Consider the following 56,643-nt stretch of genomic DNA (forward strand, 5'->3'; position numbering starts at 1 on the left):
GGGTCGCCGGACTGCCGGAGCAGGCCCACGGTGGCGCGCAGTTCGTCGAGCGCGGAGCGGCTGGCCTCCCGGACGTGGCCGAGGGCCTCCTTGGCCTGGTCGGGCCGCTTGTCCATGACGTGGGCGGCCACCCCGGCCTGCACGTTGACCAGGGCGATGTGGTGGGCGACGACGTCGTGCAGGTCGCGGGCGATGCGCAGGCGTTCCTCGGCGACCCGGCGGCGGGCCTCCTCCTCACGGGTGCGCTCGGCGCGCTCGGCCCGCTCCCTGATGGCGTGCACGAAGGCGCGTCGGCTGCGAACGGCGTCCCCGCCGGCGGCGGCCATGCCGGTCCAGGCGAAGATCGCCAGGTTCTCCTGCGCGTACCAGGGCATCGGCCCGGCGAGCATGGCGGCGCCGGTCAGCACGGTCATGGCGGTCAGGCCCAGACGCAGGGTGGTGAGGCGGTCGGTGACGGCCGCGACGGTGAAGAGGGCGACCACGGCGGACATGGCGACGGGGGCGCGGGGGTCCCCGGTGACGAACTCGACGACCGACATGGTGCCGGTGAGGGCGAGGACGGTGCGGGGGGCGCGGCGGCGGAGGACGAGGGCGGCGGCGCCGAGGACCATGAGGACCAGGCTGAGCAGCTCGGGCCGGCGCACCCCCCAGCTGACGGCGTGGTCGCCGCGCGGGCCCACGAAGGAGCCGACCACCATGCACACGAGGACGCAGGCCGCGAGGGCCGCGTCCAGCGCGAAGGGGTGCGCCTTCAGCCGGCATCGGGCGCGGTCGAGGGTGGTCACGCCTGTCTACGGTACGGGGTGGCCCGCCGTACGGGGACGGCGGCGTCCCACGCCGGTACGGGCCCTGGCGCGGCTCCTGTCCGGGAGCTGCCGTACTCCCCCGGACAGGCGGTCCGTCCTCACGGGCATCACGAGCACAGGGCTCGCGGACCGCACCCGGGCCTCACGGGCCACACCCGGGAATCACCCGGGGATGAGGCCGTCGTCGCTCAGCAGGTCCCGGACCTGCTCCAGGGTGGCGTCCGCGGCGGGGAGGATCAGGTCGGACGGCTCCAGGGAGTCGTCCGGCACGGGCTCGCCCAGTTCGCGGACCCTGGACAGCAGGGCCGCGAGGGTGCGACGGAAGCCGGGACCGTCGCCCTTCTCCATCTCGACCAGGAGTTCGTCGTCCAGTTTGTTGAGGTCGGCGAGGTGGCCGTCGGCCAGCCTCACCTGTCCCTCTCCCATGATCCGTACGATCATGTCGCCCTCCTTGGCGTGGCCCCGGCTGTCGGTGACGCGGCGTGCCTCGACGCGGCTCACTGCTTGTCGAAGCGGGGGGTGTCCTGCGGCTGCTGCTGGGGCCGGCCCTCGCCCGCGCCGCCTTCGATCGCCTGCCGGTCCGCGGACGAGCCTCCGGCCAGCTCCGCCTTCATGCGCTGGAGCTCCAGCTCTACATCCGTACCACCGGAGAGCCGGTCCAGCTCGGTCTGGATGTCGTCCTTGGCCAGACCGGAGGGGTCGTCCAGGGCACCGGAGGCGAGCAGCTCGTCGATCGCGCCGGCCCGGGCCTGGAGCTGCGCGGTCTTGTCCTCGGCCCGCTGGATGGCCAGGCCGACGTCGCCCATCTCCTCGGAGATGCCGGAGAACGCCTCGCCGATCCGGGTCTGCGCCTGGGCCGCCGTGTAGGTCGCCTTGATCGTCTCCTTCTTCGTACGGAAGGCGTCGACCTTGGCCTGGAGGCGCTGGGCCGCCAGGGTGAGCTTCTCCTCCTCGCCCTGGAGCGTGGCGTGCTGCGTCTGCAGGTCCGTGACCTGCTGCTGGAGCGCGGCACGACGGGAGAGCGCCTCGCGGGCCAGGTCCTCGCGGCCCAGCGCGAGCGCCTTGCGGCCCTGGTCCTCCAGCTTCCCGGACTGCTGCTGCAACTGGTTCAGCTGGAGCTCCAGGCGCTTGCGGCTGGTCGCCACGTCCGCGACACCGCGCCGCACCTTCTGCAGCAGCTCCAACTGCTTCTGGTACGAGTAATCGAGGGTCTCGCGCGGGTCCTCGGCCCGGTCAAGGGCCTTGTTCGCCTTCGCGCGGAAGATCATCCCCATACGCTTCATGACACCGCTCATGGGCTTCGCGCGCCCCCTTCTGACGGACTCCAGCTCACAGCTCTGCGACAGAACCCACAGTACGGGCCCTGTGACCATTACCGCACTGTTCGGGAGCGGATACGGTCATCCCCGAGGACGACTGCGTCCGCTTCCGCTCCGGCGCAGGGAGGATGCGCCCCCCTGATCACCGGGCGACGACGGTCGCAAGACGTCCCCTCTGTCCCCGTACAGACGATCGGTGTTGCCGGATCGTTCCCCGCGGGGCTGGGGTCCATGCGGGTCAAGCCCTTACCCTTGGGTTTTGTGTTCCGTAGCCGTGCCAAGGATGAGAAGGCCCCGGTCGCCGACAAGGCACCGGTGAGCGTCTCCAAGCAGACCCGCGACCCGCAGGCCCCCAAGGGGCGCCCCACCCCCAAGCGGAGTGAGGCGCGTTCCCAGCGCCGCAGCGTCGCCAACACGTCGATGACGCGCAAGGACGCCGCGAAGCGGCAGCGCGAGGAGCGCCGAGTCCAGTTGGAGCGGCAGCGCCAGGCCCTGGCGAGCGGCGACGAGCGCTATCTGCCGGCCCGCGACAAGGGCCCGGTGCGCCGGTTCGCGCGCGACTTCATCGACTCGCGGTTCAACATCGCGGAGTTCTTCCTGCCGATGGCCGTGGTCATCCTGGTCCTGAGCATGATCCGGGTGCCCGCGCTGCAGAACATCGCGCTGCTGCTGTGGCTCGTGGTGATCGTCCTGATCGTGCTGGACTCGGCGCTCAGCGGTTTCCGGCTGAAGAAGCGCCTGAACGAGCGCTTCCCGGACCAGAGCAAGCGGGGCGCGGTCGCCTACGCCCTGATGCGCTCCCTCCAGATGCGCCGGCTCCGGCTGCCCAAGCCGCAGGTCAAGCGCGGGGAGCGGCCCTGAGCGCGACCGCTTTCTCCGAGGGTGCGGCGGACGCCTGGCTGCACAAACTGGGTGGGCTGCGTGACGTCGTACGACAGCAACTGGTGGCCCGGCAGCTCGACGAGCAGATAGCCGGGCGGTTCCCGGTCGGGCAGCGGCTGCGGGTGCTCGACGTGGGAATGGGCCAGGGCACCCAGGCACTGCGGCTGGCCCGGGCCGGGCACCAGGTCACCGGCATCGAACGGGAGCAGACGATGATCTCGGTGGCCCGCGCCGCGCTGGCCGCCGAGCCGGAGGGCATCCGGGCGCGGGTGCGGATCGTCGAGGGCGACGGCCAGGACACCGGCGTGCACTTCCTGCCGGGCAGTTTCGACGTGGTGCTGTGCCACGGGGTGCTGATGTACGTCGAGGAGCCGGACCCGCTGCTCGCGGGGCTGGCGCGGATGCTCGCGCCGGGCGGCCTGCTGTCGCTGCTGGTGCGCAACGGCGACGCGCTGGCGCTGCGCCCGGGGCTGTCCGGCGAGTGGCCGACGACGCTGGCCGCGTTCGACACGACGGCGTACCGCAACCGGCTGGGGCTGGACGTACGGGCGGACCGCCTCGGGAACCTGACGGCGACCCTCGCCGGGATCGGGGCGCCGCTGCGGACCTGGTACGGGGTACGGGTCTTCACGGACACGGCGGCGGACGACGCGGAGCCCCCGTCCGACACCGAGACACTGGAAACACTGCTGGCGGCCGAGGAACGCGCCGGCCGGACGGACCCCTACCGCGCGGTGGCGGCACTGCTGCACCTGTGCGGCGTACGCGGCTGACGCCGCGTCACGATACGGACCGCACCCGTGCGGGGTGCGCGACGGACCACCGTCGCACCCGTGCGGGGCGGGCACGGGGACCGGCCGCACCCGTGCAGGGTGCGTGGCCGACCACCGGCCGCGCCCGCCGCGCGCGGTGCCCTTCTGAAGACCGGCCGCAGCCATGCGGCGGACGCGGCACGCACCCTGTGCGGGTGCGCCGCTGAAGAGCAGCCGTCATCCGACCGGGGCCCCGCTGACCACCGGCCGCCCTCCGCGGGGCACGCAGTCCGACAAGCGGGGCCGCACCTGTCCGGGGTGCGCTGCCGGCCACCGGGCCGAGCCCGTGCGGAGCATGGTTCGCAACCAGCCGCCCCCACGCCACGCCCGCCGCAGGCGGTCGGCTGGTGCCGCTCGTTCGGGTGAGTACCGGGAGCCGGGCGTGGGGCGTGCGGCGAGACTCGGGGCATGGATGTCTTCCCCGCGCGTGCCCTCGCCCGCGGTCCGCGGCCGATCGCCCTGCTCGCCGCCCTCCTCTGCTGCGCCGCGCTGCTGTCCGGGTGCGACGGCGCGGCCGACCCGCAGGCGACGGCCCCCGGGTCGCCGGACCCGGCCGGGGCCCGGCAGCCGGCCGCCGCGACCTCGGCGAACGATCTTCAGACCGCCTTCATGCGGGTGATCAAGGAGGCTCTGCCGTCGGTCGTGCAGATCCAGTCCGGCGACCAGCTGGGGTCCGGGGTCGTGTACGACGACAAGGGGCACGTCGTCACCAACGCGCACGTCGTCGGGACCGGGAAGAGGTTCCAGGTGACCACGGCGAACAGCGAGGCGTCGCTCACCGCCACGCTGGTCTCCTCCTACCCGGACCAGGACCTCGCCGTGGTCAAGCTGGACAAGGTGCCGCACGGGCTGAAGGCGGCCACCTTCGGCGAATCGGGGAAGGTGGAGGTCGGGCAGATCGTCCTGGCCATGGGCTCGCCGCTGGGGCTGTCGTCCAGCGTGACCCAGGGGATCGTGTCGGCGACCGGACGCACCGTCAGCGAGGGGCAGGAGGGCGGCGGCACGGGGGCCACGATCGCCGGGATGGTGCAGACGTCGGCCGCGATCAACCCGGGCAACAGCGGGGGCGCGCTGGTGAACCTGAACGGCCAGGTCATCGGCATCCCGACACTCGCCGCGGCCGACCCCCAGCTCGGCGGCAGCGCCGCGCCGGGCATCGGCTTCGCGATCCCGGCGTCGACGGTGAAGACGATCGCCGGCCAGATCGTGCGGTACGGCAGGGTCGTGAACTCCGGCCGGGCCGCGCTCGGCATCACCGGGCGCACCGTCGTCGGCCCGGACTACGAGCCCGCCGGGGTCGCGGTGGTGGTCGTGAAGGACGGCGGGGCCGCGGCGCGGGCGGGGATCCGGCCCGGGGACATCATCACCAAGGTGGGCGGCAAGGACATCACCACGATCACCTCGCTGTCGGAGGTCCTCGCCGCCGACCGGCCGGGACAGCGGACGACGGTGACGTACTCGCGTGACGGCAGCGAGAAGACGGTGGACGTGACGCTGGGCGAGCAGTGAGCCGGGGGCGGGCGGCCACCGAATGCCGCCCGGTCCGCCCAGGACCTGCCGCGCAACAGGCCCTACGCCGGGGCCCTCGCAACAGGCCCTACGCCGGGGCCTCGTCCCCGTGCAGGCTCATCGGGCCGTAGATCTCCTTGGCGTCCTCGAACAGCCGCACCTGGTCCGCGCCGCCGTCGAGCAGGTCCTTCCAGTTCTCGCCGATCCAGGACTCGGCGTCGCCCTGCGTGGTGAACTCCTCGGGCTGCACCGCGGGCTGGACCTCCGTCCCGTCGGTCGTCTCGAACCGCCACGTCCATGCCGCCATGTACGCCTCCCTGGTATGAGCACACTGCACAGCGCGGGCCGGATCCTGTCCGGCCTCCCGCCCGCAGCCTAGGGCCTCTCGTGACCTTCCCGCCCGTGTGGTGGATCATGCCCCGGGCGCGGGTGGCGGTGTTCCGCTCCCCGATCCGCCGGACAGACCCCGGCCGGATGCGCGGGTCCCGCGGCGGCAGGCGAAAATCGGGTCCGTGGACGTGACTCTGCTCGGCACCGGTGCCCCCGCGGGACTGCCCCGCCCCGACTGTCCCTGCGCGGCCTGCGCGACCGCGTTCGGCGCGGACGCGCGGGCGGCGACCGCGCTGCTCGTGGACGGGGCGCTGCTGCTGGACCTGACCCCCGGCGCGGCGTTCGCGGCGGCGCGGGCGGGGCAGTCGCTGGGCGGCGTGGGGCACGTGCTGCTGTCGCACCCGCACGACGGTCCCGCGGTCGAGGTGCCGGCCGGGCTGCCGCAGCCGGGGCGGGTGCCGGACGGGCGGGAGATGACGCTGTCGACGGGGCACCGGGTGCGGGCGGTGGCGCTGGACGCCCCCGGCACCGGGTACGCGGTGACCGGCCCGGACGGGCAGCGGCTGCTGTACCTGCCGCCGGGCGGCGCGCCGGCCGGTCTGGAGGAGGGTTCCGCGCGGACGTACGACGTGGTCCTGTCGGACGTGGTGGGGCGACCCGACGCGCTGGCCAGGCTGCGGGCGGTCGGGGCGGTGGGGCCGGCCACGGACGTCGTCGCGGTCCACCTCGACCACGACGTGCCCCCGGGTCCGGAGCTGCGCCGGCGGCTCGCGGCCGCGGGGGCGCGGGCCGTGCCGGACGGTACGACACTGACGGTCGGGGCATACGTGAATGAACCAGCTGAACCGGATGTACCGACCGTGCCCCGGCGCACGCTCGTGCTCGGCGGGGCACGGTCGGGCAAGTCGGTGGAGGCCGAGCGGCGCCTGGAGGCGTTCCCCGGCGTGCTGTACGTGGCCACCGGCGGCACCCGCGGCGGGGACACCGAGTGGGCGGCCCGGGTGGCCGCGCACCGGGAGCGGCGGCCGGGCTCGTGGCGCACGACCGAGACGTGCGACCTGGTGCCGTTGCTGGCGCAGGACGGCCCGCCGCTGCTCGTCGACTGCCTGTCGCTGTGGCTGACGGACGCGATGGACTCCGTGCGCGCCTGGGACGACGCCGAGTGGGCGGGCGGCGGCGAACGCGCCCTGCGCGAACGGGTGACGGCCCTGACCGAGGCCCTGCGCGCCACCCGGCGCACCGTGGTGGCGGTCTCCAACGAGGTCGGCTCGGGCATCGTCCCCGCCACCGCCTCAGGCCGCCGCTACCGGGACGAACTCGGCCGTCTGAACGCCGCGTTCGCCGCGGAGTGCGAACAGGTCCTGCTGGTGGTGGCCGGTCAGGCGCTGGTGCTGCGCGGCTGACCGGGTGGAGGCGTGCGGGTCCGGCACCGTCCGGGTGCGCCGCCGTACGCCGCCGTGCGCCGCGGCCGAGGCCGGTCGCGGGTGCCGTGCCGTGCGGCTCAGGGCAGGGGACCTCGGGCGACGACCCGGTAGGTGTTGGAGAGGCCGGGGATGTGGCGGAGGAGGGGCGAGAGGAGGAGGTCCAGGAGTGCCGCCGCGTCCACCAGGGGGGCGGCGAGGGCGGTCAGGGCCGTGCGCAGGGTGTGCTGGAGGCCGGTCGGCGGATCGTCGTGCCAGGGGGCGTCGGCGGCGGGCAGCACATGGGCGAGGACCAGGGCGGTGGCCGCCGCCAGGTCGTTCGGCGTGTGCGGGGCGCGGCGGTCGGTGACGAGGACGGTGCAGCCCTGGGACTCCAGTTCCGCGCGGAGGTTGGCCGGCGGCAGCAGGTGCAGATGGCGCGGCTGGCCGTGCGGCAGCCACCATCTGCCCAGCAGCCGGGCGGGCACGCACTGCGGGTCGGGCAGTTCGATCAGCAGGTGCCCGCCGGGGCGCAGCGCGGTGAGGGCGCCCCGCAACTCCGCGCGGGGGTCCGGCACATGGGCCAGGTGGTGGAAGATGCTGACCACGTCGTAGCGCGCTCGCAGCCGCTCGGCGATGTGCGGGTCGGCCAGGTGCCCGACGTGGGCCTCCTCGACCCGCCCCTGCTCACGGGCCCGCTCCACGCGCTGGGTGGGGTCCAGGCCGTCGAAGGCGGTGTAGGGGAACACCTCCTGCGCCGCCCCGGGGAAGTGGCCGTGGCCCGTGCCGACGTCCAGCCAGCTCTCCGGCTCCCCCACGGTGCTCATCCGGCGCGCGTCGGACCGGTGCCGGCGGCGGGCGCGGCGGGCCGCGAACGCGGGGTCCGCGAGGCCTCCCGGGGCGTCCTCGTCGAAGTCCCGGTGGTAGAAGGCGAGTCCGGCCGCCGTGAGCCGGGGGTTCTGGAAGGCGTGGCCGCAGTCCAGGCACTCGTCGACCGCGAACGTGCCCGGCTTGTGCTGGAGCAGGTCCGGCGCGCGCAGCCGGGTGCGCAGCCGGCCGGAGCCGCACCACGGGCAGTCGGCGCGGGGCGGCTCCTGGAAACGACCGGTGCCCTGGGCGAGTTCGGCGGCGTACGCGAGGCGGCGGGGGTCGTAGAACCCCGGAGCGTACGGCAGGGGCGGCATGGGCGGCTCCCGATGGTCACTGCGAGAACAAGTCACTGCAAAGGGAACGTATGGGATCCGGATCTTGGCCGGAAAGACGCCGTACGGGTGTGGTGGCGATGTGGCGCGGCCCGCTGGGATCGGGGCCGGTACTGTTCGGCGAATGAGCGCGCTGAATCTCGACGACTTCACCGATCTGATCGAGCGCCCGGACGGCGGACTGCGCCGTGACGCCGAGGTGCGCCGGGAGCGTCAGGTCGTGCCGCCCGGTGTGCTGGGCCGCCTGGACGACCTGGGTGAGTGGCTGGCCGCGGCCCAGTCCGCCGTACCGGTGCGGCCGGTCGAACGGCCGAAGGCGGTGCTGTTCGCCGGCGACCACGGGGTCGCGGAACTGGGTGTGTCGGTGCGCCCCGCGGGCAGCGCCGAGCAGCTGGTACGGGCGGTGCTGGAGGGCGGCCGGCCGGTGTCCGTGCTGGCCCGGCGGCTCGGCGTGCCGGTACGGGTGGTCGACATGGCGCTGGACTGCGCGCCCGAGTCGCTGCCCGGGGACGTCGTGCGGCACCGGGTGCGGCGCGGCAGCGGGCGCGTCGACATCGAGGACGCGCTGACCCTCGAGGAGGCGGAGGCCGCCTTCAGGGCCGGCGTGGCGGTGGCCGACGAGGAGGCCGACTCCGGTACGGACCTGGTGGTGCTGGGCGACATCAGCGTCGGCGGGACCACGCCGGCCGCCGTGCTGATCGCCGCGCTGTGCGGGACGGACGCGTCGGTGGTGACGGGGCGCGGCGGCGAGCCGATCGACGACCTGGCGTGGATGCGCAAGTGCGCGGCGATCCGGGACGCGCTGCGCCGGGCCCGGCCCGTCCTCGGGGACCAGTTGCAGCTGCTGGCCACGGTGGGCGGGGCCGACCTCGCCGCGATGACGGGTTTCCTGTTGCAGTGCGCGGTGCGGAAGCTGCCGGTGATCCTGGACGGCGTGGTGTCGGCTGCGTGCGCGCTGGTGGGACAGCGGGTGGCGTTCCGGGCGCCGGACTGGTGGCTGGCCGGTCACCACAGCGGCGAGCCGGGCCAGGCCAAGGCCCTGGACCGGATGGCGCTGGAGCCGCTCGTGGACCACGGTGTCCGGGTCGGCGAGGGGGCGGGGGCCCTGCTGGCGCTGCCCCTGGTCCAGAGCGCCGCCGCACTGGCCGCGGAGCTGCCCGAGCGCCCGGAGACCCCGGACGCCCCGGAGCCCGAAGCGACCGAGGACGACGCGACCAAGGGCCGGACGACCGGGGACCAAACGGCCACGGAGAGGCCGGCCGGGGAAGAGGCGCCCGAAGACGGGACGGCCGAGGAGAAGGCAGCCGAGAAGTAGCCACCCGGGCCCGGCCGGGCACCGGCGGCCCCACACGAGCCGCACGGACCCGGCCGGGCACCGGCCGCCCCACACGAGCCGCGCGGCCCGGCCCAGCACCGGCCGTCCCCCACACGAGCCGCCCGAGGCCGGGCCCGGCCCGGCAGCCGCACCCTCGCCCCCGCCCGGCCACCCTGGCCCAGCTGGCCGCCGTGCGGCGTGTCGACACGTGCGGCGCGCGGGACCGCGTGTACTACTGCGCGGGCGCCGAGGCCATGTATGCGTCCCGCCGCCCGCACGCCCGCACGCCACGGCGAACGCGGCGGTACCCACTGGCACCGCCCGGCCTACCGGCACCGCCCGGCCCGGCGAGGGGACGCCCACCGGCCTCACCCGGCCGCGCCCGCGTTCACCCGCCGGCCCCAGGGCAACATCGCCCCGGCACAGCCCGTCCACACGCCCCAGCCACCCGCCGACCCCGGCGCAGCCGCACTCCGGCCCCGCCCGGGAACACGGCGGTCACTCGCAAAAGGCCGGGCGGACCCCGCAGGCCGTCCGACCCCGGCGCCGGCAGCGTCGCGCACGGACGGCGGGTGAAAAGGGACACCCGTCGAGGTAGCGCCCATATGATCACTGTTCATGGGAGATGCCCGAATTGCCGTGCGTGGGGAGCGGGCCCCGGTTCGCGTGGCCGAGGCGGGGCGGCCGGGCGGCGGGGTCTCGCGGCGGGCCGCCGCGTCCGCCGTCTGGTACCTGCGGGCAGTCGCGTTCGTCAACTTCCTCAGCGCGGTCTGGGTCTCCCTGGAGCAGGACGTGCGGCGGCACAACCGTGAGGACCTCTTCACGCCGTACCTGCTGACCGCCGGCTTCGCCTCCGGCGTGTTCGCCGCCTTCCTGGCCATCACCATGCGGCGGCGCAAACGGGCCGCCTGGATCCTGAACATGGCGCTGTCCGGGCCGTTCCTCGCGCTGTTCGCGTTCACCATGACCTTCCCGGAGATCCGCCACTTCGCGCAGAACTGGATCTCCCTGGTCCTCACCGCCGCCTTCGTCGCCGCGCTGCTGCTCGGCCGCCGCGAGTTCTACGCCAAGGGCGACCGCGCCAACCCGCGGCTCGCCGCCGCCGTCGGCCTCGGCGGGCTGCTGGTCTCCTCGCTGCTCGCCACGCTGCTGGTGACGGTCACCAACCAGGCCCCGGACGCGGCCCGTTCGACGTACCCGGAGCGCTGGCGCTACGGCACGCTGCGGCTCGTCTCGGTCGACGCCTCCGCATCCCGTTTCCCCGGCATCGACACCCCGAGCTGGGTGAACGTGTCGATCAACGTCCTGTCCACGGCCCTGGTCCTCGCCGTCCTGTACGCCGCCTTCCGCTCCCGCCGCGCCGTCGACCCGCTCACCGCCGACGACGAGGGACGGCTGCGGGAGCTGCTGACCCGACACGGCGAGCGCGACTCGCTCGGCTACTTCGCGCTGCGCCGGGACAAGAGCGTGATCTGGTCGCCGACCGGAAAGGCCGCCGTCGCCTACCGCGTCCTGGGCGGGGTGTCCCTGGCCTCCGGGGACCCGCTCGGCGACCCGGAGGCCTGGCCCGGCGCCATCGAGGGATGGCTGGCCGAGGCGCGGGCGCACGGCTGGATCCCCGCCGTGATGGGCGCGAGCGAGGAGGCCGGCACGGTGTACGCGCGGCACGGCCTGGACGCCCTGGAACTGGGCGACGAGGCCGTGGTCGAGGTGGACGGCTTCACCCTGGAGGGGCGGGCCATGCGGACCGTGCGGCAGGCCTACAACCGGGTCGCGCGCGCCGGGTACACCGTGCGCGTCCGGCGGCACGAGGACATCCCCGCACACGAGATGGCGTACCTGGTCGACCGGGCGGACGACTGGCGGGACGGCCCCACCGAGCGCGGCTTCAGCATGGCCCTTGGCCGGCTCGGCGACCCGCGGGACGGGCGGTGCGTGATGCTGGAGTGCCATGACGACCGCGGCGAGCTCAGGGCCCTGCTGTCGTTCGTGCCCTGGGGGCCGCACGGGCTGTCCCTGGACGTGATGCGCCGCGACCGGCACGCCGGCAACGGGCTCATGGAGTTCATGGTGCTCGACCTGCTGCGCCGGGCCCGGCAGATCGAGGTCACCCAGGTCTCGCTCAACTTCGCGGTGTTCCGCTCCGTCTTCGAAAGGGGGGCGCGTCTTGGCGCGGGACCGGTGCTGAGGCTGTGGCGGTCACTGCTCGGGCTGTTCTCCCGCTGGTGGCAGATCGAGTCGCTGTACCGCGCGAACGCCAAGTACCGGCCCATCTGGGAACCGCGGTTCCTGCTCTTCGAGAAGAGCGCGGACCTGCTGCGCATCGGCCTCGCGGCGGCGCGCGCGGAGGGGTTCCTGGAGGCGCCGGGGCCGCCGAAGTGGCTGCACCGAAGACACCGGGAGACGCACGGATGAGCGCACTCGCCCGCTGGGCCCGCGCCGAATGGGGGCTGCTGTACGCCACCGTGCGCGAGCCGCTGCTGAAGCGGCGCCTGCGGGCCGTCCCGATGACCGTCGGAGCGGTGGCCCTGACGGCGGTGCTCCAGCTGGTGCAGAACCAGTCCTGGGGCTACGGCCCGGTGCAGCAGCTCGGGGCCGTACGGGCCGAGGAGCCGTTGTGGCGCGCGCTGCTGCACACTCCCCTGTCGCTGTTCGTGCCGGCGCTGGACCTGCCGGTGTGGGGCGCGCTGGCGCAGGTCCTGTGCGTGTTCGGCGTCGCCGAGATCTGCCTGGGCCGGCCGCGGACCCTCGCCGTCGCCTGTGTCGCCACCCTCTCCGGGACCCTGTACGCGCGCCTGGGCGTGGCCCTGGGCCCGCACCTCCCGCTCGGCCTGCCCGCGACGGACGCGCACGTGGTGGACACCGGCCCGTCGGCGGCCGTGGTGGGCCTCGCGGTCTACGCCGGCTGGCGCTACGGGGCGTACGTCACGGCGGGCGCGGTGACCGCGGCCATGGCGCTGGAGGTCGCGCTGAAACAGAACCTGGCCGGCAAGGAGCACCTGGCGGCGATCGCCGGGGTACTGCTGCTGTGCGCGCTGTCGGCGGCCCGGCGCCGGGTGCCGCGCGCCGCGGCGTCATCTGCGCCCGGGCAGGCGGGCCGGCCGCTGCTGGTCCGGTTTGCCGCCGATCCAGTCCTGGAAGGCCCGGCGGGGGCGGGACCAGCGGCGGTCGTGCCGGCGGGCGCGCCGGCCGGCCCGGGCCCGGGCGCGCGGGCGGCGGTGGTAGAAACGCCGGTCCCAGTAGGAGTCGGGGCGGGCCAGGCGGATCGCGCCGACCAGCGCGATGAACGGAATGATCACGCCGAACAGGGCGATGCGGCCCTTGCCCTTGCTCAGGGCGACCAGGGAGAAGAGGAAGTTCACCACCACGCTCGTGATGACCGCCCCGCGGTCCTCCAGCTCGGCCCGGGACAGGTTGTTGACGCCGAACGGGGAGAAACCGGCGAGAACGAGGCCGACCAGCGCTGCTGTGATCACCACGACCTCGACGCTCTTGCGGCCCGACTCGGTCCAGTAGACGTCGTCCAGGTGAAGGATCAGCGCGAACTCGTCCAGCACGAGGCCCGCGCCGACGCCGAAGACGACCGCGAAGGCCGCCGTGGCGGCGGAGTGCCGGCCGCTGCTGGCCACCACGCCGAAACCGCCGAGGATGGTGAGGACGACGCCGGGGACGGCGTGGTGGATGTGCAGCCCGCCCGCCTTGACGTTGCCGAAGGGGCCCTTCCCGGCGCGGATCAGGCGAGTGATCACCCGGGTGACCACGAAGGTGAGGACGAAGGCGGTCAGGGCGAGGAGCAGGGGCAGCTTGCCGGGTTCGACGATGTTCCGCTCCAGCCAGTGGCCCATGTACGCAGTGTGCCGCCTGCGCCGGTCGCCCGCCCGCCCGCCGGGGGGTCCGCGCAGGTCCCGTAGTCTGCCCGGGTGTTCAGGTTCCCCTCGCCGCACGGGCCGCGGTTCGCCTTCGGCACCCTCACCGTCCTTCCGGTCAGGGTGAGCCGCTGGGACCGCGAGGCGGCACGCGGGGGGATGCTCTGCGCGCCGCTCGCCGGACTCGTGGTCGGGGTGGCGGCCGCGGCCGTGGGACTGCTGCTGCTCCTCGCCGGCGCCGGCGCGCCGCTCGCCGCCGTCGGCAGCGTCGCCGTGCCCGCCGCGCTGACCCGCGGTCTGCACCTGGACGGGCTCGCCGACACCGCGGACGGACTCGGCAGCGGCAAGCCCGCCGAGGACGCCCTGCGGATCATGAAGCAGTCGGACATCGGCCCCTTCGGGGTGATCACGCTCGTGTTGGTGCTGCTCGCCCAGGCGGCCGCGCTGACCCGGGCCTACGACGGCTCCTGGGCCCGCGGCGCGCTCGCCGCCGTCGTCTCGGCGACGGTCGCCCGGCTGGCCCTGACGCTGGCCGCCCGGACCGGGGTGCCGGCCGCCCGGCCGGAGGGCCTGGGGGCCGCGGTCGCGGGGGTGGTCCCGCTGCCGGGCGCGATCGGCGCGGTGCTCGCGGTCGCGGCGGCCGCCGTGGCGGCGGGCGCCCTCTTCGGCGCCTGGGCCTGTGTGCTCACGGCGCTGGCGGTGGCCGCCGCCCTGACCGCCGCCGAGCTCCTCCTGCGCCACTGCACCCGCCGCTTCGGCGGCGTGACGGGCGACGTCTTCGGCGCGCTCGCCGAGACGGCCGCCACCGCCGCGCTGGTCGTCCTGGCCCTGCGCTGAACCCGGCGGCTCGGCGGGTCCGGCGCCACACCCCCGGTTCGTACCCGGCGTGGAACACCGCCCGCCCGCCGCGAGCAGGGCTTGGGCCGGGCGCATTCGCCGTACGGGGCGCCCTGTTCGTCGACCGCGGAGTCGAAGTCCGCGGACAGGTGCGGGATCTGGTCCCGATCGTTCTTCGGGCCGACCGCCGTGCCCCTGCCGTGGGCCGGCACCGCCGGTACCGTCCCGTGTGGAGGCGCCACCGGTGATCATCGCCGATTCGGTTGCCGGGCACGGCAGTTGCCCGCCCGGCGGGCGGGCAGGGCCTGCGCCGGAGGCCACCGGCGCCGGTGCCTGCGGCCGGTGGCGGAGCCGGGATGTGACGGCGACGCATCCGCCGGGTGAACACCCACGGGAGTGACCGGCGCCGTGACGCGCGTAGGCTCGTGGCGGGTGTTTGCCTGCCCGGGTGAAGACCGCACCGTATGAAGGACTTATGGTCGGGCCCGGTCGACCCACCCGAATTCGGCCAACCACCTTTCACAGGGAAGCGAGATTTCACCACCGTGACTGCTCTCACTCTCAGCACCACCGCGGCGCCCGGCCTGCGGGCCGACGCGATCGTGGTCGGTGTCGCCAAGGACTCCGGATCGAAGTCCGGGGACCTGGTCGTAGCTCCGGGCGCCGAGTCCGTCGACGAGGCGTACGACGGCAAGCTCGCCGACGTCCTGGGGACCCTCGGCGCCTCCGGTGCCGAGGGCGAGGTGACCAAGCTGCCCGCGCCGTCCGGTTTCAAGGCCCCGCTCGTGCTCGCGGTGGGCCTCGGCCCGCGCCCCGAGAAGGACGCCGGCTACGAGGCCGAGGTGCTGCGCCGGGCCGCCGGTGCCGCCGCCCGCGCTCTCGCCGGGACGAAGACGGCCGGCTTCGCGCTGCCGGTCGCGGACGCCGCCGGTACCGCCGCGGTCGGCGAGGGCGCGCTGCTCGGCGCGTACTCCTTCGACGCCTACAAGGAGAACGGCAAGGACGCCGACTCCCGCGACGGCAAGGCGCCGCTCGGCGAGGCCGTGCTGCTCGGCGACAACGCGGGCGACGAGGCGCACAAGGCCGCCGTCGCGCGCGCCACCGCCCTGGCCGAGGAGCTCAACCGCGCCCGCGACCTGATCAACACCCCGCCGAACGACCTGAACCCGGCCGCCTTCGCCGCCGTCGCCGAGGACGCGGCCGAGAAGCACGGCCTGAAGGTGCAGGTGCTCGACGAGAAGGCGCTCGCCGAGGGCGGCTACGGCGGCATCCTGGGCGTCGGCTCCGGCTCGGCGGCGGCTCCGCGTCTGGTCAAGCTGTCGTACACCAGCCCCAAGGCGAAGAAGCACCTGGCCCTGGTCGGCAAGGGCATCACCTACGACTCGGGCGGCATCTCGCTCAAGCCGGCCGGCCACAACGAGACGATGAAGTGCGACATGGCCGGCGCCGCCGCCGTGTTCGCCGCCGTCGTCGCCGCCGCCCGGCTCGGCCTCGAGGTCAACGTGACCGGCTGGCTGGCGCTGGCCGAGAACATGCCCTCCGGCTCCGCCACCCGCCCCGGCGACGTGCTGCGCATGTTCAGCGGCAAGACGGTGGAGGTGCTCAACACCGACGCCGAGGGCCGGCTGGTCCTCGCGGACGCGCTGTGGGCCGCCTCGCAGGAGAAGCCGGACGCGATCGTGGACGTGGCCACGCTGACCGGCGCGATGGTGCTGGCGCTGGGCAGCCGCACCTTCGGGATCATGGCGAACGACGACGCGTTCCGCTCCGCGATCCACGAGGCCGCGGAGGAGGTCGGCGAGGAGGCGTGGCCCATGCCCATGCCGGAGCACCTGCGCAAGGGGATGGACTCCCCGACCGCCGACCTCGCCAACATGGGCGAGCGCATGGGCGGCGGCCTGGTCGCCGGCCTGTTCCTGCGCGAGTTCGTCGGCGAGGGCATCACGTGGGCGCACCTCGACATCGCGGGCCCGGCCTTCAACGAGAGCGGCCCGTTCGGCTACACGCCGAAGGGCGGCACCGGCTCGGCGGTCCGCACGCTCGTGCGTCTCGCCGAACTGGCCGCCTCCGGCGACCTCGGCTGAGTCCGCCCCGCGGCCCGCGGTCCTTCCGCGGGCCGCGGGCGTGGGGTGTATCACACTCCAGCCCCGCGTCTCGTTCACTCCCGACAAGTGCGAAGATGGGCGTCGGCAGGACAGGGCCCCCACCGAAGGGCCGAAACTCAAGCGGCCGGACACCAGCCGCCTGCCGGTCACCGACGACCGGCGTACGGCGCAATGCATGGAGGACGTGACGTGGCGAACGACGCCAGCACCGTTTTCGACCTAGTGATCCTCGGCGGTGGCAGCGGTGGCTACGCCGCGGCCCTGCGCGGGGCGCAGCTGGGCCTGGACGTCGCCCTGATCGAGAAGGACAAGGTCGGCGGTACCTGCCTGCACCGGGGTTGCATCCCCACCAAGGCCCTGCTGCACGCGGGCGAGATCGCCGACCAGGCCCGCGAGAGCGAGCAGTTCGGTGTGAAGGCCAGCTTCGAGGGCATCGACGTGCCCGCCGTCCACAAGTACAAGGACGACGTCATCTCGGGCCTGTACAAGGGCCTCCAGGGACTCATCGCGTCCCGCAAGGTGACCTACATCGAGGGTGAGGGCCGGCTGTCCTCCCCGACCTCCGTCGACGTCAACGGGCAGCGGATCCAGGGCCGTCACGTCCTCCTGGCGACCGGCTCCGTGCCGAAGTCCCTGCCGGGCCTGCAGATCGACGGCAACCGCATCATCTCCTCCGACCACGCCCTCGTCCTCGACCGCGTGCCGAAGTCCGCGATCATCCTGGGCGGCGGTGTCATCGGCGTCGAGTTCGCCTCCGCCTGGAAGTCCTTCGGCACCGACGTCACGATCGTCGAGGGCCTGAAGCACCTCGTCCCGGTCGAGGACGAGAACTCCTCGAAGCTGCTGGAGCGCGCCTTCCGCAAGCGTGGGATCAAGTTCAACCTGGGCACCTTCTTCCAGAAGGCCGAGTACACCCAGGACGGCGTCAAGGTCACCCTCGCCGACGGCAAGGAGTTCGAGGCCGAGGTCCTGCTCGTCGCCATCGGCCGCGGCCCGGTCTCCCAGGGCCTGGGCTACGAGGAGGCCGGGGTCGCCATGGACCGCGGCTACGTCCTCGTCGACGAGTACATGCGCACCAACGTCCCGACCCTCTCCGCCGTGGGCGACCTGGTCCCCACCCTCCAGCTCGCGCACGTCGGGTTCGCCGAGGGCATCCTGGTGGCGGAGCGTCTGGCCGGTCTGAAGCCCGTGCCGATCGACTACGACGGTGTTCCGCGGGTGACGTACTGCCACCCGGAGGTCGCCTCCGTCGGCATCTCCGAGGCCAAGGCCAAGGAGATCTACGGCGCGGACAAGGTCGTCGCCCTGAAGTACAACCTGGCGGGCAACGGCAAGAGCAAGATCCTGAAGACCGCGGGCGAGATCAAGCTCGTCCAGGTCAAGGACGGCGCCGTGGTCGGTGTCCACATGGTCGGCGACCGCATGGGCGAGCAGGTCGGCGAGGCCCAGCTGATCTACAACTGGGAGGCGCTGCCCGCCGAGGTGGCCCAGCTCATCCACGCCCACCCGACCCAGAACGAGGCGCTCGGCGAGGCTCACCTGGCCCTGGCCGGCAAGCCGCTGCACTCCCACGACTGACGCCCACGTCATCGGCGCGACGACACAGACTTCCGTAATTCGTTAGGAGCAACCGAAACCATGGCGGTTTCCGTAACCCTTCCGGCGCTCGGCGAGAGCGTCACCGAGGGCACTGTCACCCGCTGGCTGAAGGCCGAGGGCGAGCGTGTCGAGGCCGACGAGCCGCTGCTCGAGGTCTCGACCGACAAGGTCGACACCGAGATCCCCTCCCCCGTCGCCGGCGTGCTGGCCTCCATCAAGGTCGCCGAGGACGAGACCGTCGAGGTCGGCGCCGAGCTGGCCGTCATCGACGACGGCTCCGGCGCCCCCGTCGCGGCCCCGGCCCCGGCCGCCGCCGAGGCTCCGGCCCCCGCCGCCGAGCCCGCCCCGGCCCCGGTCGCCGAGGCCCCGGCCGCCCCGGCCCCCGCCGCCGCCCCCGCCGCCCCTGCCGGTGGCGCCGCGGGCACGGACGTGGTCCTGCCCGCACTCGGTGAGTCCGTCACCGAGGGCACCGTCACCCGCTGGCTGAAGTCGGTCGGCGACTCCGTCGAGGCGGACGAGCCGCTGCTCGAGGTCTCCACGGACAAGGTCGACACCGAGATCCCGGCGCCCGCCTCCGGCGTGCTGCTCGAGATCGTCGTCGGTGAGGACGAGACCGCCGAGGTCGGCGCCAAGCTCGCCGTCATCGGCGCTCCCGGTGCCGCCCCGGCTCAGGTCGCGGCCCCGGCGGCTCCGGCTCCGGCCGCCGCTCCGGCTCCGGCCCCCGCGGCTCCGGCAGCCCCCGCGGCTCCGGCTCCCGCTCCGGCTCCGGCTCCGGCTCCGGCTCCGGCTCCGGTCCAGCCGGCTGCCCCGGCTCCCGCGCCGGTCGCGCCCGCCCCGGTCACCCCGGCCCCGGCTGCCGTTCCGGCCGCCGCCCAGCCGACCGACGAGGGCGCGTACGTGACCCCGCTGGTGCGCAAGCTCGCCGCCGAGAACGGCGTCGACCTGTCCACCGTCAAGGGCACCGGCGTCGGCGGCCGTATCCGCAAGCAGGACGTGCTCGCCGCGGCCGAGGCCGCGAAGGCCGCCGCGGCTGCCGCTCCGGCCGCCGCCGCTCCGGCCGCCCCGGCGAAGAAGGCCCCCGTCCTGGAGGTCTCCCCGCTGCGCGGCCAGACCGTGAAGATGCCGCGGATCCGCAAGGTCATCGGCGACAACATGGTCAAGGCGCTGCACGAGCAGGCCCAGCTGTCCTCGGTGGTCGAGGTCGACGTGACCCGCCTGATGCGCCTGCGCGCCCAGGCCAAGGACTCGTTCGCGGCGCGCGAGGGCGTCAAGCTCTCCCCGATGCCGTTCTTCGTCAAGGCCGCCGCCCAGGCGCTGAAGGCCCACCCGGTCATCAACGCCAAGATCAACGAGGCCGAGGGGACCATCTCCTACTTCGACACCGAGAACGTCGGTATCGCGGTGGACTCCGAGAAGGGCCTGATGACCCCGGTCATCAAGCACGCCGGTGATCTCAACATCGCCGGTATCGCCAAGGCCACCGCCGACCTGGCGGGCAAGGTCCGGGCCAGCAAGATCACCCCGGACGAGCTGTCCGGCGCGACCTTCACCATCAGCAACACCGGTTCGCGCGGCGCGCTGTTCGACACGATCATCGTGCCGCCGGGCCAGGTCGCGATCCTCGGCATCGGCGCCACCGTCAAGCGCCCGGCCGTCATCGAGACCGAGGAGGGCACGGTCATCGGCGTCCGCGACATGACCTACCTGACCCTCTCCTACGACCACCGCCTGGTGGACGGCGCCGACGCGGCCCGCTACCTGACGGCGGTCAAGGCGATCCTGGAGGCGGGCGAGTTCGAGGTCGAGCTCGGCCTCTGATCCCCCCCCCCCCCCCCCCCCCCAGCCCCACAAGACGGCGCCCCCCCCCCGAACCTCCCCAGGGGGGGGGAGTTGTGCTTTGAACCCCCCCCCCCCCCCCCCCCCCGCAACCGGGACCCAGCAGTACGGCGCCCCCGTCCGGAACCTTCCGGGCGGGGGCGCCGCGTTTGCCGTTTCTTGGCCATGACGGCGTGTAAGTCTCGTCTCACCTGCACGAAAGCGCCCGTATGCGCCCTTCCGCCGAGCGCCGACAGCCGTATTGTCTAAACGTCGAACGCCCCCCGGGGGCCCGAGGGTCCCCCCGTGAAGGAGCCCTCCATGACCGCGCCCGTCGTCCACTCGCTGCGCGAACAGATCCGCGAGCACATCGTGGAGGGGATCGTCAGCGGGCGCTGGAAGCCGGGCGAACGGATCGTGGAGCGGCGGATCGCCACCGAGCTGGAGGTCAGCCAGACGCCGGTGCGGGAGGCGCTGCGCGAGCTGGAGTCGCTGCGCCTGATCGAGTCGGCGCCGAACAAGGGCGTGCGGGTGCGCAACCTGACCGCCGCCGACCTGGAGGAGAGCTACCCGGTCCGGGCCGGCCTCGAGGCCATCGCGGCGGAGCTGGCGGCCGAGCGGCTGGCGGACGACTGCTCGGCCCTGGAGCCGCATGTGGCGGCGCTGTACGAGGCCGACCGCGACTCCGACGGCACCGGCCAGGTCCGGCACACGGTGGCCTTCCACCGCGAGCTGGTCCGCGCGGCCGGAAACTCGGTGCTACTGCACACCTGGGAGGGCCTGGGCATCGAGGTGTTCACCGCGCTGTCGATCCGCTGGCTGGGGACGGTCCAGCAGTCGTACGCGGAGGAGCACGAGGAGTTGGTGCAGGCGTTCAAGCGGCGGGATCCGCGGATTGCCGAACTGGTCAAGGCGCACGTGCTCGGCTGCGCGCCGCGAGCCTGAGCCGGCCGATCAACGGTACGCTCACCTGCGGAAACCCCGCAAAAAAGCGGCACGGCGTGCCTGTTTCCAAGGCACCGGGTGCCGACTTTCTCGAAATCGAAGGGTTTTACGCTTGAACCCTTTGATCGATCATCGATCAGGGAGTTAGAGTCACCGCTGGGCTTCCACCAGAGCCTCACGCCCTGTCCTGCCAAAGACCAAGGGCACCCCTGAACCCTTACCGATGAGGGAACCCCCTTCGACTGAGGAAGGCGGCGACATGACCGACCCCAACGCCATCCAGCCGAGCGAGCTCGACCAGCTCCCGGACCGCGACCCTGAGGAGACCGCCGAATGGCAGGCCTCCCTGGACGCCGTCGCCCAGGCGGCCGGGCCGCACCGTACCGCGTATCTGATGCGCCGTACGCTGGAGCGCGCCGAGGGCGCCGGCGTCCACCTCCCCAAGCTCCTCGAGACGGACTACATCAACTCCATCCCGACCTCGGCGGAGCCGGCCGCCCCCGGTGACGAGGCCATGGAGGCCCGCATCACCGCGTGGAACCGGTGGAACGCGGCGGCGATGGTGACCCGCGGCAGCAAGTACGGCGTCGGCGGCCACATCGCCACCTTCGCCTCCGCGGCCTGGCTGTACGAGACCGGCTTCAACCACTTCTTCAAGGGCAAGGAGGGCGACGGCTCCGGCGACCAGCTGTACATCCAGGGCCACGCCTCCCCGGGCATCTACGCCCGCGCCTTCCTCGACGGCCGGCTGACCGAGCAGCACCTGGACAACTTCCGCCAGGAGGCCGGCGGCAACGGCCTGCCGTCCTACCCGCACCCGCGCCGGCTGCCCTGGCTGTGGGAGTTCCCGACGGTGTCGATGGGCCTCGGCCCGATCTCCGCCATCTACCAGGCCCGGTTCAACCGCTACCTGACCAGCCGCGGCATCAAGGACGTCTCCGACTCGCACGTCTGGGCGTTCCTCGGCGACGGCGAGATGGACGAGCCGGAGTCCACCACCGCGCTGACGCTCGCCTCCCGCGAGGGCCTGGACAACCTCACGTTCGTCATCAACTGCAACCTCCAGCGCCTGGACGGCCCGGTCCGCGCCAACTTCAAGATCGTGCAGGAGCTGGAGGCCCTGTTCCGGGGCGCCGGCTGGAACGTGGTCAAGACGCTGTGGGGCTCGGCCTGGGACGAGCTGTTCCAGCTCGACACCACGGGCGCGCTGGTACGCCGGCTGCGCCAGGTACCGGACGCGCAGGTCCAGACGTACCAGACCCGCGACGCCGCCTACATCCGCCAGGACTTCTTCGGGGCCGACCCGGCGCTGGCCGAGATGGCGAAGCTGCTGAGCGACGACAAGATCATCGAGTGCTTCCACTTCTCGCGCGGCGGGCACGAGGCGCGCAAGGTCTTCGCCGCCTACAAGGCCGCCCTCGCGCACAAGGGCGCCCCGACGGTGATCCTGGCCCAGACGGTCAAGGGCCACACCCTCGGTTCGGGCTTCGCGTCGAAGAACGCCAACCACCAGATGAAGAAGCTGTCGGCGGACGAGTTCAAGCAGATGCGTGACCTGCTGGACCTGCCCATCCCGGACAGCGCCTTCGCCGACGGCCAGGTCCCCTACGGCCACCCCGGCGCCGACTCCCCCGAGGTGCGCTACCTCCAGGAGCGCCGCGCGGCCCTCGGCGGCCCGGCTCCGGCCCGCCGCGTCCACCCGGTCGCCCCGCTGCCCGCCCCGGCCGACAAGGCGTTCGCCGCCTTCGACAAGGGCTCCGGCTCGCAGAGCGTGGCCACCACCATGGCGTTCGTCCGCCTGGTCAAGGACCTGGTCCGCGACAAGGAGACCGGCAAGCGCTGGGTGCCGATCGTCCCCGACGAGGCGCGCACCTTCGGCATGGAGTCGCTGTTCCCGTCGCTCGGCATCTACTCGCCCAAGGGCCAGACGTACGAGCCGGTCGACCGCGACCAGCTGATGTACTACAAGGAGGCCAAGAACGGCCAGATCCTCAACGAGGGGATCACCGAGGCCGGTTCGATGGCCGACTTCATCGCCGCCTCGTCGTCGTACTCGACGCACGGCGAGCCGATGATCCCGTTCTACATCTTCTACTCGATGTTCGGCTGGCAGCGCACGGCCGACCAGATGTGGCAGCTCGGCGACCAGCTCGGCCGCGGCTTCCTGGTCGGCGCCACCGCGGGCCGCACCACGCTGACGGGTGAGGGCCTCCAGCACGCCGACGGCCACTCGCCGGTCATCGCGGCGACCAACCCGGCCGCGCTGACCTACGACCCGGCGTTCGCCTACGAGGTCGCGGCCATCGTCAAGGACGGTCTGCGCCGTATGTACGGCCAGGCCGCGCCCGGCGAGGACCAGGACGTCTTCTACTACCTGACGGTCTACAACGAGCCGCTGCCGCAGCCGGCCAAGCCGGCCGTCCCCGGCATCGACGAGGGCATCGTCAAGGGCCTGTACCGCTTCAACACGGCGGAGTCGGCGGGCCTGACGGTCCCGGCGAACGCGCCGCGGATCCAGCTGCTCGGCTCCGGCACGGCGATCCACTGGGCGCTTGGCGCCCAGCGGATGCTGGCCGAGGAGTGGGGCGTGGCCGCCGACGTGTGGTCCGCGACCTCCTGGGGCGAGCTGCGCCGGGACGCCATGGAGGCCGACGCGGCGCTGCTGCGCGGCGAGGAGCGGGTGCCGTACGTCCGCCGGGCGCTCCAGGGCGCCGAGGGCCCGGTCCTCGCGGTCTCCGACTACATGCGCCAGACCCCGGACCAGATCGCGCAGTGGATCGAGCAGGACTACACCTCGCTCGGCACCGACGGCTTCGGTCTGTCGGACACCCGTGACGCCGCCCGCCGCCACTTCGGCGTCGACGCCCAGTCGATCGTCGCCGCCGCCCTGGCCCAGCTCGCCCGGCGCGGCGAGGTGAAGGCCTCGGCGGTCAAGGAGGCCCGGGAGAAGTACGGCCTGTGAGGCACACCGCATGACGACGAAGGGGTACGGCCGCGGCCGTACCCCTTCGTCGTCCCGGTGTTCGTCGTCCCGATGACGTCGCGGTGTTCGTCGTCGCCGGTCCCGGCATGATGGCCGTATGCGTGCCGCCCGCCTGATCAGAATGGTGCTGCTGCTCCAGTCGCGGCCCGCCATGACCGCCGCCGAGCTCGCCCGGGAACTGGAGGTGTCGGAGCGCACCGTCACGCGGGACGCGCAGGCCCTGTCGGAGGCGGGCGTGCCGGTGTACGCCGACCGGGGGCGGGCCGGGGGCTACCGGCTGGTCGGCGGCTACCGCACCAGGCTGACCGGCCTCGACCGCGGTGAGGCGGAGGCGCTGTTCCTCAGCGGTGTGCCGGGGGCGCTGCGGGACATGGGGCTTCAGGACGCCGCGTCGGCCGCCCGGCTGAAGGTGTCCGCGGCCCTGCTCCCCTCCCTGCGCGACGCCTCCCGTACGGCGGCGCAGCGCTTCCATCTGGACGCCCCCGACTGGTTCCGCGAGCCGAAGACGCCCGAGCTGCTGCCCACGGTCGCTCAGGCGGTGTGGGACGACCGCCGGATCACCGCGCGCTACCGGCGCGGCGAGGAGGAGGTCGTGCGGGAGCTGGAGCCGTACGGGCTCGTGCTCAAGGCGGGCGTGTGGTACGTGTGCGCCCGGGTCGTGGGGGCCGACTCCTCCCCGGTCCACCCGGTCAAGCCGGTCCACCGGGTCTACCGGGTGGACCGTTTCGCGGCCGTCGACGCCGGTGCCGGGGGACGCTTCGAACGGGACGGCGGGTTCGACCTGCCCGCCTTCTGGGAGGAGCGGGCCGCGCAGTTCGCGCGGTCCGTTCTGCGGGCCGAGGTGGTCGTGCGGCTGTCCGAGGAGGGCGTACGGCGGCTGCCGCACGCCGTGGGGCCGGTGCCGGCCCGGGCGGCACTGGAGGCCGTCGGGGCCGCGGCGGACGGCGACGGACGCGGGTGGGTGACGGTGACCCTGCCGGTGGAGTCCGAGGAGGTCGCCCACACCCAGCTCACGGCGCTCGGGCCGGAGGTCGAGGTGCTGGCCCCCGAGGCGCTGCGGGAGCGTTTCGCCCGCGACGCCGAACGACTGGCCGCGCTGTACCGGCCCTGACGGTCCGGTGTTCTTCGGTGTACTCCGCGTGCGCCCCCCGGCGCGAGGGCCGATGCTTGAGCCGTGATGGACGAGACGGAGTTCTGGGAGCTGATCGACGGCAGCCGCGAGGCCGCCGAAGGGGATCCGGAGGAGCAGGCCGACCTGCTCGTCGAGCGGCTGCTGGCCCGCGAGCCCGAGGTGGTCCTGGACTTCGCCCGTCACTTCGAGTCCCGGTACAACCGGGCCTACCGCTGGGACCTGTGGGGCGCCGCCTGGGTGCTCCTGGACGGGGCCAGCGACGACGCCTTCGACTTCTTCCGGTGCTGGCTGATCGGCCAGGGCCGTGTGGTCTTCGAGGGCGCCCTGCACGAGCCGGACTCGCTCGCCGAGCTGCTGGACGACTTCGACGAGGAGGTCGACGGCGACGGCGAGGACCTCGGCTACGCGGCCGACGAGGCCTACGAGCAGCTCACCGGCACGGTCGCCCCCGACCTGGGCGTCCCGGCCGCCCCGTCGGAACCGGAGGGCACCCCCGTCGACTTCGAGGACGACGGGGAACTAGCCCGGCGCTATCCGAAGCTGTGGGACCGGTTCCGTGAATAGCACCGCCGCGCACACCCACCGCCCCACCGGCCCCACCGCGGTGCCGCCCAGTGTGGTGCACGAAGGCGGCGACGACCTGGTCGTCGTAGCGCGGGGGCGGCTGGACGTGCCACACGGTGGTGTCCAGCCAGGCCGAGCGGGGCACGATCCGCGGCCGGGGTACGCCGTGCGCCGGGGCGGCCGGACGGGACACGGGGGCGGACGGGGACGCGGACGCCGTCCGTCCGGAGTCGGACGCGCACAGCAGCAGCGCGCCGACGGCGGCGGCGCCCGGCGGACCGCACAGGAGCGCCACGACGGCACGGCGCGCTCGCTGACGGCGCCGGCAGCGCGCCCGCCCGGCTCTTCGCACCACACGCATGAGCCCACTCTCGGGCGGTACCGCTCCGTCCGCGATGCGCACTCTGCCACCCGGTGGAACCATCGTCCCGGTCCAGGGCGTTTCTGTGGGTACACGTACACGTGGCCGGTCCCCGGATCCACGTGCGCGTGGCTGATCACTGGGTCCGTCCCGCGCGTACTGGGGGATCCGAGGAGAAAGGCGGCGTGAGTGGACCTACTCGACCTGCTGTTGGTGCTGGTGATCCTTGTCTACGCCGCTTCCGGCTACCGACGGGGACTGGTGGCCGGCTGTGTCTCGCTGGCCGGTTTCGTCGGCGGCGCCGTCGTCGGCGTGTGGATCCTGCCGTGGATGATGGACTTCGTCACGCGCGGAACGACCGCGGCGACGGTCACCGCCGTGCTCACGGTGCTGGTCCCCGCCGTGGTGGGCCACGAACTGGCGGGCCGTCTGGCGCTGCGGCTGCGGCGCGAGCTGGACCGCGGGCCGTTGCGGGTGGTCGACGGCGTCGGCGGGGCCGCCGCCAACACGGTGGCGGTGCTGATCGTGGCCTGGGTGGCGGCGAGCGTCCTGGCCGCCTCCTCCTCCCCGGTGGTGACGACGGCGATACGCGACTCCAGGCTCCTGGGCGCCGTGCAGAACGCGATGCCGGACACCACCCCGGCCTGGTTCTCGCGGGCCACCTCGGCGCTGACCGAGGCGGGCTTCCCGCAGGTCTTCAACCCCTTCGAGAACGAGCCGGCGACGAGCGTCGCCCGGCCCTCCGGCGACAGCGTGACGGAGCGCGCGACCAACGCCGCCCGGTTCAGCACGGTCAAGATCGAGGGCGCCTCGGGCAACCAGGGCCGCGAAGGCAGCGGGTTCGTGTACGCGCCGCAGCGGGTGATGACCAACGCGCACGTGGTGGCGGGCATCGACGACCCGGCCGTACGCATCGGCGGCGTCGGGCGGTCGTACGGGGCACGGGTGGTGCTGTTCGACCCGCACCGGGACGTGGCCGTGCTCTACGTGCCCGGCCTTGAGGCCCCCGTGCTGCGGTTCGACGACACGGCCGCGCGCGGCGACTCGGCGGTGGTCGCGGGCTATCCGCAGGACGGCGCCCTGAACCTCCAGGCGGCGACGGTCGCGAACCGCATCCTGGCGACGGGCCAGAACATCTACAACGACGGCACGGTGACCCGGGAGATCTACTCGATCCGCTCCACGGTCCGCCCCGGCAACTCCGGCGGCCCGCTGCTCACCACGGACGGCCGGGTCTTCGGCGTGGTCTTCGCCCGCTCCACCTCCGACAACGAGACGGGATACGTCCTGACGGCGACCGAGGTCGCCCAGGACGCGCAGCGCGCGACGCACGCGACCGTCCCGGTGGACACGGGCCGGCTGGTGACCTCGTGACTCAGGGCCTCACGTCGGGTCTCTCCTCGGGTCTCTCGTCCGGGTCGGACCCCGCGGTTCACAGGGGGCGGCCCATGAAGACGTCGTCGACGTAGACGCCGTCCAGGTGGAACTCCTCCGGCAGAACACCCTCCACCACGAAGCCCTCGGACTCGTACAGCTTGCGGGCGGGGGCGTTGTGGCCCAGCACCCGCAGGGTGATGCGGCGGGCTCCCTGGCGGCGGGCCTCCTCGACGGCGGAGCGCAGCAGCGCGCGCCCCACCCCCTCGCCGCGGGCCTCGTCGGCCACGGCGAGTCCGCGGATCTGCCGGACGTGCGCGTTCGACGCCAGTCCGGTGGGGAAGCCGAGGCGGATGTAGCCGACCAGCCGGCCGTCGAGTTCGGCGACCAGGTGGTCGCGCGGTCCCGACCGGGGCGTGAAGAAGGGTTCGTAGGGCTGCCGCGGCGGCGGGGTGACGGAATGCGTCGGGCCCAGGTCTCGCGGTCGAGCCGGCCGAGGGCGTCCTCGTCGTCGGGCACGGCGAGGCGCACCTGGGGAATCGGCATGGCGGTCACCCTACGGCGCGGTGGAAGGGAGTTCCACGGGATTTCCGCGCCGCGGCAGGCAGGATGGACGCATGGAACGTTCACGCATCGTGGTGGCCGGCGCCTCCGGTCTGATCGGCGGCGCCCTGGTGCGGTCGCTGGTCGCGGACGGGCACGAGGTGGTGCGCCTGGTGCGCCGTTCGGCCCACGGCGAGGACGAGGTCTGCTGGGATCCCGTCGGCCGGTACGTGGACACGGCGGGGCTCGCCGGATGCGACGCGGTGGTCAACCTGGCGGGCGCGGGCGTGGGTGACCACCGGTGGACGGCAGCGTACAAGAAGACGATCCGGGACAGCCGGGTGCTCGGCACGGCGGCGCTCGCCGAGGCCGTCGCCTCCCTGGACGCGCCCCCGCGGGTGTTCGTCTGCGGCAGCGCGATCGGCTACTACGGCGACACCGGCGAGCGCGCCGTCGACGAGGACGCGCCGCCCGGGGACGGTTTCCTGCCGGCGCTGTGCGTGGAGTGGGAGCGGGCCGCGGCTCCCGCGCGCGAGGCGGGCGTGCGGACGGTGTTCGCCCGCACCGGGCTGGTGGTGGCCCGTGAGGGCGGGGCGTGGGGGCGGCTGTTCCCGCTGTTCAAGGCCGGGTTGGGCGGGCGGCTGGGAGACGGCCGGCAGTTCTGGTCGTTCATCGCGCTGCACGACGAGGTGGCCGCGCTGCGCCATCTGCTGGACACCAAAAGCCTGTCCGGGCCGGTCAACCTCACCGCGCCGCAGCCGCTGACGAACCGTGAGATCACCGCGGCCATGGGCCGGGTGCTGAGCCGGCCCACACCGTTCGCCGTGCCGGCGCCGGTCCTGCGCGCGGTGCTCGGGGAGATGGCGGGCGACGTGCTGGGCAGTGCGCGCGTGGTGCCGAAGCGGCTGCTGGAGTCGGGGTTCTCGTTCGCGTTTCCGGGGATCGAGGACGCCGTGCGCGCGGCGCTGTGACGGCTGCGACCGCTCGCCGTGCCACCGCGCGATCGCACCCACGACGGCTCGCGACCGTGCGTGACCGCCGTGCGACCGCCGTGCGACCGTGCTCTGCCCATGCGCGACTGTCCCCGACCGGGCTCGGTCCTAGTCTCGACGCGAACTCGGGTATTCCTGACGCCGGTCGCGGGCATCACCGCTTCACCGGCCGCGCAACCTCGAGGAGGGGCACGTGCTTGAGCCCGCGTATCAGGCGGACGTCGTCGTCGTGGGAGCCGGGGTCGCCGGGCTCGCGGCAGCGCATCGACTCATCAGCGCAGGAGTGACGACCGCGGTCCTGGAGGCCGCCCCTTACGTGGGTGGCCGCATGTCGACGGAGAAGGTCGACGGGTTCCGGCTCGACCGGATCGGACAGCTGCTGAACACGTCGTATCCCCAACTGGCCCTGAGCCCCGGGCTCGACGCTTTGGTGCTGCGGCCCTTCGCGCCGGGGGTCCTGCTGCACAGCGACGGACGGCATCTCCGCGCGGGTGCTCCGGCACACGGAGGGAGCGCGAGGAGCGCACTTCACGTAGTACGCGCCCTGGCGAGCGCCCCCCGCCCGCCGGTCCCCCGGCCGTCGTCCCTCGCCCGCGCGTCCCTTCCCCGCTTGTCCGTCCCCCGACCGACCGCCGCGCCCTTCCCCGACGGTCCGCCTCCCGGTCGCCGCGGGATCGGCACGCCGCTGCGGCTGCGTTCCGCGCTCGGCCGGATCGCCGCCACACCGGTCGAACGCCTGCTGGCGCGCCCGGAACTGACCGCCCGCCAGGCACTGGCCGCCCGCGGCCTGCCCGCCCGCACCGTCGAGGGCTTCCTGCGTCCGCTGCTGGCCGCCCTGCTGTACGACCCCGACCTCACCACGTCCAGCCGCGTCGCGGACCTCGCCCTGCGCTCCTTCGCGAGCGGCCGGCTGTGCCTGCCGGAGGGCGGCGCGGAGGTCCTTCCGGAGCTGCTCGCGCGCACCCTGCCGCACGGCACCGTGCACACCGGCGTGCGGGCCACCTCGGTCTCCACCACCTCGGTGACCACCGCCGAGCACGGCGAGATCCGCTGCCGCGCCGTGCTGGTCGCCACCGACGCGCGCGCCGCCGCCGAGCTGCTGCCCGGCCTGCGCGTACCGGACTTCCACCCGGTGACGGTGGTCCACCACACGACCGACGAGCCCCCTCGGACGGGCGGGTACCTGCTGCTCGACGCGGACCGCGGAGGTCCGGTGGCGCACACGGCGGTGGTCAGCCAGGTCGACCCCTCCCGCGCGCCCGCCGGCCGCGCCCTGGTGTCGTCCACGGTCCTGGGGGTGCCCCCGGCCGACGTCGACACGGCCGTACGCGACCACCTGTCCCGCCTCTACGCCACCTCCACCGCCCGCTGGGAGACCCTTGCGGTGCACCGCACCGCCGAGGCCGTCCCCGCGATGCGGCCGCCGCACGACCCGCGGCGCCCGGTGCGGCTGCTGGCCGGCCTGTACGTGTGCGGCGACCACCGGGACACCAGCACCGTCCAGGGAGCGCTGCACTCGGCCCACCGGGCCTCCGCGGCGATCCTGGGGGACCTGGGGGCCGGACGGCCGATGCACCGGGCGGACCCGGCGGCGACGGCACCGAGCGCCGCCGCCTGACCGGGAGACCCGTGCCGGTGCTCAGCCCAGCGCCGCCACCCTGTCCCGGTAGCCGCGTACGGGTGTCGCGTCCTTGTACGGCTCCAGCCGGCGTTCGAAGTCCCTGACGTACTCCACCGCCCGCACGGAGCGCATCTCCGCGGCCTGGGCCGCCGCCTCGGCGGCCAGGCGGCAGGCCTGGTCCAGGTCACCGAGGCCCAGGCGGGCGGTGGCCAGGACCATCCGGCAGAACAGCCGGCTGCGGGCGTGGGCCGGGGCGCGCAGCCGGAGGGCGCGTTCGGCGTGCTGGGCGGCGGCGCGGTACTGCTGGAGGTCCCGGTGGCAGTGCCCGGAGTCGTCGGCCAGCAGGGCCTCGTCGAAGCGCGCCCAGGAGGGCACCTCGTCCCCGGCCCGCGCCGCCTCCAGGGCGCGTTCGGCGCGCAGCAGGGACGCGGTGCAGGCGCGCACCTCGCCCAGCACGCCGTGCCCGCGCGCCTCGGCGGCGTGCAGCAGCGCCTGCACGGCGGGCGGGGCGGACCCGCCGAGCCCCTGCTGGGCCACCCGGGCGAGCTGCACGGCCTCCCGCCCGTGGCCGAGGTAGACGGCCTGCCGGCTCATGGTGACCAGCACATAGGCGCCGTAGGCCCGGTCGCCTGCGGCCTGGGCGAGTCGCAGCGCCTGCACGAAGTAGCGCTGGGCGAGCCCGTGCGCGGCGATGTCGTACGACGTCCAGCCGGCGAGCCGGGTCAGGTCGGCGGCGGCCGCGAAGAGCCGGCGGCCGGTCTGCTCGCCGTAGGTGCCGCGCAGCATCGGTTCGCACTCGTGTTCCAGGTAGCGCACCAGGGCCTGGCGGGCGTGACCGCCGCCGTACAGGTCGTCGAGGGTGCGGAACAGCTCGCCGACCGAGCGCAGGGCGGCGATGTCGCCCGCGGTGACCTTCTGGCCCGACTCCCGTCCAGCAGGGCCCCGTTCGGCCCGGCCGCGCTGCCGGGGCACGCCGGACACCGCGGAGTCAGGGGTGTCGGGCACGGCGAGGGCGGACCGGTCCGGGCCCCCCTGGGCGGGAACCCGGGCGGCCGGTGCCTCCGCGCGGGCGACCCGGTCGTCGGCCCGGCCGATCAGCCAGTCCCGGCTGGGCACGACGAGCCCGGCCGGGGTGAAGGCGATCCTGCGCAGTTCGGCGTGGCTGCCGCAGTCCTTGCGCCACAGCCCGCCGACGATGTCGACGGCCTCCTCGGGGGTGGCGGCGAACTCCAGACCCGCGTACACCGGGGCGCAGGCGTCCAGGCCGAGGTCCTGGGCGGTCAGGCGGCGCCCCAGGCGCCGGGTGAAGACCTCCGCGATGAGGGCGGGCGTGGTCCCGCGCGGCTGCTGACCGCGCAGCCAGCGGGTCACCGACGTCTTGTCGTATCTCAGGTCCAGCCCGTGTTCGAGACCGAGCTGGTCCACGCGGCGGGCCAGACCTGCGTTGGAGAACCCCGCTTCGGCGATGAGCGCGGCGAGCTGGCGGTTGGGAGTGCGCTGCGCGGGTCGTTCCGTCATCTGCGGTGCGGTCTCCTGCCTTTCGGGCATCCACGCGGCCGCGTGGTGCCCGGATTGCCTGTGAGCAGCCCTTATGGCCCCATGAACGGCGCGAATGTAGCGGAGAGTGAGCAACCGGCCGCAGATTTCCACCACCATTCATCCGATCGTGTGAGGATTGCCCGCGCGGCTGACGCGCACCGGCCGGACGTACAGTGACGTGGGCACGTTTCGTGCCTTACCACCTTGCAGGGAGGCGTTTGCCGTGAGTGAGCTGCGGTTCGTCCGCATGGGATTCGGCACCGAGGCCGTGGACTACGTCCAGGCCTGGGACGAACAGCGCCGGGTGCACGCCGCCCGGTTCGCGGACGAGGTTCCCGACACGGTGCTGCTCCTGGAACACCCGCCCGTCTACACGGCAGGCCGGCGCACCGAGGACAGCGAGCGCCCGCTCGACGGCACGCCCGTCATCGACGTGGACCGCGGCGGCAAGATCACCTGGCACGGGCCCGGCCAGCTGGTCGGCTACCCGATCCAGAAGCTGCCCCGCCCGGTGGACGTGGTGGCCCACGTGCGCCGCCTGGAGGAGGCGCTGATCCGCACCTGCGCGGAGTTCGGCCTTCCGACCACGCGCGTCGAGGGCCGCAGCGGCGTGTGGGTGCTCGGCGACCCGGTCGAGCAGCGGCCCTCCCTGGGCGGGCTGTCCCTGGACTTCGACCCGCGCCTGGCCGACGAGGAGTTCGACCCGCGGCTCAACGGGCCGGAGTACGCCCCGTCCAACGCCGGGCAGCGCCGCGAGGACCGCAAGATCGCCCAGATCGGCATCCGGGTGGCCAAGGGCGTCACCATGCACGGCTTCTCGTTCAACGTGACGCCCGACATGAAGTGGTTCGACAAGATCATCCCGTGCGGCATCCGGGACGCCGGCGTCGCCTCGCTGGCGGCCGAGCTCGGCCGGGACGTCACGATCGAGGAAGTTCTGCCGGTCGTCGAACGGCACCTGCGGGACGTCCTGGAGAACGCGGACCTGAAGCCGCGGGAGATCGACCGGGCCACCGCCTGATCGGGGCCCGCCACGGGGAATGATCCCCCAGGCCCGCAGGTTGGCCTCCACGACGGGGCGCAACAAGCACGGGCGTACCCTGGTGTACGCCGAAGAATCGAAGCTACAGGGAGCCGGTCGTGTCCGCAGTCGCACCCGACGGACGCAAGATGCTGCGCCTGGAGGTCCGCAACAGCCAGACCCCCATCGAGCGCAAGCCCGAGTGGATCAAGACCCGGGCGAAAATGGGTCCCGAGTACACGAAGATGCAGAACCTCGTGAAGAGCGAGGGCCTGCACACGGTCTGCCAGGAAGCCGGCTGTCCGAACATCTACGAGTGCTGGGAGGATCGCGAGGCGACCTTCCTCATCGGCGGCGACCAGTGCACCCGGCGCTGCGACTTCTGCCAGATCGACACCGGCAAGCCGGAGGCCCTCGACCGCGACGAGCCGCGCCGCGTGGGCGAGTCCGTGGTCACCATGGACCTGAACTACGCCACCATCACCGGCGTCGCCCGCGACGACCTGGAGGACGGCGGCGCCTGGCTGTACGCCGAGACCGTGCGCCAGATCCACCAGCAGACGGCGGACCGCGAGGACGGCCGTACGAAGGTGGAGCTGCTCGCCCCCGACTTCAACGCCGTTCCCGAGCAGCTGGCGGAGGTCTTCGACTCCCGCCCCGAGGTCTTCGCGCACAACGTCGAGACGGTCCCCCGGATCTTCAAGCGGATCCGCCCCGGCTTCCGCTACGAGCGCTCCCTGAAGGTCATCACCGAGGCCCGCGACTTCGGCCTGGTGACCAAGTCCAACCTCATCCTCGGCATGGGCGAGACCCGCGAGGAGGTCGTCGAGGCGCTCAAGCAGCTCCACGACGCGGGCTGCGAGCTGGTCACCATCACCCAGTACCTGCGCCCCTCGGTGCGCCACCACCCGGTGGAGCGGTGGGTCAAGCCGCAGGAGTTCGTGGAGCTGAAGGAGGAAGCCGAGCAGATCGGCTTCTCCGGCGTGATGTCGGGTCCGCTGGTCCGGTCCTCCTACCGCGCCGGGCGGCTGTACCGGATGGCCGTCGAGAAGCGGGGCACCTACGTCGCCGTCCAGGCGGTCTGACCCCGGCCGACCGTCCGTCACCCTCCCGCCTCGCACCGCCCCGCAAACGGGCGGCGAGTGTGTGAAATCGGGCACAAGAACCTACTGTCCGGTACAGTCGGATAGGACGCGGTCCCGACCGTCGCCGCAGATGGGCGCCCCGGTCAGGGCCGCGTCAGCCTTCCGGACCGTGGCCGCGAGGCTTCATCGGTGTTTGACCGTCCGGTCATGCCCTGGTAACACCAAGCAGTGACCCTGGACTCACAGCCCGTACACCAAGAGCCGTCATGAGGGGGACCTCCCATGCAGGCTGCGCACGTTCGTGCCACCGCGATCCCGTCCTTCACCGACGCACTGCGTGCGGTCGAGTCCCTGCTCATGAGCAGCGGCCAGCGCACCGCCCGCCGCAACGCCTGGAACTCCGTCCTGGAGGACCGCCGCCGGGCCAAGGACCGCGTCGAGGCGCAGCGGGTCCTCGACCAGTTCCCCGCCGTCGGCCCCTGACGCGTCCCGCGGCCCCTTTCCGCCCCGTTGTCCCCGGGCCGTAGGGGCACTGCCGTCGTGGGCCGCTCCGGGAGCCACGTAGACTTCGTGGCATGGCGAGGAAGGACAACGCAGCCGAGGCTGCCAACCCCGGGCGACTGAAGCAGATCGCCCTGACCTACAAGATGACCCGAAAGGCCGACAACAAGATCGGTCTGGTACTCGCGGGCGTCTTCATCATCACCTTCGGTGTCCTTCTCGCGATCGGCTTCGCGATCGGCCACCCGCTCTACCTCGGCATCCTGGGCCTGCTGCTCGCCTTCCTCGCGACGGCGATCGTCTTCGGACGCCGGGCCGAGCGTGCCGCGTTCGGGCAGATGGAGGGCCAGCCGGGCGCCGCCGCCGCGGTTCTGGACAACGTGGGCCGGGGCTGGACCACCACCCCGGCGGTGGCCATGAACCGCAGCCAGGACGTGGTGCACCGCGCGGTCGGCAAGGCCGGCATCGTGCTGGTCGCCGAGGGCAACCCGAACCGGGTGAAGTCCCTGCTCGCCGCCGAGAAGAAGAAGATGAACCGGATCGTCGCGGACGTCCCGGTGCACGACGTGATCGTGGGCAACGGCGAGGACCAGGTCCCGCTGAAGAAGCTGCGCACCACCATGCTGAAGTTCCCGCGCGTACTGACCGGCCCGCAGGTCACCACCACCAACGACCGGCTGCGCGCCCTCGGCGACCTGATGAGCAACATGCCGCTGCCGAAGGGCCCGATGCCCAAGGGCATGCGCATGCCGAAGGGCGGCCCGAAGGCCCGCTGATCCCGCTCAGACACCCTCTACGACGACGGGGCGCCCGGAGACCACTCCGGGCGCCCCGTCGTCGTAGAGGGCACCTCCGTCGCCCGCGGACATCACGCCTCGCGCCGCCGTGGGCACGGGAACCGCGGCCGACTCCCGCAGCCGACTTCCGCGGCGGGCGCCTGCGGCTAGATCCGTACCTCCACCGTGCCCGCCAACCGGTCGTGCAGGCCGCGGCCGTCGCGGTCCCAGATCAGGGCGGGAACGGCCAGGCACAGCAGGACCGTGCGCAGCAGGGCGCGCAGCGGCTGGACCCGGCCGGTGCCGAGGGCGACGACGCGCAGGCCGAACAGGCGCTTGCCGGGCGTGAACCCGATCGTGCCGACGGTGAGGACGCCGAGCGCCAGGAAGATGAGCAGCGCCCAGTTGCTCGTGGCCTGGTAGTAGCCGTGCGTGATCAGGCCGTAGGCAATCCACAGGCACAGCGCCCAGTCGACGGCCAGCGCGCCGAGCCGGCGCCCCGGACCGGCGATCGACCCCGGCCCCTGCTCCGGCAACCCCAGCTCCCGGCCCCGGTAGCCGAAGTCCGCGCCGGCGTCCTCCATGGCCGCGCGCGGCCCGGAAAGCCATGATCCCATTGCTTGCCTGTTGTCCACCCGACCACCGTACTGCGAGGCTGGAATCAGGGGGGTCGGCGGGGTGTCCGCGACCGTGACCACCACCCGAGCCGGTTAACTTCTGCGAAACAATTGGGTCACGCCCGGGAAATCACCCGTCCCTAGGGTCCTCAAGGTGGGCCAGCGCACCGGCCGCACCAACGATCTACCACCCCGGCGGGACGGTCGGGAGTAGGAGGAGCTGGATGTTCCAGAACGCCGACGAGGCCAAGAAGTACATCGCGGACGAGGACGTCAAGTTCGTCGACGTCCGCTTCTGCGACCTGCCGGGCGTCATGCAGCACTTCACGTTGCCCGCCGAGGCGTTCGACCCCGACGAGGAGCAGGCGTTCGACGGGTCGTCGATCCGTGGCTTCCAGGCCATCCACGAATCCGACATGTCCCTGCGCGCCGACCTGTCCACCGCACGGGTGGACCCGTTCCGCCGGGACAAGACGCTCAACATCAACTTCTTCATCCACGACCCGATCACCGGCGAGCAGTACTCCCGTGACCCGCGCAACGTGGCGAGGAAGGCCGAGGCGTACCTGGCGTCCACCGGGATCGCCGACACCGCGTACTTCGGTCCGGAGGCGGAGTTCTACGTCTTCGACAACGTCCGGTTCCGGACCGCCGAGAACGAGTCCTTCTACCACATCGACTCCGAGGCGGGCGCCTGGAACACCGGCGCGCTGGAGGACAACCGCGGTTACAAGGTCCGCTACAAGGGCGGCTACTTCCCGGTCCCGCCGGTCGACCACTTCGCCGACCTGCGCGCGGAGATCTCCCTGGAGCTGGCGAAGAGCGGTCTGCAGGTGGAGCGCCAGCACCACGAGGTGGGCACCGCCGGCCAGGCCGAGATCAACTACAGGTTCAACACGCTGCTCGCCGCCGCCGACGACCTCCAGCTGTTCAAGTACATCGTGAAGAACGTCGCGTGGCGCAACGGCAAGACGGCGACCTTCATGCCGAAGCCGATCTTCGGTGACAACGGCTCGGGCATGCACGTGCACCAGTCGCTGTGGAGCAACGGCGACCCGCTGTTCTACGACGAGGCCGGCTACGCGGGCCTGTCGGACACCGCCCGCTACTACATCGGCGGCATCCTCAAGCACGCCCCGGCGCTGCTCGCCTTCACCAACCCGACGGTGAACTCCTACCACCGTCTGGTGCCGGGCTTCGAGGCCCCGGTGAACCTCGTGTACTCGCAGCGCAACCGCTCCGCCGCGATGCGCATCCCGATCACGGGCTCCAACCCGAAGGCCAAGCGCGTGGAGTTCCGCGCCCCCGACGCCTCCGGCAACCCGTACCTGGCCTTCGCGGCACTGCTGCTCGCGGGCCTGGACGGCGTCAAGAACAAGATCGAGCCGGCCGAGCCGATCGACAAGGACCTCTACGAGCTGGCGCCCGAGGAGCACGCCAACGTCGCCCAGGTCCCGACCTCGCTGGAGGCCGTCCTGCGGGCGCTGGAGGACGACCACGAGTTCCTGCTCCAGGGCGACGTGTTCACGTCCGACCTGATCGAGACGTGGGTCGACTTCAAGCGCACGAACGAGATCGCCCCGCTCCAGCTGCGCCCGCACCCGCACGAGTTCGAGCTGTACTTCGACGTGTGATATCACCCCAGGTCAGAGCGGGTAACCGCTCTCCTGGGCCGTCTGTGGGCCGTCGGCCGTGCTCTTCCTCGTTGGGAGAGGCACGGCCGACGGCCTTGTTTCGGAGCGTGCACCGCGAACGGCTGTCGAGGGCTTACGCCGGGCCGCCGCTCGGGCCGGCGCATCGGATTCGCCAGGGCCGCGGTCCGCACCAACTCACCACGGTGTTGCCGCGACCCCTGGAATCCGCCGGATCACCTCGGCGGCCTTGGGTTACGCCTCATCTTTGTCGATCACTTGCCGTAGTACGCGCTGTAGATCGAGATCACCGAGGTGTTGCCCTTCTTGTCGGTGATCTTGGCGCGGTAGGAGATGGCCTTCCCCTTCGCCGGGTTCTTGACGGTGATCTTGCCCTTCGTGACGGTGACCTTCTTCCAGGTCTTGCCGTTGTTGTACGACACCCAGACGGTCAGCGACTTGAGGTTCTTGCCCGCGGCGGCGCCCTCCACGGTGACCGGGAAGGTGGCCTTCTTGCCCGCCGAAACACGGTTGTCCAGTCCGGTGGTGGCCTTGAAGCGGGCCGAGGAGGCCGGGAGCTGGGACGCGCGCGAGCCGGACGGCTTCTTGGAACGGAAGGTCCAGGTCGCGTCGATACGGGTGGAGGCGTTCGCGATCTTCGCACTGCGCTTGACCGAGGTGGTCAACTTGTACTGGGCGTCACCAGAGGGAACCGCGAACTCCCCGTCCCCGAACAGCGGGTCGTTGTTGGAACCGACCTTGTTGCCGTTGCGGTAGAGGGTGGTCTTCGCCGAGGTGAACACCGAGGCGCCGGCGTGTCCGGCGGAGTCGGCGAACAGCGGCAGCGAGCCGTAGATCGCGTTGCCGCGCCGGAACAGACCGTAGTCCCGGCTCAGACGCGGGCCGAACACCGCCCGGTTGAAGGACTTGGTGTACGTCTTGCCGCCCTTGAAGACCTGCGGCGCGCCCAGCGTGTAGGACGCCTCGGTGATCGGCCAGCCGTCGCGGTCGTGGCCGCTGTACTGGTCCACGTTCCAGGACCACCGGATGCCGTTGCCCGTCGACAGGTGGAGCGTGCGCGTGCCCGGCAGCTTCTGCTCGACCGGGAAGCCGATGACGAAGTCCTCGGGAAGCTCGCCCCAGGTGGTGATGCCGCCGGTCTTGCGGGAGCCGCCCGCGGCGATGGTGTTCTTCACCGTGGCCAGTTCGCGTGCCGCGTAGTGGCGTACCTTGCCGCCCTGGAACCGCTTGACCTTGGCGGTGGTCGCCACGTCGTACTCGGCCTTCGCGCCCTTGGTCCACTGGCCGTTCCAGGTCTGGCTCAGCCCGCCGACGTCTCCGCCGAGGGAACCGGTGCGCAGGTCGGACCAACGGTCGAGGCCGAAACCGAAGCCAACCATCGCAGGGTCGTAGGAGTAGCTGATCATCGCCATGACCTGCCGCGCGGCCTTGTCCGGCACGGTGATGTCGGCTGCCTTGGTGGTCCGGGCGTCGATCGTCAGCGTGAGGTTCTTGGTCACGCTGAGCTTCGGCTGGACCAGCCAGTCCAGGCCGCCCTTGAAGGTGTCGAAGTCCTTCGCGATCCAGGCGTCCACGAGGTAGGTGCCCTTGGGCACGCGCACGGTCGCCGTGCCGGAGCCGCCGGGCACCTCGTAGTCGCGGTCCGTGCCGAGGCCGGTGTAGCCGAACAGGATGGTGTTGTAGCCGGTGGTGGGCTTGCCGTCCCGGCCGATGTGCTTGACGGTGACGTCGTACGACTCGACCTCACGCTCCACGGCCGCGGCCGTGCGGACGGTCTGCCCGCCGCCGGTCGCCGTCACGTACGCCGAGTACGCGCCGTCCAGGGTGCCGCCCAGCCGGGTGTCCACGGTCAGGTCGACGGAGGCCTTGGCGCCGGCCGGGACCGTCACCTCCGTCGCGCCGAGCGTGAAGAAGCCGGCCGGGGCGGGCCGGCCCTTGGGGTCGGCGGCCGTCACGGCCAGGCTGAGGATGACGTCCTCGGTGCCGAGGTTGCGGTAGATCAGCTGCTTGGTGACCGACTCGTCGTCGGTGTGCGGCCAGGTCTGGGTGGGAAAGCTCACCGACACCGGGTCGGCGATCACGGTCTGCTGGAGCGCCTTGTCGACGGCGATACGGCCGGCGCCCTGCTGGAAGGGGGTGTACGGGCCGCCCTTGGCGGAGCCGGTCAGCGCGCCCTTCAGCTCGGCGTAACCCCAATCGGGGTGCTGCTGCTTGAGGAGCGCGGCGGCACCGGCGACGTGCGGGGTCGCCATCGACGTGCCGTCGATGGTCAGGTAGCCGGCCGGGTTCTCGCCGACCTCCTGGGCGATGAGGCTGCCCTTGGCCGCGGCGGCCGTGATGGCCACGCCCGGCGCGGTGACGTCGGGCTTGATGGCACCGTCGCCGACGCGCGGGCCGGTGGAGGAGAAGTCGGCGAGCTTGTCCTTCTTGTCGACGGCGCCGACGGTGAGGGCGGCGTCCGCGCTGCCCGGCGAACCGAGCGTCCCGGGGCCCTCGTTGCCGGCGGCGATCGTGAAGAGGATGCCCTTCTCGGCGGAGAGCCTGTCGACCGCCTCCTTCAGCGGGTCGATTCCGGGCATGTCCGGACCGCCGAGGCTCAGGTTGACGATGTCGGCACCCTCCTGGGCGGCCCACTCCATGCCGGCGAGGATGTTGGAGTCGTCACCGTATCCGTCGTCGTCGAGGACCTTGCCATTGAGGATCTTGGCGTCGGGCGCCACGCCCTTGTACTTGCCGCCCGACTTCGCGCCGGTGCCCGCCGCGATGGAGGCGACGTGGGTGCCGTGGCCGAAGGCGTCGTTGGTGTTCTTCGCGGTGGAGAAGTTCTTGGCCGCGATGACCTGGCTCTTCAGGTCGGCGTGGGTGGCGTCGACACCGGTGTCCAGGACGGCGATCTTCACACCCTTGCCGGTGTAGCCGGACTGCCACGCCGTCGGGGCGCCGATCTGCGGCACGGACTTGTCGAGGCTGGCCTTGCGGACGCCGTCGAGCCAGACGTGGGCGACGCCGGTGGCGGTCTTGTCCCCGTTGGTGAGCGCCTTCCACAGCTCGGGCGTGTCCTTGACCGGGGTCTGCACCGCGTCCGCGTTCAGCGACTTGAGGGTGCGGCGCAGGGTGCCGGCCTCGCGGACGTCGGCCCGTGCGGTGGTGGCGGTGCCCTGGTAGCCGACGATGACCTTCAGGCCGTTCTTGAGCGACCTGCGGTTGGTGGACTTGTTCAACTCGGTGATGTCGAACAGCCGTTGGTCCAGCTTGCCGGAGGTGACCAGGCGGGCCGCGTCGGCCGGTACGACGTGGGTGTGCCCGCCGGCCTTGCGGACCTGCACGGGTATGTGTTCGCGCCCCTTGGCCCGCTGCAGGCCGACCACGCGCCCCTTGGCGTCCACGGTGACCCGGTCGCCGGTGATGAGGGTGACGCTGTGGCGGGCGGTGAGCCGGGTGGCGTCGGACGAGTGCGGCTCGGGCCCCGCCGAAGCCGGACTGGTCATACCCGCGGCAAGCGCTACCGCTGCCGCTGTGGCGACCGTGGCCGCGCACGCTCTTTTCACTTGTCTACGCAAGACTCCCCCTGAAGATGAAGTACCGGGCGAATCTCCCGTCCACCCGGTCGAGGGAAATCTCGTACAAGTACGCGTACGCCCCCGGAACATGCAGTATGCCGGGGGCTGATCAACTGCTCAATGGAGAAGCGCAACAATCCGAGAGGCCCGCCTCGAGCAGTACGCCTACGCGCCTGCGTTCTCCTTGACGCTGACGCGGCCCTTGCGGATCGTCACCAGTCGCGGGGCCTTCTTCGCAAGGGCGGAGTCATGGGGATCATCGTCCGCTCGTTGGCGCCGATGGAGGCGCCCGTCGCGCGCCGCTGCTCGGCAGACGGCGCCTGCCCGGCGGCGGGCACGCTGCCGACGACGAAGAAGGACCCGTCGCCCAACTCAAAGACGTCGGAGCAGTTGTTGTAGCCGGTCGACCCGCGCTCGGTGAGGGTGGATCCGATGCGGCGCATGGTGCTCCTCGCAGCCCAGGCCGGAATCCCTGGACTTTAGGCCAGGGAGCACGTCAAAGCCGCACGAAGCTCACCATGAGCACAGCCAGGGACAGCAGTAGCATGCCCAGGCAGTTGACCCAGAACGTGGAGTTCAGGGCTCGCGCGCGAATGTGGGATGCGGCGGCCGCCAGGAAGTAGACAACGATCGCAGCAGTGGTCGCCAAGGCGATGCCGGGCACCCAGATCCCGACGATGAGCCCAACTACGGAGGCCGCCTTGAGGGTGATCAGCGCCCACCACCAGTCGCGCGGGAACCGTACGCCGTCCAGGCAGTCGACGATGAATCTCGGTGGACGGAGCATCATTGCGGCGTCGCCCGCCTGTATCCCGAGCAGGATCAGGATGGGCCAGACGGGAGACGGGAGTTCAGAGAGGGTCATCGGTCATCCTCTTCGTATACGGTGACGAATTCGGCGGTGCGCCGGATCCCGGTTGCCGTCTGCTGTCGGTCGGTGGATCCCGCGGCAAGCAGCATCAGCTCCCCCAGGTAGCTGGTGAACATCACCTGCGCACCGTGTCGGGCGCGGGGGTTGGGTATTCCCGCCTTCACCATCGCGGCGGTGAGATTGTCCTCGGTCAGCGTGCGCAGCGCGCCGAGGGCCGCGTTCTCGGGTTGACCTCGGGTCAGGGTCCGGAAGTACGAGCGCGCGAGTTCGTAGTTCTCGGCGAACAAATCGAGGAACGGGTCGAAGTAGTGGGCCAGGTAGTCGACTGCGGAGGCTGCGGACTCCGCCGCCGGTGGCGCGGGGATGCGGGCGGCGATGGCTTGGTCGTAGACAAGGCTCAACAGAGACTCCTTGTCCCCCACCGCCATGACGGCACCCACGGAAACACCCGCCTCCGCCGCGATCTGCCGCACCGTTGTGCCCTGGAAGCCACGCTCCTGGAAGAGCCTTTCGGCGGCTTCGACGATGTGGGTGGTGGTCCGCCGTTTTCGTTCGGCACGAGTTACCTGAACGCGTTCAGTGAACATGTTCAGAAGGTAGTCGGCGCGGCTGCACCGAGGCAATAGTGTCGGTCAGCACGGTTTCAGAACTCGGCACGCCGGGCCGGAGAGGGCACGTGGGCGCGCACGCAGAGCGCTTGATCGTGTGGATGCGCGTGGCGCAGGCCCAGTCCTGCCCATCACGGGTGCAGTGGAGGCAGCTTTCGGCGCTTCCGGCCGCCGCGGCCGTTTCGGAAGATGTCGTGGTCGCGCGCCACCAGAATGAAGCCAGCAATGCTGAATGCCAGACAGCAGGCAGCCACAGGCGGAGCCCCCGCTCAACGGGTTGGCGCCCCCGGCGGCGCCAGCTGCCAGGAAACCGCGGGTCGCAGGGCGTAGGCGGAGCCCGCGGTAAAGCTGCTCCCACCAGTGGGCAGGCATGTGCGTCCTTGATCCGCCGGACAGACGTTCGCTGATCGTGTCGGGGACCGGTATGGCGACGGAGGGACGGGTGTGGCTCAATTGCCGTCGGTTTGACGCCGTCGGCACGATGGCACGGACGGGGAGGGCGGAAGGCGACGTGGTGGGCGGGGACCGGTCCGTGATGTGGGCCGAGGCGGCCAGGGTGGCGGTGGGGTGCGCGGTGGTGCTCGCCATCACGTGGACCGCTTTGGAGCTGTTCGACGAGCGGCAGTTCCCGGTCGCCGCACCACCAGTGATGGTGCTGGGTCGGTGGTTCTACAACAGGCACCGTCAGTGGGGCGCCGGTGTGGTGGCCGCGGTCTCCGGCTTGGTGGTGGTGGGCACCCTGGTCGACCGGCTGCGACCTCATGCGGACCGGCTGCTCGCCGACACCATGGCGACCGCGGCGGGGCTGGTGGTCGCGATGGCCGTGTTCACGGCCCGCTCCCGCGTGCGGCGGAGGGCCTGACATGCCGTACGAGGGCGACGACCGACGTGGTGCCCGGCATGATCTGCGCCTGCGTACCCTCTGGCATCGCTGCTGGGGAGCCGTCGCCGTACTGCTCGGCCTCGCCGCGCTCCTCTTGGCCGGCATCGGGCTGAGCGCCGTGTCCGACGCCAAGGCCGCAGAGCGTGCCTACCGGGCTGCCCGCCCCTGTGGCGTGGCAGTAACCGTGGACTGCCTGCGCTCCGTACAGGCCACCGTGCGCGGCGCGGAGATCCGGGAATCCAGGCACGTGCGGGAGGAACGGTACGAACTCCTGCTCACCGGACCCCGCCCCGTGCCCCGGAAAGTGGACATGGGAGGAGCAGAGCCGCTGCTCAGGCACCTGCGCGCCGGTGACGTGGTCACCGTCACCATGTGGCGGGACTACGCGGTCGCCGTGGACAAGGACGGCGTGACGCAGTACTCCGACGACAACCCCGAAGGACTGGCCCTGTTCACCACGGGCATCGCCCTGGTCCTCATCGCCGTCGGCCTCTTCGCCGTCGACACCGGAGGACACGCGGTCGCCCACGCTCCCGGCTACACCTCGAGGGGGCTGACCGCACGCCTCAAGAGGCGCTGGATACAGACATGCGCTGCCGGGTTCTGTGTTGTACCTGCCGGACTGTTCGGCATACGGACCGGCCCTGTCGGAATGATCGTCCTGTGGTTGGCCCTGGCCGGAGGAGTTCTCGTGGCGACCCGGCGACTCGACGTAGTGCGGCTACGTTGGGGACGTTTGTGACTGTGCAGCAACTGGGGCAGGGCTGATCTTCGAGCCATGGCGCCGACGTCAGCCCTGCCTCCCCGTGAGCGAGCGCCCCCAGTGGCTCCGACCGAAGGGCGCCCAGCTGCCCCAGCCGCACTTCGCCGCGTGATCGGCAGGTGCCACGATGAGGGCCGCCCCCGGTGAGGAGGGCGGCCCTCGTTCGTGCTGCCGTCAGCGCACCACGATCACCACCGGGCCGCCGCCGTAGCCGCCGTAGCCGCCGTAGCCCCCGTAGTAGCCGCCGAAGCCGTAGTAGCCGTAGCCGGGGCCGAAGAAGCCGCCGCGGCCGTAACCGCCGCACCAGCGGGACCACCAGCCGCACCCGCCACCCTGGGGGACACCGGCGGAGAGGGTCGCGACATGGGCGGGAGTGGTCGCCGGGGTCGCCGCCGAGGCCGCGCCCGCCGTGCCGACGGCGGTGCCGGCCGCCATCAGAACGCCGACTGCGGACAGGGTGACGAGTCGCCTAGCACGCTGTGCTTTCATGGAAGTACCTTCCTTTCCACCCCCTCGTGCGGTTTCGGGCACGAGAAGAAGGGCCGCGGCCGCAGCGGGAAAGGGTTCGGCGGCGCGGTCGTGGGTGATGCCGCGAGTACTGGCGGCAGGGCCCGCGCGGGACGCGCTGTCAAGGCCCGTGAGCAGGGATTTCGGCCGACGCCGGGCCTGTTCCCGGACCGCCGTCCTCACGCATAGAGGCTAGCTTCCCGGCGACCGGGCAGCATCTTGAGCGATCGCTCCACAGCGACGATCGCTTCACAGGACTCCCGTGGTCAGGGGATGATTCCTCGTCGGTATCAAGGACGGATAAGGACCGGAGAGGTTACGGGGATGACCGAGCACGACGATCTGGAGCGCGAGTTCGATCACCGGTGGGCGCGCGCCGCCGAGCACAAGGAGCCGTCGGCCCGTGCCCGGATGCTCGCCGCGCGCTGGAAGCACAACCCGCCGGGACCGGTCCCGTTCCGCGCCGACCCGACCCCTATCGCGCCGCGCCGCTCCTCGTGGATATCCACGGTCGTGGTCCTCGCCTGCGTCGCCGCGGTGATCGTGCTGCTCGGGTACGCCCAGACCCACCGCCACTTCTAGTCCCGGGAGGCCGGGGACGGCGAGGCGATGGGCAGGCCGGGGACGGCGGGGAGACCCTGGAGGCCCGGGAGCGCTCACCGCGCGCGCACGCGGACTCACAGGCGGCTTTGCCCCTCCTGGAGCTGATCGGGACCCCTTCATGGGCATCCGCAGGTGCACACTGGATGTCGGGACGAGTGCCTGACTGCGGGGTGATGAGATGCAGAGCCGCTTCCGGAGCGACCGACGGCTGACCGTACGCATGGGGGTCACGCTGTTCCTGCTCGGGTTGCTGTACGTGGCGTTCGTGGCCGTGCTGATCGTGCTGCTGAAGTCCTGGGTGCTGGTCGTGGTGATCGCGGCCGGCGTGCTCGCCGCCCAGTACTGGTTCTCCGACCGCATCGCCCTGTTCGCGATGCACGGCCGGGTGGTGGAGCGGGAGGAGTATCCCCAGTTGCACGCGGTGGTCGACCGGCTGTGCGCCATGGCGGACATGCCCAAGCCGACCGTCGCCGTGTCCAGCATGGATATGCCGAACGCGTTCGCCACCGGCCGGAACCCGGACAACGCTGTGGTGTGCGTGACCACGGGGCTGCTGCGGCGGGTGGAGCCGGCCGAGCTCGAGGGCGTGCTCGCGCACGAACTGTCGCACGTGGCGCACAAGGACGTCGCCGTGATCACGGTGGCCTCCTTCCTCGGGGTGGTCGCGGGTCTGGTCGTACGGTTCGCCTTCTACTCGGAGCTGTTCGGCGGGCGGGGGCGCAAGGACCAGAACACGCTCGCCCTGTTCGCCATGGTGATGGCGGTCTCGGCGGCCGTGTACGCGATCAGCTTCCTGCTGATCCGGGCGCTGTCCCGGTACCGGGAGCTGGCCGCCGACCGGGCGGCGGCGCTGCTGACCGGACGGCCCTCGGCGCTGGCCTCCGCGCTCACCAAGGTGACCGGGGACATCGGCCGCATCCCGTCCGAGGACCTGCGCACCGCACAGGCCTTCAACGCCTTCTACTTCACTCCGGCGCTGGGCTCCGAGCCCGGCATCTCCCGGCTGTTCTCCACCCACCCGAGCCTGGAGCAGCGGCTGGAGCAGCTCGCGCGGATCTCCGCCGAGCTGGGCGAGGCCGCGACACCGGGGAAGGCGGGCTGAGGATGGGGCTCCTGGACATTCTGCTCGGCCGTACCAAACCCGTCCTGCCCGACCTGGACCAGCTGTTCGCGCTGCCGTCGGCGGCCGTGACCCTTCAGGCGGCGGCCGGCTTCACCCCGACCGGGCAGGGCGCGGTGTGCTTCGCCACGGTCGAGGGCGCGGCCTTCGAGCAGACGCACCGCGAGGTCCAGGCCCTGCTGGACGCCGACGCCGACCGCGAAGGGCCGCCCGTGGAGCTGTCCCGGGACTCCTACGGCTACTCCTGGCTGGTCTCCCGCCGCTCCCCCGACCAGCTGCCTGAACTGGTCAACGACCTGCACGCGGTGAACAGCGCGATGGAGGTCAACGGCTTCGGCCCCCAGCTCCTGTGCTCCCTGGCCGGCTTCCACGACGACTCCGGCCGGCGACTGGCCCTGGTGTACCTCTACAAGCGCGGCACCTTCTACCCGTTCGCGCCGCTGGCCGGCCGGCAGCAGCGGCGCGACAACCCGCTGGAACTGCGGGTGAAGGCGGTCCTGGCCGACGACCTGCGCATCGAGCCGGACCTGAGCCGCTGGTTCCCGGTGTGGGGCGCCCCCGGCCTGTGAGCGAAGGGCTGGATCGGGGGCCCGGTGTCAGTGCTGTCGGGCAGGATGCCCTCAGGCACTACTACGGGCGGAGGTCTCATGGACGGGGAACCCCGGTACATCGACGTGGCGGAGCGGCGGGCCAGGCTGGCCCTGCGGCACCGGCTGGCCGCCACAGCGCGGGCGAAGACGCCGCAGGAGGTCGCTCGGGCGCTGGTGGCACTGCACGGCACGGATCCGGCGACGGTGTACCTGGGCGTGGGCGCCCGCCTGGCGGAGCCCGCAGGGACGGTGCCGCAGGCCGAGCGCGCGCTGTACGAGGACCGCACGCTGGTCCGGATGCACGGCATGCGGCACACGGTCTTCGTCTTCCCGGCGGAGCTGACCGCCGTCGTGCACGCCTCGACCGGGATCGCTCTGGCCGCCCGCGCCCGCGCCGCCCTGATCAAGGACATGGCGAAGGCGGGCGCGCCGGACGCGGCCTGGCTGAAGGAGGTCGAGGAGTCGGCGCTTGCCTCGCTGGCCCGCCGCGGGCAGGCCACGGCCGCCGAGCTCGCCCAGGACGAGCCGCGCTTGCGGGAGCAGTTCGCGTACGCGGCCGGGAAGAGCTACGAGGGCGTGCACACGGTCTCCTCACGGCTGCTGCGCGTCCTGGGCGTGGAGGGCAAGGTGGTCCGGGGCCGGCCGCTCGGCTCCTGGACGTCCACGCAGTTCCGCTGGGCCCTCGCGCCCGAACACCCCGAGCTGGACGTCGTCGCCGCCCAGAGCGACCTGCTGCGCCGCTGGCTCGCGGCCTGCGGCCCGGCGACCGAGGCCGACCTGAAGTGGTGGACGGGCTGGCGGGTGACGGACGTGCGGCGGGCGCTGGCCGCGACGGGGGCGCGGGAGGTGCGGGTGGACGAGGGCACGGCGTACGTCAGCGAGGACGACGTCGCACCGGTGACCGGTCCGGCCGAGCCGTGGACGGCCCTGCTGCCCGGTCTCGACCCCACGGCGATGGGCTGGCAGCAGCGGGACTGGTACCTCGCGCCCCGGCTGCGGCCGGCCCTGTTCGACGGCAGCGGCAACGTCGGCCCGACGGTGTGGTGCGACGGCCGGGTCGTCGGGGCCTGGGCCCAGCGTCCCGACGGCGAGGTCGTCTGGCGGATCCTGGACCGGGAAGGGGTGGGCGCGGAGGCGGAGGCGGCGATCGCCTCGCAGGCGCGGGAGCTGGAGAGCCGGCTCGGCCCGACGCGGGTCACACCGCGCTTCCGCACACCGCTGGAGAAGGAGCTGGCGGCGTCGTAGGCCGGGCCGGGCGCCCCGTTTCCGCGGGACACCCGGCGTCCGGCGTCCGGGTCAGCGCGAGTACCGCATCAGTGCCCGCACCATGTGACACGTCGTGGCCGACGGCGGGTGCACGCCGATGAGTTCGGCGATACCGCGGATCGTCTCGTCGCGGGCCTGCTGCGGCAGGTGGACGCCCGAGTCGAGCAGGGCGATGGCGAGCCGCATCGCCTTCAGACGGCGGTTGTGGATGACGTACCACTCCCGCGGCCGTCCCGGCGGCAACGGCCGCTTCGCCACGGGTTCGTAGGGCAGGTCGAGCAGGACGGGACGCTTCGCGGTGGACTGGGTCGGCAACGGCTTCGGCTTCAGTGCGGCAGCGGCCACAGGCATCCTCCTGTCGCGGTGGGAGCGCCGCGAAGGGGTTCCGGCGACGCTCTCGAACACTGCCTCAATTCTACTGCCGGGCACTGACATCCGGTGAGTCCACAGAGCCCGCAAATGGCCAGGTGGGCAAGGGAATTGGCGCCGTGTCACACCAGGTGCGCGAGAGGTGTGTGAGACGGCAGCAATTCGAACAAGACAGGCGTCGGCTTCGGTCTCCTGGACTGGTTGACCATCCACCGCGGCGATACCTACTTCTACGGCAACGGCCTCGACTCGAATCGAGACGCTCCCGCCCGCCTGCGGAGAGCGACGCGGCGCCAACTCCCCCGTGACACAGGTCACTCCGTCTGGTGCCGCAACCGGTGAGTAACCTCGTTCGGCATCTCGTACCTAGCGACGTACGCTCCCCCACCTCTTCAGGAGGCGCGCATGTCGCGTAGGCGAACTGTCAGCACGAGGAAGAAGGTCGCGCTGCTGGTGACGGCCGCGGCGGTGGCGGGCGGCGGGGCCTTCGCCCTGGCCGCCACGTCCAACGCCGCGCAGCCGGAGGCCCCGCGGACGCTGTCCGCCGCGGACTCGACGGTCTGCCAGGGGCTGGCCACCGCCCTCGGCAACAACCAGAAGTTCATCGACGGCCAACGGGCCGACCCGGACGCGCTGTCCGAGGCGCGGATCGCCAACCGGCAGGCGGTCATCGAGGAGATCGAGCGCAAGCAGGCCGCGTCCGGGTGCACGGTGGGGGAGTCGGCTCAGGACTCCCCCACCGGCCAGCAGGCGCAGAATGGTCAGCAGAGCGACCAGCAGAACGGGCAGCAGGCCGAACAGCAGAACGGTCAGGGGGCCGGTCAGCAGGACGGGAACGCCGGTGGCGGCGTCGCCGCGTCCGGCCAGCAGGTCTGCCAGGGCTCCACCGTGACGCTCTCCGGCGAGGGCGGCGCACCGGCCGCGTCCAGCAACCAGTTCCCGGCGGGCACCACGCTGAAGGTCACCAACCTGGACAACGACAAGTCCACCACGGTGAAGGTCACGTCCGTCTCCGGCAGTTGCGTCCTACTCAACGACGCGGCCTTCGAGGAGGTCAGGGAGCCGGGCAAGTTCCTGATCCGGCGCGCGCTGGTCGAGAAGGTGGGATGACGCCCGCAGCACAGGAACCGCAGGACAGGGGAATCGCGCCGCGTGAACCGTGCCACATCGGGTCCGGGTAACACGGGGCTCACATGTGAGCAATGGCCGGGAAACCGCTCGTTGACACGCTGCTGAACAGCCGCCGCGGCGCACCGTGCCGCGGCGCGTGTGAGCGCGGTGCGAGTGAGACCCCGGAGGATGGCCCGTGACCTTCAAGGCTGAGTACATCTGGATCGACGGCACCGAGCCGACGGCCAAGCTGCGTTCCAAGACGAAGATCCTCGGCGACGACGCCAAGGGCGCCGAGCTGCCGCTCTGGGGCTTCGACGGGTCCTCCACCAACCAGGCCGAGGGCCGCTCCTCCGACTGCGTCCTGCGGCCGGTGTTCACCTGCCCGGACCCGATCCGCGGCGGTGACGACATCCTCGTGCTGTGCGAGGTCCTCGACACCGCGCTCGCCCCGCTCCCGTCCAACACGCGGGCCGCGCTGGCCGAGGCCGCGGAGCGGTTCGCCGCGCAGGAGCCGATCTTCGGCATCGAGCAGGAGTACACCTTCTTCGACGGCTCCCGCCCGCTGGGCTTCCCCGAGGGCGGCTTCCCCGCCCCGCAGGGCGGCTACTACTGCGGGGTCGGCGCCGACGAGATCTTCGGTCGGGAGATCGTCGAGGCCCACCTGGACAACTGCCTGACGGCGGGGCTCGGCATCTCCGGCATCAACGCCGAGGTCATGCCGGGCCAGTGGGAGTTCCAGGTCGGTCCGCTGTCCCCGCTCCAGGCCGCCGACCAGTTGTGGGTGGCCCGCTGGCTGCTGTACCGCACCGCCGAGGGCCACGGCATCTCCGCCACTCTCGACCCCAAGCCGGTCAAGGGCGACTGGAACGGCGCCGGTGCCCACACCAACTTCTCCACCAGGGCGATGCGCGAGGGCCCCGAGGGCTACGCCGCGATCATCACCGCGTGCGAGGCGCTCGGCGAGGGCTCCCGGCCGATGGACCACGTCAAGAACTACGGGGCCGGGATCGACGACCGCCTCACCGGCCTGCACGAGACCGCCCCGTGGGACGCGTACTCCTACGGTGTCGGCGACCGCGGCGCCTCGGTCCGCATTCCCTGGCAGGTCGAGCGGGACGGCAAGGGCTACATCGAGGACCGCCGGCCGAACGCCAACGTCGACCCGTACGTCGTCACGCGCCTGCTGATCGACACCTGCTGCACCGCCCTGGAGAAGGCCGGACAGGTCTGATCCGCACGGGTGGCGCTGATGCCGGGCTGCCGCCGGGCGCCGGCCTCCGTCCGGAGAGGTGTCCGCGCAGTGAGAAGAGGGTCCGGTCCGGACCCGGGTTCTGCTTCAATGGGGACATGGTCGGCTTCCGGAAGTACGTCGCGACGAGTCGCGACGACCTCGAGCCGTTCTGGCCCTCCCGTCAGCATCACGACTTCGACCTGCTCTGTCGCCGCGCGCCGCGCGCGCGGGCCCGGTGAAGCCTTGACCCCGGCCTCCGGCCAGCGCGGAACGACGTACGTCCCGACGCGCCCGACCACGAACTCGCGGCCGTCGGGCCCCCGGCGAACCTCTCCCGCGAAAGAGCTGACCTGCCATGGCGACCACCCGTTCTCTGACTGACGCCGCCCTCCCCCACCTCACCTCCTCCCGTTCTTCCCCCTCCCCCTCCCCTTCCCCCGCCTCCGCCCGGCACCGGCTGCGGGCCGTGGACCGGGACGAGGTCGTCGAGATCGCCGATCTCCTGCCGCCCGGCGCCACCTGGCTGCCGGCTCCGCAGCACGCCCTGCCCAGGCTGCCGGGCCGACCGCCGATGGTCGGCTACCTGGTGCTCGTACCCGCCGACCAGCAGCCGCCGTTCCTCCCGGCGGCGGTGCCGGACCGGCCGGCGGCCGGCGTGGACGGCACCGCCGCGCCCGGTGCCGGCGACCCGCTCGTCCGCATCGACACCGCACGGCGGGTCGCGGAGGTGGACGGCCGCGAACTCGACCTCACCTACCTGGAGTTCGAGCTGCTGGCCCATCTCGTGGCCCATCCGCACCGGGTGCACACCCGCGACCAGCTGGTCACCACGGTCTGGGGCTACGGCCATGTGGGCGACGGCCGCACCGTCGACGTCCACATCGCCCGGGTGCGCCGCAAGCTGGGCACCGAGCACCGCGGGGCGATCCAGACCGTACGCCGCGTAGGCTACAAGTACGCTCCGCCGACCGGACGTTGATCTCTGCCGAGGGCAGAATCCGGTTCCCTGCCACGGCCCGGACGGGCACAGTCACCGGTATGAGACTTCTGGTGCTGGGTGGTACGGAGTTCGCGGGGCGGGCCGTCGCCGAGGCGGCGGCCGGGCGCGGCTGGGATGTGACGGTCCTGAACCGGGGGCGGCTCGCGCCCGTCCCCGGGACGCGGTCGCTGCGCGGCGACCGCACCGCGCCCGACGGGCTCGCGGCCCTGGCGGACGGCGCGTGGGACGCGGTCGTCGACACCTGGTCGGCCGCTCCCCGCGCCGTCCGGGACGCGGCGCGGCTGCTGCGGGACCGCGTCGGCCGGTACGTGTACGTATCGACCTGTTCGGTGTACGCCTGGGCCCCACCCGTCGGCTTCACCGAGGCGGCGCCGCTGGTCGAGGGCGCCGACCCCGGTGCCGAGCGGACGGATTACCCGCGGGACAAGCTCGGCGCCGAGCTGGGCGCGGTGGAGGCCTTCGGGGCGGACCGCTCGGTCCTCGTACGGGCCGGGCTGATCCTGGGACCGTACGAGAACATCGGGCGGCTGCCGTGGTGGCTGAACCGGATCGCGCGGGGCGGCCCCGTACTGGCACCCGGTCCGCGGGACCTGCCCCTCCAGTACATCGACGTCCGCGACCTCGCCGCGTGGATCCTCGGCGCGGTGGAGCGGGGGCTGAGCGGGCCGTACAACATGATCAGCCCACGGGGGCACACGACGATGGGTGAGCTGCTGGAGGCCTGCGTGCGGGTCACCGGCGCCGACGCCGAACTGCGCTGGACCGATCCGGAGACGGTTCTCGCCGCGGGCGTCGAACCCTGGACGGAGCTGCCGGTGTGGACGCCGCCGGGCAGCGAAGGCCACCGCGCGCTGCACGGCGCCGACGTCGGCCGGGCCCTCGCGACCGGTCTGCGCTGCCGCCCCGTGGACGAGACGGTCGCGGACACCTGGACCTGGCTCCAGAGCCTGGGCGGTACGGCTCCCCAGCGGCCGGACCGGCCTCCGGTGGGCCTGGATCCGGCTCTGGAGGCGAAGGTGCTCGGGCTGTAGGCGGGTTCGGACCCTCGACCGACGGTGCCACAACTACCGTTGGAAACACGAACGTTGTGGCCTGAGCGACCCATGGATCGGGCGTGAGTTCGTGGGTCGGCTGAACACACCCGGGACCATGTCCGTATCCATGGGAGCCGCTTCACTCCTGTCGGGCGCCCGATACCGCCCCGCAAGGAAGTCAGAGGAGTTCCATGGGACGCAACACACGCAAACGCCGAATGCCGCTGGCCGCCAAGGCCATAGCCGGAGCGGCGGCCCTAGCGCTCGGTGGGGGCGGGCTCGTCTGGGCGAACTACTACGCATCCGCGCACGAGTCGAAGAACGACGCGTGGGGAGGCAACCGGACGAAGGCCGTCAACGCGCAGGTCGCGACGATCTCGTGCCCGGACGTCGGCCAGAAGCTCACCGCCGTGCCGGAGCAGGCCCGTGGGGAGGTCGACGGCGAACTCGCCACGCTCGACCAGCAGATCACGGAGGCGTACCAGCGGCTGGCCACCACACGCGACGCGCAGGCCGGGGACGCGAGCTTCGTCCAGAACTCCATCCTGGGTCCGCTGAAGGACCGGCGGAAGGTGATCCTCGACCGGATCAGGCTGGAGATCGACCGGGCCGGCGGCAGGACCCCCGGCAACCTGGACGACCTCGCGCCCTGCACCGGCACCCCCGCCGAGCAGGACCAGACGGACGCGGGCGACGGCGAGGCCGGTCAGGACACCGGGCAGAACGACGGCCAGGAGACCGGGCAGCCGGGCGACAACGGCGGCCAGCAGGACGGCGACGGGCAGAACGGCGACGGGCAGCAGGGCACTGGCGGTCAGGCCGGAAACGGCCCGGTCGCGGCGGACTTCGTGGACATCACCACGGTCCAGCCCAACGTCCCGGCCAAGCCGCGCAAGAACCGCAACGCGTCGACCGGCACCTTCACCACGCGCTGTGGTGTGAACGCCAACGGCAACCACAACACCGACAACGTGATCGTGGCGCCCGGTGTGGCCAACGGCGCCCACCACCTGCACGACTACGTCGGCAACCAGAAGATCGACGCGTTCGCGAGCAACGACACGTTCCTCCAGGGCGGCACCAGCTGCCAGAACAAGGACGACCTGTCGTCGTACTACTGGCCGGTGGTCCGGGTCCAGGACGGCACGCAGGACTTCGACCAGGACGCGGACGGCGGTGGCAAGGAGGGCAACGTCGGCCGGATCCTCAAGCCGCTCCAGGCGCAGATCAAGTACGTCGGCAGCCCGACCGGCAAGGTCGTCGCGATGCCGCAGTTCCTGCGCATCATCACCGGTGACGCCAAGACCACGACCAACGGTCTGGCCAACGCCAACGCGCACTGGAGCTGCACCGGCTTCGAGAACAAGGTCCAGCTGACGGAGCAGTACCCGATCTGCCCCGAGGGCAGCAGGATGGTCCGCACGTTCGCCTTCCAGAGCTGCTGGGACGGACAGAACACCGACAGCGCCAACCACCGTACGCACATCGCCTTCGCCGACGATCGCGGCAACTGCCCCAGCGGCTTCAAGGCCATCCCGCAGCTGACGATGCGCCTGGTCTACGACGTGCCGCGACCGACCGTAGAGAACGGTGTGGTCACCAACGCCTACGCGGTCGACGGGTTCCCCGAGCAGCTGCACAAGGCACACACCGACCACGACGACTTCATCAGCATCACGACCGGCGGCCTGGCGAACAAGATCGCCAACTGCGTCAACTCGGGCCGCACCTGCCAGTGAGGCACGGGGCCGGTGACCCGTCGGTGATCCGTTGAGGAAGGCCGGCGGCGGGAGATCCCGCCGCCGGCCTTCGCCGTGTGCCCATGGGCCCATGGGCCCGAGAAACGGGGCCGGCGGTTCAGCCGCCGTGGGCGCTGTGGTCGGTGCCGGTCTCCACGTCACCGCCGAGAGTGGCGCGCAGCGCGGTGACCACGCCACTGTCGCCGACGGCGACCCACTTGCGGCCGACGAGGTAGGAGCCTCCGTAGTCCTTGGCGTCGTTGATCCACTCCCGCTGGCCGCGGTCGGTGGCGAAGGTGGCCAGGATGAACTTGCCGGTGGCGTTGGTGCAGATCGCCTGCCGGATGGTGTCGGCGTCGGTCTGCATGTCCGGCTCGCACCTCACCTCGGCGGCCAGGCTCTCCAGACTGCCGGTCGCCGTCGGCGGCACCTTCGCCGCCGCTCCGTCGCCGGAGCCGCACCCCGTCAGCGCCAGTGCCGCCGCGGCACCGGCCACCGCGAGCATCGGTCGGGTCACCCTCATCTGTTCCTCCGGTCGCTTCCGGCACTCCGTTCCCGGCGGCACGCTCCGCACGCGTCCCGCACCGGACCCCGGCAGGGGGCCGTCCTTCGATACGGCTCCGGCGCGCACCGCGCTCAATCCAGTGGACGTCGCCCGCACCTGTGTGCGAGCGTGCTCCGGTGAACCAGGACTGGGAAGACCGCGTGGCCGCCGCATGGGCCCGTTTCGACGCATACTCCGAGGACGAGGCGGCCGCGTTCCGGGCCCGGATCGATGCGCTCGTCACCGAACTTCCGGACGGCAGCCCGCTCGGCCCGTTCGAGCAGGCCTGTGCCTGGGACTCCACCGGCCGCTCGGACCGGGCCGTGCCGCTGTACGAGGAGGCGCTGGCACGCGGGCTGAGCGGCTACCGGGGCCGCCGGGCCCGCATCCAGCTGGCCAGTTCGCTGCGGAACACCGGCCGGGCGGAGGAGGGCGTCAAGCTGCTCACGCCCGAACTGGAGGCGCCCTCCGACGAGTTGGACGACGCCGTCCGGGCGGCCCTGGCCCTGTGCCTGTCCAGCCTCGGCCGTGACCGGGAGGGCCTGTCCCTGGTCCTCGGTGCCCTCGCGCCCCATCTGCCCCGCTACCAGCGCTCGATGGCGAACTACGCCCGGCTGCTGGTCGAGCCGGAGGACTGAGACCGCCGGGCGGCCGGGTGACCTGGGACCGGCTCGCTCGTTTGCCTGGACGTGCAGTCACAGGATGTCGCCCCGCGCCACAAGTCCTCCTCCGGGCCGGTCGTCGATGCCGAACGGGCCGAGGCCGCGCTCGTCGAGCACTATCCGCGACTGGTCCGGCTCGCCTACCTGGTGCTGCCGCCCGGGCTCGGGCGCGGCCGCCGCGTGCTGACCGCGCACGCGCTGGCGCAGCGGGCGCTGCCGCGGGGCCGGTCCTCGGCGTCCGTGATCCCGGCCCAGTCGGCCGGCCGCGAGTCCGACCCGGGCTACGCCTTCGTCCGCCTCCAGGTGATCCGCACGGCGCTGCGAGCGGACCGCCCGCTTCGGCGCAGGAGCAGGTCCAGGCGCGTCCAACTGCCCCCGCTGCTGCCCCTGGTGTGGGGCATGCGCCTGTTCCCGCGTTCGGGCGGCGCCGAGGAACTCGCCCTGGACCAGAAGCTGGCGACCGTGGCCGGGCCGGCCCGTGCCGCCTACGTCCTGCGCGGCCTGGAGCGGCTCCCGGACACCGCGGTGCGGGAGGTGCTGACGGCCGCGGGCGTGGCCGACCCGGCCGCCGCGCTGCGCCAGGCCGACCGCCTGCCCGCCCAGTACGCGCTCCTCGGCTCCCCCGAGTTCGACCCCTGCTCCCTGCAGGCCCGGCCCACCGATCTGAAGCGGCGCAG

Annotated in this window: 50 protein-coding genes and 3 pseudogenes (2 of these 53 running past the window's edge); 36 read left to right on the forward strand and 17 right to left on the reverse strand. The window is 72.5% G+C overall.

The genetic code is table 11. The features are described 5' to 3' along the window. The 3 genes from ACTYVM_RS01870 to ACTYVM_RS01880 form a co-directional block, all read right to left on the reverse strand. Nucleotides 1–785, reverse strand: the 5' portion of a protein-coding gene (locus tag ACTYVM_RS01870) for a sensor histidine kinase (RefSeq protein WP_445524193.1). It extends 436 nt beyond the left edge of the window; 785 of the gene's 1,221 nt are visible here — the first part of the coding sequence; it begins with the start codon at nt 783–785; its stop codon lies off the left edge, out of view. 183 nt (nt 786–968) lie between these two features. Beyond that, nucleotides 969–1,247 (reverse strand): PspA-associated protein PspAA, encoded by a 279-nt coding sequence (gene pspAA / locus ACTYVM_RS01875; protein ID WP_445524194.1) that lies wholly within the window; start codon nt 1,245–1,247, stop codon nt 969–971. A gap of 56 nt (nt 1,248–1,303) precedes the next feature. Further along, nucleotides 1,304–2,101 carry a PspA/IM30 family protein gene (locus tag ACTYVM_RS01880; RefSeq protein WP_376395197.1) on the reverse strand — a complete coding sequence of 266 codons (798 nt, stop codon included), beginning with the start codon at nt 2,099–2,101 and terminating at the stop codon, nt 1,304–1,306. 285 nt (nt 2,102–2,386) lie between these two features. On the opposite strand from ACTYVM_RS01880, the gene ACTYVM_RS01885 reads away from it, so the two are divergent. The 3 genes from ACTYVM_RS01885 (at nt 2,387) to ACTYVM_RS01895 (ending at nt 5,328) form a co-directional block, all read left to right on the forward strand. Then, on the forward strand, nt 2,387–2,986 hold the full coding sequence (locus ACTYVM_RS01885; protein ID WP_445524195.1) for a DUF3043 domain-containing protein: 600 nt from the start codon (nt 2,387–2,389) through the stop codon (nt 2,984–2,986). A gap of 83 nt (nt 2,987–3,069) precedes the next feature. Continuing rightward, a complete protein-coding gene (locus tag ACTYVM_RS01890; RefSeq protein WP_445524196.1) occupies nt 3,070–3,780 on the forward strand; it encodes a class I SAM-dependent methyltransferase in 711 nt (236 codons plus the stop codon). Nucleotides 3,781–4,227: 447 nt separating this feature from the next. Further along, complete coding sequence (locus ACTYVM_RS01895; protein ID WP_445524197.1) at nt 4,228–5,328, forward strand: S1C family serine protease; 1,101 nt, start codon at nt 4,228–4,230, stop codon at nt 5,326–5,328. 88 nt (nt 5,329–5,416) lie between these two features. On the opposite strand, the gene ACTYVM_RS01900 is transcribed toward ACTYVM_RS01895, so the two are convergent. Beyond that, nucleotides 5,417–5,635, reverse strand: a complete 219-nt coding sequence (locus tag ACTYVM_RS01900; RefSeq protein ID WP_400025759.1) for a hypothetical protein — start codon at nt 5,633–5,635, stop codon at nt 5,417–5,419. 205 nt (nt 5,636–5,840) lie between these two features. Here ACTYVM_RS01900 and ACTYVM_RS01905 point away from each other — a divergent pair, with 205 nt between their 5' ends. Beyond that, the gene (locus tag ACTYVM_RS01905) at nt 5,841–7,061 is read left to right on the forward strand and encodes a bifunctional adenosylcobinamide kinase/adenosylcobinamide-phosphate guanylyltransferase (RefSeq protein ID WP_445524198.1); all 1,221 of its coding nucleotides are present in this window, start codon (nt 5,841–5,843) and stop codon (nt 7,059–7,061) included. A 98-nt stretch (nt 7,062–7,159) separates the two neighbouring features. Here ACTYVM_RS01905 and ACTYVM_RS01910 read toward each other — a convergent pair whose 3' ends face one another. Continuing rightward, the gene (locus ACTYVM_RS01910; RefSeq protein ID WP_445524199.1) at nt 7,160–8,242 is read right to left on the reverse strand and encodes a class I SAM-dependent methyltransferase; all 1,083 of its coding nucleotides are present in this window, start codon (nt 8,240–8,242) and stop codon (nt 7,160–7,162) included. A gap of 142 nt (nt 8,243–8,384) precedes the next feature. On the opposite strand from ACTYVM_RS01910, the gene cobT reads away from it, so the two are divergent. The 3 genes and pseudogenes from cobT to ACTYVM_RS01925 all read left to right on the forward strand — a co-directional run. After that, complete coding sequence (gene cobT, locus ACTYVM_RS01915; RefSeq protein ID WP_445524200.1) at nt 8,385–9,575, forward strand: nicotinate-nucleotide--dimethylbenzimidazole phosphoribosyltransferase; 1,191 nt, start codon at nt 8,385–8,387, stop codon at nt 9,573–9,575. A gap of 618 nt (nt 9,576–10,193) precedes the next feature. Beyond that, nucleotides 10,194–11,990, forward strand: coding sequence for a phosphatidylglycerol lysyltransferase domain-containing protein (locus ACTYVM_RS01920; protein WP_445524201.1), 1,797 nt, complete (start codon nt 10,194–10,196; stop codon nt 11,988–11,990). After that, nucleotides 11,987–12,655 (forward strand): annotated as a pseudogene (locus tag ACTYVM_RS01925) (hypothetical protein); the annotation flags it as partial. The gene ACTYVM_RS01920 and the pseudogene ACTYVM_RS01925, both read left to right, overlap by 4 nt. Here the strand turns inward: ACTYVM_RS01925 and ACTYVM_RS01930 are convergent. Beyond that, on the reverse strand, nt 12,650–13,420 hold the full coding sequence (locus tag ACTYVM_RS01930; protein ID WP_445524202.1) for a hypothetical protein: 771 nt from the start codon (nt 13,418–13,420) through the stop codon (nt 12,650–12,652). The pseudogene ACTYVM_RS01925 and the gene ACTYVM_RS01930 overlap by 6 nt on opposite strands. Nucleotides 13,421–13,495: 75 nt before the next feature. On the opposite strand from ACTYVM_RS01930, the gene ACTYVM_RS01935 reads away from it, so the two are divergent. The 9 genes from ACTYVM_RS01935 (at nt 13,496) to ACTYVM_RS01975 (ending at nt 27,156) form a co-directional block, all read left to right on the forward strand. Continuing rightward, nucleotides 13,496–14,278: an adenosylcobinamide-GDP ribazoletransferase gene (locus ACTYVM_RS01935; RefSeq protein ID WP_445524203.1), complete on the forward strand. Its 783-nt coding sequence runs from the start codon at nt 13,496–13,498 to the stop codon at nt 14,276–14,278. Between the two features lie 545 nt (nt 14,279–14,823). After that, nucleotides 14,824–16,362, forward strand: coding sequence for a leucyl aminopeptidase (locus tag ACTYVM_RS01940; protein WP_445524204.1), 1,539 nt, complete (start codon nt 14,824–14,826; stop codon nt 16,360–16,362). Nucleotides 16,363–16,572: 210 nt separating this feature from the next. Further along, a complete protein-coding gene (gene lpdA / locus ACTYVM_RS01945) occupies nt 16,573–17,961 on the forward strand; it encodes a dihydrolipoyl dehydrogenase (RefSeq protein ID WP_445524205.1) in 1,389 nt (462 codons plus the stop codon). Between the two features lie 60 nt (nt 17,962–18,021). Next, nucleotides 18,022–19,800, forward strand: coding sequence for a 2-oxoglutarate dehydrogenase, E2 component, dihydrolipoamide succinyltransferase (gene sucB, locus ACTYVM_RS01950; RefSeq protein WP_445524206.1), 1,779 nt, complete (start codon nt 18,022–18,024; stop codon nt 19,798–19,800). Between the two features lie 318 nt (nt 19,801–20,118). After that, nucleotides 20,119–20,742, forward strand: a complete 624-nt coding sequence (locus tag ACTYVM_RS01955; RefSeq protein WP_400025743.1) for a GntR family transcriptional regulator — start codon at nt 20,119–20,121, stop codon at nt 20,740–20,742. A gap of 259 nt (nt 20,743–21,001) precedes the next feature. Beyond that, complete coding sequence (gene aceE / locus ACTYVM_RS01960) at nt 21,002–23,704, forward strand: pyruvate dehydrogenase (acetyl-transferring), homodimeric type (RefSeq protein ID WP_445524207.1); 2,703 nt, start codon at nt 21,002–21,004, stop codon at nt 23,702–23,704. Nucleotides 23,705–23,822: 118 nt separating this feature from the next. Continuing rightward, the gene (locus tag ACTYVM_RS01965) at nt 23,823–24,836 is read left to right on the forward strand and encodes a helix-turn-helix transcriptional regulator (protein WP_445524208.1); all 1,014 of its coding nucleotides are present in this window, start codon (nt 23,823–23,825) and stop codon (nt 24,834–24,836) included. Nucleotides 24,837–24,902: 66 nt separating this feature from the next. Continuing rightward, nucleotides 24,903–25,421, forward strand: a complete 519-nt coding sequence (locus ACTYVM_RS01970) for a DUF4240 domain-containing protein (protein ID WP_445524256.1) — start codon at nt 24,903–24,905, stop codon at nt 25,419–25,421. Nucleotides 25,422–25,971: 550 nt separating this feature from the next. Next, nucleotides 25,972–27,156, forward strand: coding sequence for a MarP family serine protease (locus tag ACTYVM_RS01975; RefSeq protein ID WP_445524209.1), 1,185 nt, complete (start codon nt 25,972–25,974; stop codon nt 27,154–27,156). Nucleotides 27,157–27,214: 58 nt separating this feature from the next. Here the strand turns inward: ACTYVM_RS01975 and ACTYVM_RS01980 are convergent. Further along, a pseudogene (locus ACTYVM_RS01980) lies at nt 27,215–27,702 on the reverse strand (GNAT family N-acetyltransferase). 71 nt (nt 27,703–27,773) lie between these two features. Between ACTYVM_RS01980 and ACTYVM_RS01985 the strand changes: the two are divergent. Beyond that, complete coding sequence (locus ACTYVM_RS01985; RefSeq protein WP_445524210.1) at nt 27,774–28,670, forward strand: TIGR01777 family oxidoreductase; 897 nt, start codon at nt 27,774–27,776, stop codon at nt 28,668–28,670. Nucleotides 28,671–28,884: 214 nt separating this feature from the next. Next, nucleotides 28,885–30,309: an NAD(P)/FAD-dependent oxidoreductase gene (locus tag ACTYVM_RS01990; protein WP_445524211.1), complete on the forward strand. Its 1,425-nt coding sequence runs from the start codon at nt 28,885–28,887 to the stop codon at nt 30,307–30,309. A gap of 21 nt (nt 30,310–30,330) precedes the next feature. Here the strand turns inward: ACTYVM_RS01990 and ACTYVM_RS01995 are convergent, their stop codons facing one another. Beyond that, complete coding sequence (locus ACTYVM_RS01995; protein WP_445524212.1) at nt 30,331–31,830, reverse strand: NsdA family TPR-like regulatory protein; 1,500 nt, start codon at nt 31,828–31,830, stop codon at nt 30,331–30,333. 244 nt (nt 31,831–32,074) lie between these two features. Between ACTYVM_RS01995 and lipB the strand changes: the two genes are divergently transcribed. The 4 genes from lipB to ACTYVM_RS02015 all read left to right on the forward strand — a co-directional run bounded on the left by lipB (nt 32,075) and on the right by ACTYVM_RS02015 (nt 35,234). Beyond that, a complete protein-coding gene (gene lipB / locus ACTYVM_RS02000; RefSeq protein WP_445524213.1) occupies nt 32,075–32,872 on the forward strand; it encodes a lipoyl(octanoyl) transferase LipB in 798 nt (265 codons plus the stop codon). 119 nt (nt 32,873–32,991) lie between these two features. After that, on the forward strand, nt 32,992–33,957 hold the full coding sequence (gene lipA, locus ACTYVM_RS02005) for a lipoyl synthase (RefSeq protein ID WP_400025729.1): 966 nt from the start codon (nt 32,992–32,994) through the stop codon (nt 33,955–33,957). A gap of 282 nt (nt 33,958–34,239) precedes the next feature. Beyond that, entirely contained in the window at nt 34,240–34,440 is a 201-nt protein-coding gene (locus ACTYVM_RS02010) for an SCO2195 family GlnR-regulated protein (protein ID WP_400025728.1), read from the forward strand. 92 nt (nt 34,441–34,532) lie between these two features. Beyond that, nucleotides 34,533–35,234 (forward strand): DUF4191 domain-containing protein, encoded by a 702-nt coding sequence (locus ACTYVM_RS02015; protein ID WP_445524214.1) that lies wholly within the window; start codon nt 34,533–34,535, stop codon nt 35,232–35,234. 167 nt (nt 35,235–35,401) lie between these two features. On the opposite strand, the gene ACTYVM_RS02020 is transcribed toward ACTYVM_RS02015, so the two are convergent. Continuing rightward, a complete protein-coding gene (locus ACTYVM_RS02020) occupies nt 35,402–35,869 on the reverse strand; it encodes an RDD family protein (RefSeq protein WP_445524215.1) in 468 nt (155 codons plus the stop codon). 206 nt (nt 35,870–36,075) lie between these two features. Between ACTYVM_RS02020 and glnA the strand changes: the two genes are divergently transcribed. Beyond that, nucleotides 36,076–37,485, forward strand: coding sequence for a type I glutamate--ammonia ligase (glnA, locus tag ACTYVM_RS02025; RefSeq protein ID WP_445524216.1), 1,410 nt, complete (start codon nt 36,076–36,078; stop codon nt 37,483–37,485). Nucleotides 37,486–37,757: 272 nt separating this feature from the next. Here glnA and ACTYVM_RS02030 read toward each other — a convergent pair whose 3' ends face one another. From ACTYVM_RS02030 to ACTYVM_RS02050, 5 genes and pseudogenes are all read right to left on the reverse strand, one after another. Then, nucleotides 37,758–40,991 carry a S8 family peptidase gene (locus ACTYVM_RS02030; RefSeq protein WP_445524217.1) on the reverse strand — a complete coding sequence of 1,078 codons (3,234 nt, stop codon included), beginning with the start codon at nt 40,989–40,991 and terminating at the stop codon, nt 37,758–37,760. Nucleotides 40,992–41,228: 237 nt separating this feature from the next. Next, a pseudogene (locus ACTYVM_RS02035) lies at nt 41,229–41,315 on the reverse strand (ABC transporter ATP-binding protein); the annotation flags it as partial. Further along, nucleotides 41,276–41,506, reverse strand: a complete 231-nt coding sequence (locus ACTYVM_RS02040; RefSeq protein WP_445524218.1) for a hypothetical protein — start codon at nt 41,504–41,506, stop codon at nt 41,276–41,278. The gene ACTYVM_RS02040 and the pseudogene ACTYVM_RS02035, both read right to left, overlap by 40 nt. 53 nt (nt 41,507–41,559) lie before the next feature. Then, entirely contained in the window at nt 41,560–41,928 is a 369-nt protein-coding gene (locus ACTYVM_RS02045; RefSeq protein ID WP_445524219.1) for a DoxX family protein, read from the reverse strand. Then, nucleotides 41,925–42,521: a TetR/AcrR family transcriptional regulator gene (locus ACTYVM_RS02050; RefSeq protein WP_445524220.1), complete on the reverse strand. Its 597-nt coding sequence runs from the start codon at nt 42,519–42,521 to the stop codon at nt 41,925–41,927. The genes ACTYVM_RS02045 and ACTYVM_RS02050 overlap by 4 nt, the downstream gene beginning before the upstream one ends. A 502-nt stretch (nt 42,522–43,023) precedes the next feature. Between ACTYVM_RS02050 and ACTYVM_RS02055 the strand changes: the two genes are divergently transcribed. Both ACTYVM_RS02055 and ACTYVM_RS02060 read left to right on the forward strand, forming a co-directional pair. Further along, the gene (locus ACTYVM_RS02055; protein ID WP_445524221.1) at nt 43,024–43,404 is read left to right on the forward strand and encodes a hypothetical protein; all 381 of its coding nucleotides are present in this window, start codon (nt 43,024–43,026) and stop codon (nt 43,402–43,404) included. A 1-nt stretch (nt 43,405) separates the two neighbouring features. Next, nucleotides 43,406–44,167 (forward strand): hypothetical protein, encoded by a 762-nt coding sequence (locus tag ACTYVM_RS02060; RefSeq protein WP_445524222.1) that lies wholly within the window; start codon nt 43,406–43,408, stop codon nt 44,165–44,167. A 195-nt stretch (nt 44,168–44,362) separates the two neighbouring features. Here ACTYVM_RS02060 and ACTYVM_RS02065 read toward each other — a convergent pair whose 3' ends face one another. After that, on the reverse strand, nt 44,363–44,677 hold the full coding sequence (locus ACTYVM_RS02065; protein ID WP_445524223.1) for a hypothetical protein: 315 nt from the start codon (nt 44,675–44,677) through the stop codon (nt 44,363–44,365). A 342-nt stretch (nt 44,678–45,019) separates the two neighbouring features. Here ACTYVM_RS02065 and ACTYVM_RS02070 point away from each other — a divergent pair, with 342 nt between their 5' ends. The 4 genes from ACTYVM_RS02070 (at nt 45,020) to ACTYVM_RS02085 (ending at nt 48,253) form a co-directional block, all read left to right on the forward strand. Next, complete coding sequence (locus ACTYVM_RS02070; RefSeq protein WP_445524224.1) at nt 45,020–45,277, forward strand: SCO2583/SCO2584 N-terminal domain-containing protein; 258 nt, start codon at nt 45,020–45,022, stop codon at nt 45,275–45,277. A gap of 199 nt (nt 45,278–45,476) precedes the next feature. Continuing rightward, on the forward strand, nt 45,477–46,400 hold the full coding sequence (gene htpX, locus ACTYVM_RS02075; protein ID WP_400025715.1) for a zinc metalloprotease HtpX: 924 nt from the start codon (nt 45,477–45,479) through the stop codon (nt 46,398–46,400). A gap of 2 nt (nt 46,401–46,402) precedes the next feature. Beyond that, nucleotides 46,403–46,987, forward strand: coding sequence for a PspA-associated protein PspAB (gene pspAB, locus ACTYVM_RS02080; protein ID WP_445524225.1), 585 nt, complete (start codon nt 46,403–46,405; stop codon nt 46,985–46,987). 78 nt (nt 46,988–47,065) lie between these two features. Then, on the forward strand, nt 47,066–48,253 hold the full coding sequence (locus tag ACTYVM_RS02085) for a winged helix DNA-binding domain-containing protein (RefSeq protein ID WP_445524226.1): 1,188 nt from the start codon (nt 47,066–47,068) through the stop codon (nt 48,251–48,253). Between the two features lie 51 nt (nt 48,254–48,304). On the opposite strand, the gene ACTYVM_RS02090 is transcribed toward ACTYVM_RS02085, so the two are convergent. Next, on the reverse strand, nt 48,305–48,619 hold the full coding sequence (locus tag ACTYVM_RS02090) for a hypothetical protein (protein ID WP_445524227.1): 315 nt from the start codon (nt 48,617–48,619) through the stop codon (nt 48,305–48,307). Between the two features lie 429 nt (nt 48,620–49,048). On the opposite strand from ACTYVM_RS02090, the gene ACTYVM_RS02095 reads away from it, so the two are divergent. From ACTYVM_RS02095 to ACTYVM_RS02115, 5 genes are all read left to right on the forward strand, one after another. Next, nucleotides 49,049–49,753: an SCO2207 family protein gene (locus tag ACTYVM_RS02095; protein WP_445524228.1), complete on the forward strand. Its 705-nt coding sequence runs from the start codon at nt 49,049–49,051 to the stop codon at nt 49,751–49,753. Between the two features lie 196 nt (nt 49,754–49,949). Continuing rightward, nucleotides 49,950–50,987, forward strand: a complete 1,038-nt coding sequence (gene glnII / locus ACTYVM_RS02100; protein ID WP_445524229.1) for a glutamine synthetase — start codon at nt 49,950–49,952, stop codon at nt 50,985–50,987. Nucleotides 50,988–51,342: 355 nt separating this feature from the next. Beyond that, nucleotides 51,343–51,966 (forward strand): winged helix-turn-helix domain-containing protein, encoded by a 624-nt coding sequence (locus tag ACTYVM_RS02105; protein ID WP_445524230.1) that lies wholly within the window; start codon nt 51,343–51,345, stop codon nt 51,964–51,966. A gap of 59 nt (nt 51,967–52,025) precedes the next feature. Further along, the gene (locus ACTYVM_RS02110) at nt 52,026–53,018 is read left to right on the forward strand and encodes an NAD-dependent epimerase/dehydratase family protein (RefSeq protein ID WP_445524231.1); all 993 of its coding nucleotides are present in this window, start codon (nt 52,026–52,028) and stop codon (nt 53,016–53,018) included. A gap of 194 nt (nt 53,019–53,212) precedes the next feature. Next, nucleotides 53,213–54,760 (forward strand): DUF1996 domain-containing protein, encoded by a 1,548-nt coding sequence (locus tag ACTYVM_RS02115; protein ID WP_445524232.1) that lies wholly within the window; start codon nt 53,213–53,215, stop codon nt 54,758–54,760. A 118-nt stretch (nt 54,761–54,878) separates the two neighbouring features. On the opposite strand, the gene ACTYVM_RS02120 is transcribed toward ACTYVM_RS02115, so the two are convergent. After that, the gene (locus ACTYVM_RS02120) at nt 54,879–55,283 is read right to left on the reverse strand and encodes a hypothetical protein (protein ID WP_400025700.1); all 405 of its coding nucleotides are present in this window, start codon (nt 55,281–55,283) and stop codon (nt 54,879–54,881) included. 158 nt (nt 55,284–55,441) lie between these two features. Between ACTYVM_RS02120 and ACTYVM_RS02125 the strand changes: the two genes are divergently transcribed. Next, entirely contained in the window at nt 55,442–55,942 is a 501-nt protein-coding gene (locus ACTYVM_RS02125) for a tetratricopeptide repeat protein (RefSeq protein WP_400025699.1), read from the forward strand. Nucleotides 55,943–55,993: 51 nt separating this feature from the next. Beyond that, nucleotides 55,994–56,643, forward strand: the start of a protein-coding gene (locus ACTYVM_RS02130) for a hypothetical protein (RefSeq protein WP_445524233.1). The gene runs 1,273 nt beyond the window's last position; the window shows 650 of its 1,923 coding nt (coding positions 1–650); it begins with the start codon at nt 55,994–55,996; the stop codon falls past the right edge of the window.

The organism is Streptomyces cyslabdanicus (assembly GCF_052663305.1).

Coding starts and splice junctions, on each gene's coding strand:
- pspAA (WP_445524194.1), bottom strand. CDS start 1,247: ATGATCGTACGGATCATGGGAGAGGGACAGGTGAGGCTGGCCGACGGC.
- ACTYVM_RS01880 (WP_376395197.1), bottom strand. CDS start 2,101: ATGAGCGGTGTCATGAAGCGTATGGGGATGATCTTCCGCGCGAAGGCG.
- ACTYVM_RS01895 (WP_445524197.1), top strand. CDS start 4,228: ATGGATGTCTTCCCCGCGCGTGCCCTCGCCCGCGGTCCGCGGCCGATC.
- ACTYVM_RS01900 (WP_400025759.1), bottom strand. CDS start 5,635: ATGGCGGCATGGACGTGGCGGTTCGAGACGACCGACGGGACGGAGGTC.
- ACTYVM_RS01910 (WP_445524199.1), bottom strand. CDS start 8,242: ATGCCGCCCCTGCCGTACGCTCCGGGGTTCTACGACCCCCGCCGCCTC.
- cobT (WP_445524200.1), top strand. CDS start 8,385: ATGAGCGCGCTGAATCTCGACGACTTCACCGATCTGATCGAGCGCCCG.
- ACTYVM_RS01920 (WP_445524201.1), top strand. CDS start 10,194: ATGGGAGATGCCCGAATTGCCGTGCGTGGGGAGCGGGCCCCGGTTCGC.
- ACTYVM_RS01930 (WP_445524202.1), bottom strand. CDS start 13,420: ATGGGCCACTGGCTGGAGCGGAACATCGTCGAACCCGGCAAGCTGCCC.
- sucB (WP_445524206.1), top strand. CDS start 18,022: ATGGCGGTTTCCGTAACCCTTCCGGCGCTCGGCGAGAGCGTCACCGAG.
- ACTYVM_RS01955 (WP_400025743.1), top strand. CDS start 20,119: ATGACCGCGCCCGTCGTCCACTCGCTGCGCGAACAGATCCGCGAGCAC.
- aceE (WP_445524207.1), top strand. CDS start 21,002: ATGACCGACCCCAACGCCATCCAGCCGAGCGAGCTCGACCAGCTCCCG.
- ACTYVM_RS01965 (WP_445524208.1), top strand. CDS start 23,823: ATGCGTGCCGCCCGCCTGATCAGAATGGTGCTGCTGCTCCAGTCGCGG.
- ACTYVM_RS01970 (WP_445524256.1), top strand. CDS start 24,903: ATGGACGAGACGGAGTTCTGGGAGCTGATCGACGGCAGCCGCGAGGCC.
- ACTYVM_RS01985 (WP_445524210.1), top strand. CDS start 27,774: ATGGAACGTTCACGCATCGTGGTGGCCGGCGCCTCCGGTCTGATCGGC.
- ACTYVM_RS01995 (WP_445524212.1), bottom strand. CDS start 31,830: ATGACGGAACGACCCGCGCAGCGCACTCCCAACCGCCAGCTCGCCGCG.
- ACTYVM_RS02010 (WP_400025728.1), top strand. CDS start 34,240: ATGCAGGCTGCGCACGTTCGTGCCACCGCGATCCCGTCCTTCACCGAC.
- ACTYVM_RS02015 (WP_445524214.1), top strand. CDS start 34,533: ATGGCGAGGAAGGACAACGCAGCCGAGGCTGCCAACCCCGGGCGACTG.
- glnA (WP_445524216.1), top strand. CDS start 36,076: ATGTTCCAGAACGCCGACGAGGCCAAGAAGTACATCGCGGACGAGGAC.
- ACTYVM_RS02030 (WP_445524217.1), bottom strand. CDS start 40,991: ATGACCAGTCCGGCTTCGGCGGGGCCCGAGCCGCACTCGTCCGACGCC.
- ACTYVM_RS02040 (WP_445524218.1), bottom strand. CDS start 41,506: ATGCGCCGCATCGGATCCACCCTCACCGAGCGCGGGTCGACCGGCTAC.
- ACTYVM_RS02045 (WP_445524219.1), bottom strand. CDS start 41,928: ATGACCCTCTCTGAACTCCCGTCTCCCGTCTGGCCCATCCTGATCCTG.
- ACTYVM_RS02050 (WP_445524220.1), bottom strand. CDS start 42,521: ATGTTCACTGAACGCGTTCAGGTAACTCGTGCCGAACGAAAACGGCGG.
- ACTYVM_RS02055 (WP_445524221.1), top strand. CDS start 43,024: ATGGCACGGACGGGGAGGGCGGAAGGCGACGTGGTGGGCGGGGACCGG.
- ACTYVM_RS02060 (WP_445524222.1), top strand. CDS start 43,406: ATGCCGTACGAGGGCGACGACCGACGTGGTGCCCGGCATGATCTGCGC.
- ACTYVM_RS02065 (WP_445524223.1), bottom strand. CDS start 44,677: ATGAAAGCACAGCGTGCTAGGCGACTCGTCACCCTGTCCGCAGTCGGC.
- ACTYVM_RS02070 (WP_445524224.1), top strand. CDS start 45,020: ATGACCGAGCACGACGATCTGGAGCGCGAGTTCGATCACCGGTGGGCG.
- htpX (WP_400025715.1), top strand. CDS start 45,477: ATGCAGAGCCGCTTCCGGAGCGACCGACGGCTGACCGTACGCATGGGG.
- pspAB (WP_445524225.1), top strand. CDS start 46,403: ATGGGGCTCCTGGACATTCTGCTCGGCCGTACCAAACCCGTCCTGCCC.
- ACTYVM_RS02085 (WP_445524226.1), top strand. CDS start 47,066: ATGGACGGGGAACCCCGGTACATCGACGTGGCGGAGCGGCGGGCCAGG.
- ACTYVM_RS02095 (WP_445524228.1), top strand. CDS start 49,049: ATGTCGCGTAGGCGAACTGTCAGCACGAGGAAGAAGGTCGCGCTGCTG.
- ACTYVM_RS02105 (WP_445524230.1), top strand. CDS start 51,343: ATGGCGACCACCCGTTCTCTGACTGACGCCGCCCTCCCCCACCTCACC.
- ACTYVM_RS02110 (WP_445524231.1), top strand. CDS start 52,026: ATGAGACTTCTGGTGCTGGGTGGTACGGAGTTCGCGGGGCGGGCCGTC.
- ACTYVM_RS02115 (WP_445524232.1), top strand. CDS start 53,213: ATGGGACGCAACACACGCAAACGCCGAATGCCGCTGGCCGCCAAGGCC.
- ACTYVM_RS02120 (WP_400025700.1), bottom strand. CDS start 55,283: ATGAGGGTGACCCGACCGATGCTCGCGGTGGCCGGTGCCGCGGCGGCA.